Source organism: Micromonospora sp. PRAS1, assembly GCF_059553435.1.
Map to the genome: position 1 here is coordinate 56,251 of NZ_JCANNB010000005.1, position 56,830 is coordinate 113,080.

General features: G+C 72.2%; 50 protein-coding genes and 3 pseudogenes (2 of these 53 running past the window's edge). 26 read left to right on the top strand and 27 right to left on the bottom strand.

Features of this window, described 5'->3' with window-relative positions; genetic code table 11:
- The 4 genes in view from AC507J_RS06865 to AC507J_RS06880 are tightly spaced (at most 22 nt apart) and all read left to right on the top strand, a layout consistent with a single transcriptional unit that may run on beyond the window.
- Nucleotides 1-1,135: the 3' portion of a nitrite/sulfite reductase gene (locus AC507J_RS06865; RefSeq protein WP_496288219.1), read on the top strand. Its footprint begins 587 nt before the window's first position; 1,135 of the gene's 1,722 nt are visible here — the last part of the coding sequence; its start codon lies beyond the left edge, outside the window; its stop codon occupies nt 1,133-1,135.
- Between the two features lie 22 nt (nt 1,136-1,157).
- Complete coding sequence (locus tag AC507J_RS06870) at nt 1,158-1,319, top strand: hypothetical protein (protein ID WP_496288220.1); 162 nt, start codon at nt 1,158-1,160, stop codon at nt 1,317-1,319.
- The gene (locus AC507J_RS06875; RefSeq protein ID WP_496288221.1) at nt 1,316-2,074 is read left to right on the top strand and encodes a phosphoadenylyl-sulfate reductase; all 759 of its coding nucleotides are present in this window, start codon (nt 1,316-1,318) and stop codon (nt 2,072-2,074) included. Before AC507J_RS06870 ends, AC507J_RS06875 begins: the two co-directional genes overlap by 4 nt.
- Nucleotides 2,056-2,856: a sirohydrochlorin chelatase gene (locus tag AC507J_RS06880; RefSeq protein WP_496288222.1), complete on the top strand. Its 801-nt coding sequence runs from the start codon at nt 2,056-2,058 to the stop codon at nt 2,854-2,856. Before AC507J_RS06875 ends, AC507J_RS06880 begins: the two co-directional genes overlap by 19 nt.
- A gap of 145 nt (nt 2,857-3,001) precedes the next feature.
- On the opposite strand, the gene AC507J_RS06885 is transcribed toward AC507J_RS06880, so the two are convergent.
- Both AC507J_RS06885 and AC507J_RS06890 read right to left on the bottom strand, forming a co-directional pair.
- A complete protein-coding gene (locus AC507J_RS06885) occupies nt 3,002-3,259 on the bottom strand; it encodes a WhiB family transcriptional regulator (RefSeq protein WP_007072794.1) in 258 nt (85 codons plus the stop codon).
- A 444-nt stretch (nt 3,260-3,703) separates the two neighbouring features.
- Complete coding sequence (locus AC507J_RS06890; RefSeq protein ID WP_496288223.1) at nt 3,704-4,648, bottom strand: diacylglycerol/lipid kinase family protein; 945 nt, start codon at nt 4,646-4,648, stop codon at nt 3,704-3,706.
- Between the two features lie 42 nt (nt 4,649-4,690).
- Between AC507J_RS06890 and AC507J_RS06895 the strand changes: the two genes are divergently transcribed.
- Nucleotides 4,691-5,080 carry a hypothetical protein gene (locus AC507J_RS06895; RefSeq protein ID WP_496288224.1) on the top strand — a complete coding sequence of 130 codons (390 nt, stop codon included), beginning with the start codon at nt 4,691-4,693 and terminating at the stop codon, nt 5,078-5,080.
- Nucleotides 5,081-5,087: 7 nt separating this feature from the next.
- Here AC507J_RS06895 and AC507J_RS06900 read toward each other — a convergent pair whose 3' ends face one another.
- Nucleotides 5,088-5,495 carry an ATP-binding protein gene (locus AC507J_RS06900; protein ID WP_496288225.1) on the bottom strand — a complete coding sequence of 136 codons (408 nt, stop codon included), beginning with the start codon at nt 5,493-5,495 and terminating at the stop codon, nt 5,088-5,090.
- Between the two features lie 102 nt (nt 5,496-5,597).
- A complete protein-coding gene (sodN, locus tag AC507J_RS06905) occupies nt 5,598-6,002 on the bottom strand; it encodes a superoxide dismutase, Ni (RefSeq protein ID WP_111245248.1) in 405 nt (134 codons plus the stop codon).
- A gap of 143 nt (nt 6,003-6,145) precedes the next feature.
- Between sodN and AC507J_RS06910 the strand changes: the two genes are divergently transcribed.
- The 3 genes from AC507J_RS06910 (at nt 6,146) to AC507J_RS06920 (ending at nt 8,778) form a co-directional block, all read left to right on the top strand.
- On the top strand, nt 6,146-6,421 hold the full coding sequence (locus AC507J_RS06910; protein ID WP_496288366.1) for a S24 family peptidase: 276 nt from the start codon (nt 6,146-6,148) through the stop codon (nt 6,419-6,421).
- A 139-nt stretch (nt 6,422-6,560) separates the two neighbouring features.
- Nucleotides 6,561-7,739, top strand: a complete 1,179-nt coding sequence (locus tag AC507J_RS06915; RefSeq protein ID WP_496288226.1) for an NAD(P)-dependent malic enzyme — start codon at nt 6,561-6,563, stop codon at nt 7,737-7,739.
- A 76-nt stretch (nt 7,740-7,815) separates the two neighbouring features.
- Nucleotides 7,816-8,778 carry a zinc-binding dehydrogenase gene (locus tag AC507J_RS06920; RefSeq protein WP_496288227.1) on the top strand — a complete coding sequence of 321 codons (963 nt, stop codon included), beginning with the start codon at nt 7,816-7,818 and terminating at the stop codon, nt 8,776-8,778.
- A 320-nt stretch (nt 8,779-9,098) separates the two neighbouring features.
- Here the strand turns inward: AC507J_RS06920 and AC507J_RS06925 are convergent, their stop codons facing one another.
- Nucleotides 9,099-10,082 (bottom strand): alpha/beta hydrolase family protein, encoded by a 984-nt coding sequence (locus AC507J_RS06925; protein WP_496288228.1) that lies wholly within the window; start codon nt 10,080-10,082, stop codon nt 9,099-9,101.
- Nucleotides 10,083-10,241: 159 nt separating this feature from the next.
- Complete coding sequence (locus AC507J_RS06930; RefSeq protein ID WP_496288367.1) at nt 10,242-11,096, bottom strand: alpha/beta hydrolase family protein; 855 nt, start codon at nt 11,094-11,096, stop codon at nt 10,242-10,244.
- 164 nt (nt 11,097-11,260) lie between these two features.
- Here AC507J_RS06930 and AC507J_RS06935 point away from each other — a divergent pair, with 164 nt between their 5' ends.
- A complete protein-coding gene (locus AC507J_RS06935; RefSeq protein ID WP_496288229.1) occupies nt 11,261-11,428 on the top strand; it encodes a hypothetical protein in 168 nt (55 codons plus the stop codon).
- 111 nt (nt 11,429-11,539) lie between these two features.
- On the opposite strand, the gene AC507J_RS06940 is transcribed toward AC507J_RS06935, so the two are convergent.
- From AC507J_RS06940 to AC507J_RS06950, 3 genes are all read right to left on the bottom strand, one after another.
- Nucleotides 11,540-12,658, bottom strand: coding sequence for an acetate/propionate family kinase (locus tag AC507J_RS06940; RefSeq protein WP_496288230.1), 1,119 nt, complete (start codon nt 12,656-12,658; stop codon nt 11,540-11,542).
- On the bottom strand, nt 12,655-14,751 hold the full coding sequence (pta, locus tag AC507J_RS06945) for a phosphate acetyltransferase (protein ID WP_496288231.1): 2,097 nt from the start codon (nt 14,749-14,751) through the stop codon (nt 12,655-12,657). The genes AC507J_RS06940 and pta overlap by 4 nt, the downstream gene beginning before the upstream one ends.
- 227 nt (nt 14,752-14,978) lie before the next feature.
- Complete coding sequence (locus AC507J_RS06950; RefSeq protein WP_496288232.1) at nt 14,979-15,455, bottom strand: hypothetical protein; 477 nt, start codon at nt 15,453-15,455, stop codon at nt 14,979-14,981.
- Nucleotides 15,456-15,560: 105 nt separating this feature from the next.
- On the opposite strand from AC507J_RS06950, the pseudogene AC507J_RS06955 reads away from it, so the two are divergent.
- Nucleotides 15,561-17,633, top strand: a pseudogene (locus AC507J_RS06955) (bifunctional polysaccharide deacetylase/glycosyltransferase family 2 protein); the annotation flags it as partial.
- Nucleotides 17,634-17,668: 35 nt separating this feature from the next.
- Here the strand turns inward: AC507J_RS06955 and AC507J_RS06960 are convergent.
- From AC507J_RS06960 to AC507J_RS06985, 6 genes are all read right to left on the bottom strand, one after another.
- A complete protein-coding gene (locus tag AC507J_RS06960) occupies nt 17,669-18,694 on the bottom strand; it encodes a glycoside hydrolase family 6 protein (protein ID WP_496288233.1) in 1,026 nt (341 codons plus the stop codon).
- A gap of 212 nt (nt 18,695-18,906) precedes the next feature.
- Nucleotides 18,907-19,086, bottom strand: a complete 180-nt coding sequence (locus AC507J_RS06965; RefSeq protein ID WP_496288234.1) for a DUF6104 family protein — start codon at nt 19,084-19,086, stop codon at nt 18,907-18,909.
- A gap of 79 nt (nt 19,087-19,165) precedes the next feature.
- Nucleotides 19,166-22,954, bottom strand: a complete 3,789-nt coding sequence (locus tag AC507J_RS06970; protein ID WP_496288235.1) for a multifunctional oxoglutarate decarboxylase/oxoglutarate dehydrogenase thiamine pyrophosphate-binding subunit/dihydrolipoyllysine-residue succinyltransferase subunit — start codon at nt 22,952-22,954, stop codon at nt 19,166-19,168.
- 301 nt (nt 22,955-23,255) lie between these two features.
- On the bottom strand, nt 23,256-24,071 hold the full coding sequence (locus AC507J_RS06975; RefSeq protein WP_496288236.1) for an ABC transporter permease: 816 nt from the start codon (nt 24,069-24,071) through the stop codon (nt 23,256-23,258).
- Nucleotides 24,068-25,003 (bottom strand): ABC transporter ATP-binding protein, encoded by a 936-nt coding sequence (locus tag AC507J_RS06980; RefSeq protein ID WP_496288237.1) that lies wholly within the window; start codon nt 25,001-25,003, stop codon nt 24,068-24,070. The genes AC507J_RS06975 and AC507J_RS06980 overlap by 4 nt, the downstream gene beginning before the upstream one ends.
- Before the next feature lie 146 nt (nt 25,004-25,149).
- Nucleotides 25,150-25,797, bottom strand: coding sequence for a hypothetical protein (locus AC507J_RS06985; protein WP_496288238.1), 648 nt, complete (start codon nt 25,795-25,797; stop codon nt 25,150-25,152).
- Nucleotides 25,798-25,889: 92 nt separating this feature from the next.
- Between AC507J_RS06985 and AC507J_RS06990 the strand changes: the two genes are divergently transcribed.
- The 5 genes from AC507J_RS06990 (at nt 25,890) to AC507J_RS07010 (ending at nt 31,907) form a co-directional block, all read left to right on the top strand.
- Entirely contained in the window at nt 25,890-26,591 is a 702-nt protein-coding gene (locus AC507J_RS06990) for a response regulator transcription factor (RefSeq protein ID WP_496288239.1), read from the top strand.
- Entirely contained in the window at nt 26,588-28,162 is a 1,575-nt protein-coding gene (locus AC507J_RS06995; protein WP_496288240.1) for a HAMP domain-containing sensor histidine kinase, read from the top strand. The genes AC507J_RS06990 and AC507J_RS06995 overlap by 4 nt, the downstream gene beginning before the upstream one ends.
- A 62-nt stretch (nt 28,163-28,224) precedes the next feature.
- Nucleotides 28,225-29,910: a S1C family serine protease gene (locus tag AC507J_RS07000; RefSeq protein ID WP_496288241.1), complete on the top strand. Its 1,686-nt coding sequence runs from the start codon at nt 28,225-28,227 to the stop codon at nt 29,908-29,910.
- 117 nt (nt 29,911-30,027) lie between these two features.
- Nucleotides 30,028-30,699 (top strand): BON domain-containing protein, encoded by a 672-nt coding sequence (locus AC507J_RS07005; RefSeq protein WP_496288242.1) that lies wholly within the window; start codon nt 30,028-30,030, stop codon nt 30,697-30,699.
- 149 nt (nt 30,700-30,848) lie between these two features.
- The gene (locus tag AC507J_RS07010) at nt 30,849-31,907 is read left to right on the top strand and encodes a glycosyltransferase family 4 protein (RefSeq protein ID WP_496288368.1); all 1,059 of its coding nucleotides are present in this window, start codon (nt 30,849-30,851) and stop codon (nt 31,905-31,907) included.
- Between the two features lie 11 nt (nt 31,908-31,918).
- Here the strand turns inward: AC507J_RS07010 and AC507J_RS07015 are convergent, their stop codons facing one another.
- Complete coding sequence (locus AC507J_RS07015) at nt 31,919-33,505, bottom strand: serine/threonine-protein kinase (RefSeq protein ID WP_496288243.1); 1,587 nt, start codon at nt 33,503-33,505, stop codon at nt 31,919-31,921.
- A 203-nt stretch (nt 33,506-33,708) separates the two neighbouring features.
- On the opposite strand from AC507J_RS07015, the gene AC507J_RS07020 reads away from it, so the two are divergent.
- From AC507J_RS07020 to AC507J_RS07040, 5 genes are all read left to right on the top strand, one after another.
- Entirely contained in the window at nt 33,709-34,539 is an 831-nt protein-coding gene (locus AC507J_RS07020; protein ID WP_496288244.1) for a patatin-like phospholipase family protein, read from the top strand.
- Nucleotides 34,539-35,555, top strand: coding sequence for a 1-acyl-sn-glycerol-3-phosphate acyltransferase (locus AC507J_RS07025; protein WP_496288245.1), 1,017 nt, complete (start codon nt 34,539-34,541; stop codon nt 35,553-35,555). Before AC507J_RS07020 ends, AC507J_RS07025 begins: the two co-directional genes overlap by 1 nt.
- Nucleotides 35,556-35,629: 74 nt before the next feature.
- Nucleotides 35,630-39,382, top strand: a complete 3,753-nt coding sequence (locus AC507J_RS07030) for an SCO7613 C-terminal domain-containing membrane protein (protein WP_496288246.1) — start codon at nt 35,630-35,632, stop codon at nt 39,380-39,382.
- Nucleotides 39,383-39,626: 244 nt separating this feature from the next.
- Nucleotides 39,627-39,920, top strand: a complete 294-nt coding sequence (locus tag AC507J_RS07035) for a 4a-hydroxytetrahydrobiopterin dehydratase (protein WP_496288247.1) — start codon at nt 39,627-39,629, stop codon at nt 39,918-39,920.
- Nucleotides 39,917-41,065 (top strand): FHA domain-containing protein, encoded by a 1,149-nt coding sequence (locus AC507J_RS07040; protein WP_496288248.1) that lies wholly within the window; start codon nt 39,917-39,919, stop codon nt 41,063-41,065. Before AC507J_RS07035 ends, AC507J_RS07040 begins: the two co-directional genes overlap by 4 nt.
- 74 nt (nt 41,066-41,139) lie before the next feature.
- Here AC507J_RS07040 and rocD read toward each other — a convergent pair whose 3' ends face one another.
- The 8 genes and pseudogenes from rocD to AC507J_RS07080 form a co-directional block, all read right to left on the bottom strand.
- On the bottom strand, nt 41,140-42,354 hold the full coding sequence (gene rocD, locus AC507J_RS07045) for an ornithine--oxo-acid transaminase (protein ID WP_496288249.1): 1,215 nt from the start codon (nt 42,352-42,354) through the stop codon (nt 41,140-41,142).
- Nucleotides 42,351-43,166 carry a dimethylargininase gene (gene ddaH / locus AC507J_RS07050; RefSeq protein WP_496288369.1) on the bottom strand — a complete coding sequence of 272 codons (816 nt, stop codon included), beginning with the start codon at nt 43,164-43,166 and terminating at the stop codon, nt 42,351-42,353. Before ddaH ends, rocD begins: the two co-directional genes overlap by 4 nt.
- Nucleotides 43,167-43,534: 368 nt before the next feature.
- Entirely contained in the window at nt 43,535-44,440 is a 906-nt protein-coding gene (locus AC507J_RS07055) for a thrombospondin (protein ID WP_496288250.1), read from the bottom strand.
- 152 nt (nt 44,441-44,592) lie between these two features.
- Nucleotides 44,593-45,282, bottom strand: coding sequence for an SDR family NAD(P)-dependent oxidoreductase (locus tag AC507J_RS07060; protein ID WP_496288251.1), 690 nt, complete (start codon nt 45,280-45,282; stop codon nt 44,593-44,595).
- 374 nt (nt 45,283-45,656) lie between these two features.
- Entirely contained in the window at nt 45,657-47,036 is a 1,380-nt protein-coding gene (gene tnpB, locus AC507J_RS07065) for an IS607 family element RNA-guided endonuclease TnpB (protein WP_496288252.1), read from the bottom strand.
- Nucleotides 47,033-47,506: pseudogene (locus AC507J_RS07070) on the bottom strand (IS607 family transposase); the annotation flags it as partial. The gene tnpB and the pseudogene AC507J_RS07070, both read right to left, overlap by 4 nt.
- Before the next feature lie 55 nt (nt 47,507-47,561).
- Nucleotides 47,562-47,684, bottom strand: a pseudogene (locus tag AC507J_RS07075) (Panacea domain-containing protein); the annotation flags it as partial.
- A 160-nt stretch (nt 47,685-47,844) separates the two neighbouring features.
- Complete coding sequence (locus tag AC507J_RS07080) at nt 47,845-48,093, bottom strand: hypothetical protein (protein ID WP_496288370.1); 249 nt, start codon at nt 48,091-48,093, stop codon at nt 47,845-47,847.
- Between the two features lie 255 nt (nt 48,094-48,348).
- Here AC507J_RS07080 and AC507J_RS07085 point away from each other — a divergent pair, with 255 nt between their 5' ends.
- Genes AC507J_RS07085 through AC507J_RS07095 form a run of 3 tightly spaced genes read left to right on the top strand, consistent with a single transcriptional unit; the run spans nt 48,349 to nt 50,183 of the window.
- A complete protein-coding gene (locus tag AC507J_RS07085) occupies nt 48,349-49,158 on the top strand; it encodes a helix-turn-helix domain-containing protein (protein WP_496288253.1) in 810 nt (269 codons plus the stop codon).
- On the top strand, nt 49,146-49,340 hold the full coding sequence (locus AC507J_RS07090) for a DUF397 domain-containing protein (protein ID WP_496288254.1): 195 nt from the start codon (nt 49,146-49,148) through the stop codon (nt 49,338-49,340). Before AC507J_RS07085 ends, AC507J_RS07090 begins: the two co-directional genes overlap by 13 nt.
- 36 nt (nt 49,341-49,376) lie before the next feature.
- Nucleotides 49,377-50,183: an Fpg/Nei family DNA glycosylase gene (locus AC507J_RS07095; RefSeq protein WP_496288255.1), complete on the top strand. Its 807-nt coding sequence runs from the start codon at nt 49,377-49,379 to the stop codon at nt 50,181-50,183.
- A 9-nt stretch (nt 50,184-50,192) separates the two neighbouring features.
- Here the strand turns inward: AC507J_RS07095 and AC507J_RS07100 are convergent, their stop codons facing one another.
- The 3 genes from AC507J_RS07100 to AC507J_RS07110 all read right to left on the bottom strand — a co-directional run bounded on the left by AC507J_RS07100 (nt 50,193) and on the right by AC507J_RS07110 (nt 53,881).
- Nucleotides 50,193-51,071, bottom strand: coding sequence for an aminoglycoside phosphotransferase family protein (locus AC507J_RS07100; protein ID WP_496288256.1), 879 nt, complete (start codon nt 51,069-51,071; stop codon nt 50,193-50,195).
- Nucleotides 51,072-51,139: 68 nt separating this feature from the next.
- Nucleotides 51,140-52,561 (bottom strand): WGR domain-containing protein, encoded by a 1,422-nt coding sequence (locus AC507J_RS07105; protein ID WP_496288257.1) that lies wholly within the window; start codon nt 52,559-52,561, stop codon nt 51,140-51,142.
- 54 nt (nt 52,562-52,615) lie between these two features.
- Nucleotides 52,616-53,881 (bottom strand): ROK family protein, encoded by a 1,266-nt coding sequence (locus tag AC507J_RS07110; RefSeq protein WP_496288258.1) that lies wholly within the window; start codon nt 53,879-53,881, stop codon nt 52,616-52,618.
- 137 nt (nt 53,882-54,018) lie between these two features.
- Here AC507J_RS07110 and AC507J_RS07115 point away from each other — a divergent pair, with 137 nt between their 5' ends.
- The 3 genes in view from AC507J_RS07115 to AC507J_RS07125 are tightly spaced (each overlapping or abutting the next) and all read left to right on the top strand, a layout consistent with a single transcriptional unit that may run on beyond the window.
- Nucleotides 54,019-55,140, top strand: coding sequence for a Gfo/Idh/MocA family protein (locus AC507J_RS07115; RefSeq protein ID WP_496288259.1), 1,122 nt, complete (start codon nt 54,019-54,021; stop codon nt 55,138-55,140).
- Nucleotides 55,137-56,642, top strand: coding sequence for a sugar ABC transporter ATP-binding protein (locus AC507J_RS07120; RefSeq protein WP_496288260.1), 1,506 nt, complete (start codon nt 55,137-55,139; stop codon nt 56,640-56,642). The genes AC507J_RS07115 and AC507J_RS07120 overlap by 4 nt, the downstream gene beginning before the upstream one ends.
- Nucleotides 56,639-56,830 carry the start of an ABC transporter permease gene (locus AC507J_RS07125; RefSeq protein ID WP_496288261.1) on the top strand. Its footprint extends 834 nt past the window's final position, so 192 of the gene's 1,026 nt are visible here — the first part of the coding sequence; its start codon is at nt 56,639-56,641; its stop codon lies beyond the right edge, outside the window. Before AC507J_RS07120 ends, AC507J_RS07125 begins: the two co-directional genes overlap by 4 nt.

The window sequence follows — 56,830 nt, forward strand, 5'->3', positions numbered from 1 at the left end:
GATCGACCCGACCCCGGCGATCGACGAGATCGTCCGGCGGTACGTCGGCGACAAGCAGTACTCCAACCTGCCCCGCAAGTTCAAGTCGTCGATCTCCTGGCTGGTGGACACCCCGTACGAGGCGAACGACATCGCCTTCCTCGGCGTCGACCACCCCGAGCACGGCCCCGGATTCGACCTCTGGGTCGGCGGCGGCCTCTCCACCAACCCGATGCTGGCCCAGCGCCTCGGCGTCTGGGTGCCGCTGGCCGAGGTGCCGGACGTCTGGGCCGGCGTGGTCGGCATCTTCCGGGACTACGGCTACCGCCGGCTGCGCAACCGGGCGCGGCTGAAGTTCCTCGTCGCCGACTGGGGCGTGGTGAAGTTCCGTGAGGTGCTGGAGAAGGAGTACCTCGGCCGGACCCTGCTCGACGGGCCCGCCCCCGAGCTGCCGGAGAAGCCGGTCGACCACATCGGGGTGCACGCCCAGCGGGACGGTCGCCACTACGTCGGTGCCGCCCCGGTGGTCGGCCGGGTCTCCGGCAGCCAGCTTGCCCAGCTCGCGGACGTGGTCGAGGCGCACGGCAGCGGTCGGGTACGGCTCACCCCGTACCAGAAGCTGCTGGTGCTCGACGTGCCAGCGGAGCGGACGGAGTCACTGGTCACGGCGCTGCGGGGGATCGGCCTGGAGGCCCGCCCGTCGGTCTGGCGGCGCGGCACCATGGCCTGCACCGGCATCGAGTACTGCAAGCTCGCCATCGTCGAGACCAAGGCGCGCGGCGAGGAGCTGGTGGCCAGGCTCGAGGAACGGCTCGCCGGTGCGGATCTCAAGGACGCCGACATCTCCATCCACCTCAACGGCTGCCCGAACGCCTGCGCCCGCACGCAGGTGGCCGACATCGGCCTCAAGGGCCAGCTGGTGACCGGTCCGGACGGCCGCCAGGTGGAGGGCTTCCAGGTGCACCTCGGTGGCGGGCTCGGCATGGCCGCGGGCCAGACCGCCGGCTTCGGGCGCAAGCTGCGTGGCCTGAAGACGACCGCCGAGGAGCTTCCCGAGTACGTCGAGCGGCTGGTCCGGCGTTACCTGGCCGGCCGCACCGCGGAGGAGACGTTCGCCAACTGGGTGATCCGTGCCGACGAGGAGGAACTGCGATGAGCGACCTTAACGAGGTGGCGCGATGAGCAGCGAGACCCGAGCCGCACCGCTGTACTGCCCGTACTGCGGCGAGGAGGACCTACGACCGAGCGAGGCCGGGCCTGGCGCGTGGGAGTGCCACGCCTGCGCCCGGGTGTTCACCGTCCGGTTCACCGGCCTGCTCTCCCGGGCGGTGGAGCGATGAGCGGCCTGGTTTCCGCCGCCGGCCTCGGGCTGGTCGACACCACCGCACCCGCGCAGGCTGGCCGGCGTAGCCCGGACGAACTGCGGGAGCTGGCCGAGCGCGCCGGCCGCGAGTTGGAGGGCGCGCCGGCGTCGGAGATCGCCCGGTGGGCCGCGGAAACCTTCGGCGACCGGTTCTGTGTGACAAGTTCGATGGCCGACGCGGTCCTCGCGCACCTGGTCTCCCGGGTGGCACCCGGGGTGGACGTGGTCTTCCTCGACACCGGCCTGCACTTCCCGGAGACGCTCGCGGTCCGCGACGAGGTGGCCCGGACGCTGCCGGTGAACGTCCGGTCGATCCGGCCCCGACTCACCGTGGGCCAGCAGGACGGCGAGTACGGGCCACGACTGTTCAACAGGTCGCCGGACGAGTGCTGCCGGCTGCGCAAGGTGGAGCCGCTGGAGCGGGCGCTCGCCGGTTATGACGCGTGGGCGGCCGGGCTGCGCCGCGACGAGTCGCCGAGCCGGGCCAACACGCCTGTGGTGGCGTTCGATCCACGACGCGGCAAGGTGAAGGTCAACCCGATCGCGGCCTGGAGCCAGGCGGACGTCGACGCGTACATCGCCCGGTGGAACGTGCCGGTCAACGAGCTGTTCCGGCGGGGCTACGGCTCGATCGGCTGCTGGCCGTGCACCCGACGGACCAAGGCGGGTGAGGACCCGCGCGCCGGCCGCTGGGCCATGTTCGAGAAGACCGAGTGCGGGCTGCATCTCTGAGCGGACCGATCGAGGACGGTAGCCGGCCCGGTGCGTCCGGGCCGGTCACCGACCCCGTGCTCCTGGCCGCCCACGGGAGCCGCGATCCGCGGGCGGCCGACGCGACCCGGGCGCTGGCCCGCGCGGTGGCGGCGGCCCGGCCCGGCACCCCGGTGCTGGCGAGCTGGCTCGATCACACCCGGCCCGATCCGGCGCAGGCGTTGCGTGAACTGGCCGCCGCCGGGCATCGCCGGGCGGTCCTGGTGCCGCTGCTGCTCACCGCCGCGTACCACCGGCGGGTGGACATCCCGGCGGCGGTGGCTGCGGCCAACCGCTCCGGAGCATCGATCCGGGTGCGGGTGACCGACGTGCTCGGCCCGGTCGCCGCCGAGGTGGACCCGGCGCTGCTGGCCGGCCTGCGGCGCCGGCTGACCGAGGCGGATCCGGGCCGGTGGGACGCGCTGGTGCTGGCCGCGGCGGGGACCCGGGACGCCGGGGCGCGAGGGTCCGTGGGGCGGGTGGCCGCCGCGCTGGGCGAGGCACTGGACACCCCGACCCGGGTCTCGTACGCCTCGGCGGCCCCTCCGGACGCCGGGACGGCGGTGGCCCGGCTGCGGGCGGCCGGTGCGCGGCGGGTGGCCGTGGCCGCCTACTTCCTGGCTCCCGGGCTGTTCCATGACGCGGTGACGACGACGGCGCGGGCCGCCGGTGCGGTGGCGGTGGCCGCTCCGCTTACCGATGCCCCGGAACTGGTTGACCTGGTGCTGCGCCGGGTGGACGGTGCCGGGAAGCGGGACGGCTGACGGGCTTGCCGGCCGCGACAGTTGGCGGGCCGGCGCGTCGTCGGCGTGGCGAATGGGCGCCGCTACGGTGCGTCGTCGGATCGGGACAGCAAAACGCCCCGGCGGGCGGTGCCAGCCGGGGCGTGTCGCTTCGGTGCGGTTGTGGTCAGGCGGAGTGAGCGCGCAGCACCCGGAGGCCACCGCGACGCTTGACAGCGCGCCGCTCCTCCTCGCTCATCCCGCCCCAGACGCCAGCGTCCTGACCGGACTCCAGCGCCCACTGCAGGCACTGGTCGGTCACGGAGCAGCGCCGGCAGACGGCCTTGGCCTGCTCGACCTGAAGGAGAGCCGGACCGGACGTCCCAATCGGGAAGAACAGCTCCGGGTCCTCGTCGCGGCAGACAGCATGGTGGCGCCAGTCCATGGCGGCAACACTCCTCATTCTGGATGGGTGGCAGATGTTGCTGTTAGTGCTTTTCCTATATGCATCCGCAATGCCGATGGTGACGGTTTGCATCCGTCAATTCGGCACTGCGTGAGCAGGCTGGTTGCTCCCGGGACCTGCTGGAACAGCTCAGCTTGCTGAGCGCGCCAGGCAATGTCCCGGTAACTCAAGTTCGCTTGTGAATACTTTCACGAACTCACGCAATGTCAAGGGTGGCGCTCGGAAAAACTGCGGGCGGTGAGCAAGCCCACAACCCATTTGTCCGGGTTCCGGATCGCTCCGGCTACCCGCCGTATCACAGCCAATGATCAATATAGTACAGTCCGCCGGACAACGCTGACATTTCCGACACGACTCCCGGGTGTCGCGAAGGCGGGTGTCGGGGGCCACACCGCTTCATCTCTACCCGGCGATGCCGGAGGCCTAACAGATTACTCTGAGTGCGGCCGGAACGGAGGTGAATCTGACTTTTTCCCGCTCGCCAAGATAGTCGCCGTCGAGCTGGAATGCCTGCGGACGGCCCGCTACCAGCGTGAACTCGGCCACGTCGTGCAGTCGCAGCACGTGACGACCTCGCGGGTCGGGCGTGTTGGAGAGCAATTGCGTCACCGTACGTGTCGTACTGGCGACGCCTAGCTGGCGGAGGGCCAGCACATCCAGCCCCAGATCGAACGACGCCTCCGGGTTCGGGTTGGCTTCCCGGTCCCCGACATAGGTCCACGGGGCGGTGTTCTGGACGATGACGGTGGAGAGGTCGACCTCCGCCTCCTCGCCCGGTTGTTCGAGCCCGATCGCCGGGTGTCGCCGTTCGGAGCCGAACAGGAACTGTGCGGTGAAGGCGCGGAAGTAGAGCCCCGGCGAGGAAACCCGACCCTTGCGACGGGCCTCCTCGACCCGGTGGATCACCGCCGCGTCGAGCCCGAAGCCGGCGCAGAACGTGAAGTAGCGGTCGTCCGCCCGGCCGAGGCCGATCGTCCGGTGCCGGCCCAGCCGCAGCCCCTCCAGGATCATGCTGGCGGCCTCCGCCCACTCCCTGGGTAGGCCCAACGCCCGCGCGAAGACGTTTGTCGAGCCGCCCGGCACGGTGGCCAGGGCCGGCAGCCGCTCCGCCGACGGCGGGTGACCACCGGCCGTGGTCGCGGTCATCAACCCGTTGACCACCTCGTTGACCGTGCCGTCGCCGCCGAGGGTCACCACGGCGTCGACCCCCTCGACGGCGGCCTCCCGAGCCAGGGCGGTGGCATGACCGCGCCGGCGGGTGTAGCGCACGGAGAGGTCCACCTCGCTGCGTAGCGCGCGGACCAGCACGTCCCGTGCGCGTTCACTGGTGGTGGTGGCCTTCGGATTGACCAGCAGGACAGCCCGCATGGGCGGCACTGTACTCCGGACCGTCACCGGTATCGTGTCCGCGTGGCCATCGACTCAGTCCCGACCCCCGTCACGCTCCGTTGGGCGGTCCGGCTGTTGCGGGGAGAATCGGTCGCCGTCGCTCTGGTCGCTGCCTGGCTGGTCGTCGCCGACTTCACCGCCACCAGCACCGATCTGACCTCGGCGCTGCTGATCACGGCCTTCGCCATCGGTGCCGCCGCCGCGCTCTGGGCGCTGGGCGGGGCGTTGCTGCGTCGCCGGGCGGGAGCCCGCGCTCCGGCCATCGTGCTCCAGCTCATGCTGCTGCCGATCGGTTGGTTCATGATCCAGGGTGGCCTGGGCTGGCTCGGCGTACCGTTGATCGCGCTCGGGGTCGGCGTCACCTGGCTGCTGGTGAGCCCGCCCACCACGCGCGCCCTGGGCTTCGAGTGAGCTGACGTCACCAACCCGGCGCGCGCCGGGTCAGCAGGGCGATTGTGGCCCGGCCGTCGGCCGCGCTCGCCGAGGCCGACGTGGTCAGCGCGGTGAGCACCTTCCACGCGAACGACGACTCGGCGGGCAGCTTGGCACCCGGCACGGTCGGCACGGTGACCTCGACGGTGAGGGCGTCCTCGGTCACCGCGAACCGGCAGTCGAGATCGGCCCCTCGGGCGGCGATGGCGAGCAGCATGGCGCACGCCTCGTCGACGGCGATTCGCAGGTCCTCGATCTCGTCGAGGGCGAACTGCAGCCGGGCCGCGAGGCCCGCGGTGGCGGTGCGGAGCACGCCGAGATAGCCGCCGTCGGCGGGCACGGTGAGGTGTACGACGTCGTCATCGGTCGCTGGCTGGCCGGTCAGTTGAGTCACCACTCATCCCCCCGGTCGGGGACTCTACCCGCTCAGGCGGTCAAACATGCCGGCGGCCGGCGCGCCCGGTTCCGGACGCGTCGGCCGCCGTGGCCGGCGATGTCACGCCTGCTTGGTCTCCCAGAAGATCTTCGAGATCTCGTCGATCTTCTGGAGCAGCTCGTCGGCCTTGCTCGGGTCGGTGGCGCCCTTGGCACCCGCGGCACCGGCCAGCTTGGTGGCCTCGTTGAAGAGCTGGTGCAGGTGCGGGTACTTCTCGAAGTGCGGCGGCTTGAAGTAGTCGGTCCACAGCACCCAGAGGTGGTGCTTGACCAGGTCGGCCCGCTGCTCCTTGATCAGGATGGCCCGGGTGCGGAACTCGGGGTCGGTGTTGGCCTGGTACTTCTCACAGATCATTTTCACCGACTCGGCCTCGATCCGAGCCTGGGCGGGGTCGTAGACACCGCAGGGCAGGTCACAGTGCGCGCTGGCGGTCACCCGGGGCGCGAGGATGCGTGGAAGTCGCATCGGGATCCTCCATGGGAAGTTTGCGATGATCCAAGACGACATTACTCCTGGAGGTTGGTCCCCGAGGCCGCTGGAGGTGAAACCCGGTGTCCGCGCCCCGGCTGCGGTGGCCACTGTCGGCCGTACTGGTGACCGGTCCGTCCATGTCGCCCACGCTGCGGCACGGCGACGCGGTGCTGGTCCGCAGCGGTGGTCGGGCCGTCCGTGCCGGCGACGTGGTGGTGGCGGTCTTTCGCAGCCGTCCCGACCTGCTGGTGGTCAAGCGCGCGGTCCGTCCCGTCGACGGCGGCTGGTGGCTGTACGGGGACAACGACCTGGTCACCGACGACTCCCGGGCGTACGGGGTGGCCGACGTGGTCGGCCGGGTGGTGGCCCGGTACTGGCCACGGCCCGGTCGGGTGCCGTCCCGCCCGTTATGACCCTGCTCACATGGTGGCCCCGCCCATCCCACTATGCTCGGAGACGCCCGGGTGACCCCCCGCACCGCGTGCCGCCGCTCGCCGCCTCACCGTGCGCCCGACCGGCCGGTCCAGCTGCTCGACAGATCCTGGAGTCACCATGCCTACGTCCACCGTGGACCCTGCTGATCCCGTCTTCTCACTGCACCGGGGCGGCAAGATGGCCGTCGTCTCGACGGTGCCGCTGACCAGCCGGGACGACCTCTCCCTCGCGTACACCCCGGGCGTGGCCCGGGTCTGCGAGGCCATCGCCGCCGACCCGGCGCTCGCCTACGACTACACCTGGGCGTCGAACACCGTCGCGGTCGTCACCGACGGCTCGGCCGTACTCGGCCTCGGCAACATCGGCCCGCGCGCCGCGCTGCCGGTGATGGAGGGCAAGGCCGTGCTGTTCAAGCAGTTCGGCGGGGTCGACGCGGTACCGGTCTGCCTGGACACCCAGGACGTGGACGAGATCGTGGCCACGGTCACCGCGCTCGCTCCCTCGTTCGGCGGGATCAACCTGGAGGACATCAGCGCCCCACGCTGCTTCGAGGTGGAGCGCCGGCTCGACGAGGCGCTGGACATCCCGGTGTTCCACGACGACCAGCACGGCACCGCGATCGTCGTGCTGGCCGCGCTGCGCAACGCCGCCACCCTCCTCAACCGCAAACTCGGCGAGTTGCGGGTGGCGGTCAGTGGCGCGGGCGCCGCCGGGGTGGCGGTGACCAGGATGCTGGTGGCCGGGGGAGTGGATCCGGACCAGGTGGTGGTCTGCGACTCCCAGGGCATCATCTCCGCCCACCGGCCCAGCCTGACCGGCACAAAGGCGGAGCTGGCCGAACTCACAAACGCCGACGGTCGCCGGGGCGACATCACCGAGGCGCTCCGCGACGCCGACGTCCTGGTCGGGGTCTCCGGCGGGCAGATCCCCGAGTCGGCGGTGGCGGGGATGGCCCCCGGTGGAATCGTCTTCGCGCTGGCCAACCCCACCCCCGAGGTGCACCCGGAGGTGGCCGGGCGGCACGTCGCGGTGGTCGCCACCGGCCGCAGCGACTTCCCGAACCAGATCAACAACGTGCTGGCCTTCCCCGGCGTGTTCCGGGGCGCGCTGGCGGCCCGCGCCACCCGGGTCACCGACGCCATGAAGGTCGCGGCGGCCGACGCCATCGCCGCCGTGGTGGCCGAGTCGCTGACCCCGGAGGCGATCGTGCCCTCCCCACTCGACCCACGGGTCGCCCCGGCTGTCGCCGAAGCGGTCGCCGAGGCCGCCCGCCGCGACGGCGTCGCCCGCGCCTGAGGTGTAAGGAGGGGCCCCCTATTAACGCCTCGTGTATAGGAAGGGCCCCTTCTTAACGCCCGCTCAGCTTGTTACCGTGCGGATCATGCGTGCCGCCTTTGCCTCCCGCCTGGACGACGCCGATCCGCTCGCCGCGCTCACCGTCGGTGAGCAACCCGAGCCGAGTCTGCCCGACGACGACTGGGTGATCCTGCGCATCACGGCCAGCTCGCTCAACCATCACGATCTCTGGTCGCTGCGCGGCGTGGGGCTCCGCACCGAACAGCTGCCGATGATCCTCGGCTGCGACGCGACCGGGGTGGACCCCGACGGCAACGAGGTGGTCGTCTACCCGGTGGTGGCCACCCCGGGCGACCCGCGCGGCGTCTCGATCCTCTCCGAGCACTTTCCGGGCACCCTGGCCGAGCGGGTGGCCGTACCCCGATCGAATCTGCTGCCGCTGCCGGCGGGCCTGGCGGCGACCGACGCGGCGTGCCTGCCGACCGCCTGGCTGACCGCGTGGCGCATGCTCACCACCAAGGGCCGCGTCGACAGCGCCGACGCCGTGCTGGTCCAGGGCGCCGGCGGCGGCGTGGCCACCGCGGCGGTGGCGCTGGCCGTGGCGATGGGCAAGCGGGTGTACGCGACCAGCCGGGACGCGGTCAAACGGGAACGGATCGCCGAGCTGGGTGCGACCGCGGTCGAGCCCGGCGCGCGGCTACCCGAGCGGGTCGACGTGGTGGTCGAGACCGTCGGCGCGGCCACCTTCGACCACTCGCTGAAGTCCGCCGCGCCCGGGGCCCGGATCGTGGTCTCCGGGGCGACGGCCGGGCACGAGCCCAAGGTGAACCTGCGCCGGGTCTTCGCGATGCAGCTGGAGATCCTGGGCACCTCGATGGGTACGCCGGGGGAGCTGACCGACCTGCTGACGTTCTGCGCCGAGCGGGGCGTGCGGCCGGTGGTGGACAGCGTGGTGCCGTTCAGCCGGGTGGCGGACGCCTTCGCCCGCCTGCACTCCGGCGAGGTCTTCGGCAAGGTCGTGATCGACCACACGCGGTAAGCCGGAGCATTGCCGGCTGTGTCGGAGCCAGCCGGCCGATCGGGGCGTGCCGGCCGATCGGAGCGTGCCGGCGCTGCCGGCCGCGTGCGCTGCGTGCCGGCTGTGTTCGGGGTGTGCCGGCCTGCCCGCAGCGTGCGCTGCGTGCCGGCTGATCGGGGTGTGCCGGCCTGCCCGCAGCGTGCCGGCAGCGTGCGCTGCGTGCCGGCTGTGTTCGGGGTGTGCCGGCCTGCCCGCAGCGTGCGCTGCGTGCCGGCTGATCGGAGTGTTAAGAAGGGGCCCTTGCTATACACGAGGCGTTAAAAGAGGGCCCTTCCTTACACCTACAAGTGGTTGTCGAGGGTGGCGATGTCGCCGCGGGTGCCGGCGGCGGGGATGCGGTCCCGGGCTTCGGCGTCGCCGTAGAGGGTCCAGCGGAGGAACTCGATTGTGGTGTCGGCCACCACCCGCAGGGCGGGGCCATCGCTGAGCAGCGCGCGGCCGTGGTCGCCCTTGGGCAGGCTCAGCATCGCCTTCGGCCAGGGCACCTTGTCGTAGACGGCCTTGCCGGAGGCGTACTGCACCACCTCGTCGGCCTCGCCGTGCACGAAGAGTTGCGGTGCCGCGGCGCCGGCGAACGCGGTGCCCACCCCGAGGGCGGTGCCGGCGAAGACGATCCCGGCGGCCAGTCGCTCGTCGCGGCCGGTGGTGAACAGCCCGATGGTGGTCACCCCGCCGGCCGAGTGCCCGGCGGCGGCCACCCGGTCGGCGGCGAGCCGCCCGCGCAGCGGGTCGCCGTCGCGGGTGTCGAGGGCGAGCAGCTGGGTCAACGCGTACGACACGTCGGCGGGCTGGTTGAGCACGTCGAGCACGTTCTGGTCGCTGGACCGGGAGGTGTGCGGGAAGGTCGGCGCGGCCACCACGAAACCCGCCGCCGCCCAGCGGGTCAGCAGCTCCGCGTAGTCGGCGGGCCGGCCACCCAGACCATGGCTGAACATGACCACCGGAAACCTGCCGGTCGCGGCGTCGGCCGAGGCCGTCGGCTCTGCACCGGCCCGGCCGGCCGCCGGGTACCAGACCGTCACCGGTAGCGCCCGGTCGCCGTCGCGGTTCAGCTTCAGCTGCCGTACGCCGACCGCGAACTGGCGTTCCGGCGCGCTACCGGCTGGTATCGCCGGTGCCGATCCGCTCGCCTGCGGCGCGGCTGAGGTCGGCGCCGGTGTGGCGGGGGTCGCCTGCGGGGCGGGTCCGGAGTCGGTGGAGCAGCCGACCAGTGCGCTGGCGAACAGCGTGCTGGCGAGCAGGGCGGAGGTGGCACGGCGCGACATGATTCCGATTGTGCCCTGCCCCGCCGCCGCCATCCGCATCCCCTACCGCGTTGATCTTGCACTTTCGGTCGACGAAAAGTCCCTTTTGGTAAGGATTGTCGAGGCGGAAAGTGCAAGATCGCGTAAGTGGGGTGGGGGTGGGGGTGGGGTGGGGTGGGGTTAGCGGGCGGGGCGGGTTTCGAAGGTGGTTACGTTGGGGAGCAGGGCGCGGATGGGGAGGCGGCGGCCGGCCTCGGGATCGCCGTAGAGGGTCCAGCGGAGGAAGTCGGTGGTGGCGCCGAGCACCTGGGCGAACCCGGGGCGGCCCGGGACCAGGTACTCGCCGTGCCCCTGACCCAGCAGGCTGAGAAAGCAGGCCGGTCCGGGCGTACGGCGGTAGGCGGCCCGGCCGACGCTCAGTGGTACCACCGAGTCGGCGGTGCCGTGCACGAAGAGTATGGGTGCGGTCGGCCCCGCGAAGCTGCCCGCCATCCCGCCGCCGGCGATCACGATGCCGGCGCGCAGCCGGGCCGGGTGCCCGCTGGTGAACATTCCGGCCGTGGTGAAACCGCCCGCCGAGTGGCCGGCGGCGGCCATGTGCCGCACGTCGAGATGGCCGGCGAGGGGGTCACCGGCCCGGCGGTCGAGCCGGACCAGGTGCCGGATCACCCGCCATCCGTCGGCCGGCTGGTGACGTACGTCGGCGCGGGAGAAGCGGGCCGCGCCGCGTCTGGTGTGCGGATATTCGGGAGCGGCCACCACGAAACCGGCGGCGGCCCACCGGGCGGTCAGCCCGGAGTGCAGCTCGGGCAGGCTGGCCAGGCCGTGGCTGTAGAGCACCACCGGGAACCGCCCGTCGGCCACCCGGCTGCCCTGCGCCGGGTACCAGAGGGTCACCGGCAGGGGGCGCGCCGAGCCGGGATCGACCACGAATGTCCGGACACCCACCGTGTACTGGAGTCGGGGTGCAGCCCCGGTCGGCGCCAACTGGCCAGCCAGGTCGCCGGTCGCCGCGCAGCCGGCCAGCCAGGCCATCAGAAGGGCGATCGTCGCCGCGACGCACCGCCGTGGAATTCCCACGGACTCACGGTAAGGCCCCGAGTCACCCGTCCGGGTGCCGTTACCCGGTGTCCTGCGACACCCGGCGCGGCGTAGCGGCGGGGCAAGCTGGCTGGACCGGCTTCGCTAGGGTCACGCGCATGGCTGAGAACTACACCGACCCGAGCGGCAACACCGAGGCGTTCCGCGCCTTCGCCAACACCGGGGACGCCCCGGCCCAGCCCGCCTCGCGGACTCCCTTGATCGTCGGGGCGGCCGTGGTCGCGGTGCTGCTGGTCGCGCTCGCCGGCTGGCTCGCCCTCGGCTGATCAACCGGCTCGCTTGCCCGGCGCGTGCCGTGGTCGCTGATCAACCGGCTCGGCCGCCCGGGCGCATGACCTGGCCCGCTGCTCAGCCGGCGGTGTCACCTGGCTCGCTGCTCAGCCGGCCGCGTCGACCACCGCTCTGGCCGCGCGGGCGATCTCCCGCTCCTCGTCGGTGCCGATGACGCAGACCGCCACCTCGGCGCCGTCCGGCGAGATGAACCGGTCGCCGCTGCCCGCGTTGCGTCCCGGGTCGACGGCGATGCCCAGCCGGTCGAGCCCGGCCAGCGCGGCCTCCCGCACCGGTGCCGCGTGCTCGCCGACGCCGGCGGTGAAGGCGATCGCGTCCACCCGGCCGAGCAGGGCGTAGTACGCGCCCACGTAACCGGTGATCCGTCGGCAGTACACGTCGAAGGCGAGTGCCGCCGCCGGATCTCCGGCCGCCCGCCGGGCCAGCACCTCGCGCATGTCGTTGACGCCGGTCAGTCCGAGCAGGCCGCTGCGATGGTTGAGCAGGTCGTCGATCTCGTCCACGCCCAGTCCGCCCTCGCGGCGCAGGTGGAACACGATTGTCGGGTCCAGGTCGCCGCTGCGGGTGCCCATCACCAACCCCTCCAGCGGGGACATCCCCATCGAGGTGGCGATGCTGCGCCCACCGGCGACCGCGCAGGCGCTGGCACCGTTGCCCAGGTGCAGGCTGATCGTGTTGACCTCGGCGTACGGGCGCTCCAGCAGTTCCGCCGCGCGGCGGGAGACGTACCCGTGCGAGGTGCCGTGGAAGCCGTACCGCCGGATGCCGTAGCGCTCCGCGACCTCCCGGTCGATCGCGTACGTGGCGATGGATTCGGGCAGCGTGTGGTGGAACGCCGTGTCGAAGACGGCGACCTGTGCCACGTCCGGCAGCGCCTCCCGGGCCACCGCGATGCCGGCGAGATTGGCCGGATTGTGCAGCGGGGCGAGCGGCACCAGGTCGGCGATGGCGGCCAGTACCGCGTCGTCCACAAGCGTCGGCGCGGTGAACCGCCGGCCGCCGTGCACCACCCGGTGCCCCACCGCGGTCAGCCCGGTCAGGTCCAGACCGGCCAGGATCTGGCGTACCGCGCCGGCGTGGTCGGGCGGCCCGCCGTCCGGTTCGCCGATCCGCTCGACGGTGCCCCGGTCCAGTACCCGTTCACCGTCGTAGAGCCGGTACTTCACCGACGACGAACCGCAGTTGAGCACGAGCACCTTGCTCACCGCGCCACCCCGTCCCCGGGAACCGACGCGGTGGCACCCGCGGCGGCCTGGATGGCGGTGATCGCCACGGTGTTCACGATGTCCGGCACGGTCGCTCCTCGGGAAAGATCGTTTACCGGCCGGCGCAGGCCCTGCATCACCGGCCCGACGGCCACCGCCCCGGCCGAGCGCTGCACCGCCTTGTACGTGTTGTTGCCCGTGTTCAGGTCCGGAAAGATGAAGACCGTGGCCCGGCCGGCGACCGCGCTGCCGGGCAGCTTCGTCGCCGCCACGGCCGGGTCGATGGCCGCGTCGTACTGGATCGGCCCCTCCACGGCCAGTTCGGGCCGGCGCTGGCGGACCAGCGCGGTGGCCGCCGCGACCTTCTCCACGTCGGCACCCGCGCCCGAACTGCCGGTCGAGTAGGAGAGCATGGCCACCCGGGGTTCGATGCCGAACCGGGCCGCGGTGTCGGCCGAGGAGATCGCGATGTCGGCGAGCTGGGCGGCGTCCGGGTCGCGGTTGACCGCGCAGTCGCCGTACACCAGCACCCGGTCGGCGAGCAGCATGAAGAAGACGCTGGAGGCGACCGAGACCTCCGGCACGGTCTTCACGATCTCGAAGGCGGGGCGGATGGTCGCCGCGGTGGTGTGGGTGGCGCCGGAGACCATGCCGTCGGCGTGGCCGGCCGACACCATCATCGTGCCGAAGTAGTTCGGTTGCGCGACGATGTCGTACGCCAGCTCGGCGGTGACGCCCCGGTGGGCGCGGAGCTTCGCGTACGTCTCGGCGAACTCCGACCGCCACGGGCTGGTCGCCGGATCGACAACTGTCGCACCGGTGATGTCGACGCCGAGTTCCCGGGTCCGCCGCGCCACGCTGTCCGGGTCGCCGAGCAGGGTGAGGTCGGCCACGCCTCGACGGAGCAGGATCTCCGTGGCGCGCAGGATCCGCTCCTCGGTGCCCTCCGGGAGGACCAGGTGGCGGCGCTGGGCGCGGGCACGGTCGATCAGGTCGTACTCGAACATCATCGGGGTTACCCGCGGTGAGCGGCTGACCGCGAGCCGGCGGGCCAGATCATCGGTGTCCACATTGGCCTCGAACGCGCCGAGCGCGGCCTCCACCTTGCGGGCGTTGGCCGCGCTGGGCCGCCCCTCGATACGGCTGGACGCGGCCACCGTGTCGTAGCTGTCGCTGGCCACGCTGAGCACCGCGAGCCCGGTGTTCAGCCCCTCGAAGAGCCGCAGTGCCCGAGGATCCGGCTGCTCACCGAGAGTTAGGACCAGTCCGGCCACCGAGACCTGTCCGGCGACGTGTGCGGCGCTCGCCGCCACCAGCAGGTCGTCCCGGTCGCCGGGGGTGATCACCAGGCAGCCGTCGGTCAGGTGTTCCAGCAGGGTCGGCACGTGCGCCGCGCCGACCACGTAGTCGAGCACGTCGCGGCCGAGTGCCGCCTCGTCGCCGGCGAGCAGCGTCGCGCCGAGCGCGGCGGCCACCTCGGCCACCGTCGGCGCCGACACGGTCGGCACCTCCGGGATCGCGTACGCGGGCACCGGCAGGTCGGGCAGGGTCATCGGTTCGGGCACCCGGTTGGCGATCACCGCCAGCACCGTCGCACCGAGGTCCACGAGATCGTGGTACGCGCCACGGGCCGCCGCCGCGATCGCCTCCGGTGACTGGCCCTGCCCGTCCACGACCGGCACCACCACGCTGCCGAACTCGTTCGCGAGCCGGGCGTTGAAGGCCAGCTCACGTGGGGCCGCGCCGTCGCCGGCATCGGCGAAGTCGCTACCCACCACCACGACGGCCGGGCACTGCCGCTCGACCCTTCGGTAGCGCTGGACCACCCGGGAGATCAATTCTTCCCGCCGTCCGTCGGAGACCAGGGCCGTGGCCTCGGCATATGTGGCTCCGGCCAGGTCAGAGGCTGTAACGTCCACGCGGTACCGGTCGCTGAGCAGGGCAAGGATGTGATCTGGGCCGGTGGACGGGACCAGGGGTCGGAACACGCCGATCCGCTCGACCTGTCGGGAGAGCAACTCGGCGAGGCCGAGTGCGATCGTCGACTTTCCGCCGCCGGATCCCACGCTGGTGAGGTAGACGCTGCGGGCCATGCGGCCAACCTACTCGGTCCGGTTGGTTGTGGCTCGACAACCAACTCGGGGTGAGAAGCCCCGTTTCCGCATGTCAGATGGGACACGTGAGCGAGAAGGTGAAGACCATTCACGTTTAGAATCACGTGGGTGGAGGGACCAACACAGATCATTCCTGTCGCGCCGGAACCACCCCCCGTCTTCGTCGATCCGACTGGCCGCCGACGGCGGTGGCTGCGCCGGGCCGCCTACTTCCTCGGAGCGGCGGGAGTGGCATACACGGCGATGGTCGGCGTCAGCTTCGCCGGCGGTCCGGTCCGCCCGGAGACGATCATCCCCTTCGTCGAGCCCACCGAGACCTGGGAGCCGCCGCCCGCCTCCACCGCGGCCACACCCTCACCGTCGGTTACGGCCACCCCGTCGCCCACCTCGGTCACCCCGCAGCGCCCCGCGCCTACTTCCTCCACCACACCCACCACCCGTGCGACCTCCACCAGCCCTTCCCCGAGCCCCTCACCGACGGCGGTGCCGACGAGCAGCGCCGTACCCAGCGCCACGCCGTCGCGCAGTCCCTCCCGCTCGCCTTCCCGCAGTGCCCCGCCGGCCAGCGAGCCGCCCTCGAACAGCCCGCCGCCCTCCGCGTCGCCGTCATCGCCACCGGATCCACCGAGTGAGGCAACCGCCCCCTGATGAGCCACCCGCACCAGCCCGGCCGACCGGGACACCAGGCCCCCTCCCGTACCCCCGACCGGCCGCGGCAGCGGACCCGACCCGGCCCGGCGGCGCGGGCCCGGCGACTCGTACCCCGTCCAAGCTGGACGATCTACGCGATGATCTTCGTTCTGCTCGGTGGCATCCTCTTCGTCCAGGCGTACGCCAACGGCTCGTTCATCCCCGACTACCGGGCGGAGAACACCATCGGCAGCGGCCAGTACGAGGTCCCCGACGAGATCCTCGAAGGCGGCCCGATCATCAACACCACCGCCGAGCGCCCGCAGTCGTACCGGCTGCCGGCGCGGACCGTCGTGCTCACCTTCGACGACGGCCCGGACCCGCAGTGGACCCCGGCCGTGCTGGCGGTGCTGGAGAAGCACCAGGTGCCGGGCACCTTCTTCGTCCTCGGCAACCAGGTGGTGCGCAGCCCCGACCTGGTCCGCGAGCTGGCCGCCAAGGGACACGAACTCGGCGTGCACACCTTCACCCACCCGCACCTCACCGAGATCCCCGGTTGGCAGCGGCGGATGGAGTACACCCAGACCCAGCTCGCCATCGCCGGGGCCACCGGCATCCGGACCAACCTGCTGCGCTTCCCGTACTCGTCGCGGTCGGACGCCTTCGTCGACCAGGACTGGCCACTGCTGCAACAGGCCGGTGAGCTCGGCTACCTCAGCGTGGTCAACGACCTGGACAGCCGGGACTGGGAACGGCAGGGGCCGGACGGGATGATCGAGCGGACCATCCCACCGGGCTACTCCGGCGCGATCACGCTCTGGCACGACTCCGGCGGCGACCGCTCGCAGACCGTCGAGGCGTTGGACCGGTACATCCCGCTGATGAAGGAGCGGGGGTACACCTTCACCACGGTCAGCGGTGGGCTGAACCAGGCGCTTGCCGAGGCCGGTGTCACCGGCACCACGGCCGGTCCGGTCGAGGCGACGCCCGGCGAGCGCTGGCGCGGCCAGATGCTGATCATGGCGGTCCGCGCCGCCGACGGCACCTTCGTCCTCTTCGGTGTGCTCTTCGTCCTCGTCGGGGTGCTCACCATCGGGCGTACCCTGCTGCTGTTCGTGCTGGCGCTCCGGCACGCCCGCAAGCGACGCCGCCGGGACTTCGCCTGGGGGCCGCCGGTCACCGAGCCGGTCTCGGTGATCGTGCCCGCGTACAACGAGAAGGAGGGGATCGCCGCCGCGGTCCGCTCGCTCGCCACCGGCGACCACCCGGGCGGGATCGAGGTGGTGGTGGTCGACGACGGTTCGACCGACGGCACCGCCGACATCGTCGCCGGACTCAACCTGCCGAACGTACGCGTGGTCCGCAAACCCAACGGCGGCAAGCCGAGCGCGCTGAACACCGGTATCGCCCTGGCCCGGCACGACCTGATCGTGATGGTCGACGGGGACACCGTCTTCGAACCCGACTCGGTCCGTCGCCTGGTCCAGCCCTTCGGCGATCCGCAGGTGGGCGCGGTCGCCGGCAACGTCAAGGTGGGCAACCGGCGCAGCATGATCGCCAAGTGGCAGCACATCGAGTACGTGATCGGCTTCAACCTCGACCGCCGGCTCTACGAGACGCTGCGCTGCATGCCCACCATCCCCGGCGCGATCGGCGCGTTCCGCCGCGAGGCGCTGGCGTATGCCGGCGGGATGACCGACGACACCCTGGCCGAGGACACGGACGTCACAATGGCGCTGGGCCGGGCCGGCTGGAAGGTGGTGTACGAGGAGGGCGCCCGCGCCTGGACCGAGGCGCCGACCAGCATCGGGCAGCTGTGGAAGCAGCGGTACCGGTGGAGCTACGGCACCATGCAGGCGATGTGGAAGCACCGTCGCTCGGTGCTCGACAAGGGTGCCTCCGGCCGGTTCAGCCGGCGCTGCCTGGCGTTCCTGACCCTGTTCGGGGTGCTGCTGCCGATCACCGCGCCGGTCATCGACCTGCTCGCCATCTACGGCCTGATCTTCCTGGACCGGACCGAGACGGCGTTGGCCTGGCTGGCCATGCTGGGGTTGCAGTTCCTCACCGCGATCGTGGCGTTCCGCCTCGACAGGGAGAAGCTCGGCGTCCTCTGGGTGCTGCCGTTGCAGCAGTTCGTCTACCGCCAACTGATGTACCTGGTGCTGCTCCAGTCGGTGGTCACCGCGCTGACCGGCGGCCGGCTGGGCTGGCAGAAGCTGAAACGTACCGGGCTGGAGCCGGGCGGTCCGGCTGAGGGCCAGCCCTCTCAGCCGGCGCGCTCGGCGAGCCCGAGGGCGTACCCGGGCCACCAGACACCGCTCTCCGGCTCGCCCGGGCGGCAGGCGCCGTCGGACTCGCCCGGGTACTTGACCCAGAGCAGGGCGTCGACCCGGTCCAGGCCGGTGTCGGTGGTGGGGTCCGCGCCGAGCGCCCGGCCCGGTGGGTTGCACCAGCTCGGCGCGGAGCGCACCGTCTCGCGCGGGTACGGGCCCCTGCCGTTGCGGCTCGTGTCGATGACGAACGTGGCCGTACCGCCGAGGGCGTCGGAGATCCGGTGGCCGTAGGTCACGTTCTGCGGCGTACCGATGAAGTTCGCGACGTTGAGCGCGAAGCCGTCGGCGTCGGCGATGCCAGCCTGGCGCAGGGCCGCCGCCAACCGGCCGGTGTCCTTGATCCAGGCCGGGTGGCCGGCGTCCAGGTAGACCTGGGCGCTGCCGGTGCTGCGCAGCACCGCCACCGCGTCCCGCAGCAGGCCGAGTCGCTCGTCAACGTCGTCGACGCACCGGTCCACCGCGTCCGGCACCGCGCCCGGCTCCACGATGATCGTGATCGGGCGCCCCTTCACCCCGCTGGCCACCCGCCGGATCCAGTCCTGGTACGCCGCGGCCGACTCGGCGCCGCCCGCGCCCTGTCGCCCGCAGTCGCGCTCCGGCAGGTTGTGGGTGACGAGCACCGGGGTCTGGCCGGAGCGGCTCGCCCCGGCCAGGAAGTCCGACACCTCTTCGGTGACCGTCTCGGAGTCACCGACCAGCCAGCGGGCGGTCGGGCGGGTGCTGATCCGGCGTAGCGTGGCCGCCTCCTCGACCCGGCCCTCCTGCTCCCACTCGGTGACCTGCCAGGCGGCGGCACCACGCGGGTCGACGTAGAAGACGGGCGGCAGCGGCACCGACGAGCGGCCGGCGCTGGAGGCCCCGGACGGCAACTGCCCGGCTGCCTCGGCGCCACATCCGGAAAGTAGGACGGTGAGTGCGAGCCCCACCGCCAAGGTGGAGCTGCGGGAACTGCGCGGCATGGCGGCCACCGTACCTGCCGTCCCGGCCCCGGTGGGCGCGGCCTACCAGGCCGTACGACCCCAGACCGCTCCGGGTTGGCATCCGTCGCACGCCGGACTGCCCAGCCGGAAGCACTTCCTGCACAGCGTGATTTCAGAGTGAAATTTTGATTTCTCTATGAAATCAGCGTCCTGAGGAACATCACCCCCGGCAGGCCAGCCGAGTGCGAGGTCTAGTCGTCGTCCTCGTCGTCGAGGCGGGCCAGCCAGGTGGCGAACCGCTCGATCGGGGTCTCGAACTCGGGGTTCAGGTCGACGAAGTCGCGCAGCCGTTCGCCGAGCCACTCCATGCTCACCTGCTCGTCGCCGCGCCGCTGGACCAGTTCCTCGATCCCGCGATCGGTGAAATACACGGTACGTCCTCTCGCTCTGCATGAGCCCGCCCGCCTGCTCACCGGGATCGGCGCGCAGGCGGGCGGGGCGGGTTACGGGTTACGGGCGGGGCAGCGCGGCCTCGATGAGGGCGGTCTGCTCGACCTCGTGCATCTTCGCCGAGCCGACGGCCGGTGCGGCGGCGGCGGGGCGGGAGATGCGGCGCAGCCGGACCCCGTCAAGGTGCTCCAGCAGGTTGAGCGCCACGAACGACCAGGAGCCCTGGTTGGCCGGCTCCTCCTGGACCCAGGCGAAGTCCTCGGCGTTCGGGTACTGGGCGAGCGCGGCCCGGATCTCCTCCACCGGCATCGGGTACAGCTGCTCCAGCCGGACGATCGCGGTGTCCGTGATGCCGCGCTCCTGCCGGGCCTGGAACAGGTCGTAGTAGACCTTGCCCGAGCAGAGCAGCACCCGCTTGACCTGCTCCGGCGCCGGAGCGGCCCCGTCGGCGAGCACGGGCGCGAAGGTGCCGGTGGTGAAGTCCTCCACCGACGAGACGCAGAGCTTGTGCCGCAGCAGGGACTTCGGCGTGAAGACCACAAGCGGCTTGCGCTTCGGCGAGAGGGCCTGGCGGCGCAGCAGGTGGAAGTAGTTCGCCGGGGTGGTCGGGATGGCCACCCGCATGTTGTCCTCGGCGCAGAGCTGGAGGAACCGCTCCGGGCGGCCGGAGGTGTGGTCCGGGCCCTGCCCCTCGTGGCCGTGCGGCAGCAGCAGGGTGACCGCCGAGCGCTGACCCCACTTCACCTCGCCGGAGGAGATGAACTCGTCGATCACCGACTGGGCGCCGTTGACGAAGTCGCCGAACTGCGCCTCCCAGCAGACCAGCGCGTCGAGGTTCTCCACCGAGTAGCCGTACTCGAAGCCCATCGCGGCGTACTCGGAGAGCAGCGAGTCGTGCACGAAGAAGCGGGACCGCTCGCCGTCGCCGGTAAGCGACTGCAACGGCAGGTAGTCCTCGCCGGTCTCCGCGTCGACCACCGAGGCGTGCCGCTGCACGAAGGTGCCGCGCCGCGAGTCCTGGCCGGCGAGCCGGACGGTGACCCCGTCGTGCAGCAGCGCCCCGAAGGCGATGATCTCGCCGAAGCCCCAGTCGATGTTGCCCTCGACGGACATCCGGGCCCGCCGGTCGAGCAGCTGCTGGATCCGCTTGTGCGGGGTGAAGCCCTCGGGCAGGTTGACGTGCGCCTCGCCGACGGCCTTCACCACCGACGCGTCGGTGGCTGTCTCCACCTGCGGCTCGGGCTCGTCCTGCCGGGGCGGCCGGCTCAGCTGGCGCGGCGTGCTGGCCGCGTCCCGGGTGGCCTTGAACACCCGCTCCAGCTGGGCCTGGTAGTCGCGCAGCAGCTCCTCGGCGTCCTCGACGGTGATGTCGCCCCGCCCGATCAGCTCCTCGGTGTAGAGCTTGCGGACCGACCGCTTCGAGTCAATGATCTTGTACATCTGGGGGTTGGACATCGACGGGTCGTCGCCCTCGTTGTGGCCGCGCCGCCGGTAGCAGACCAGGTCGATCACGACGTCCTTGTTGAACGCCTGCCGGTACTCGAAGGCAAGCCGGGCGACCCGGACCACGGCCTCGGGGTCGTCGCCGTTGACGTGGAAGATCGGTGCCTGGATCATCCGGGCCACGTCGGTGCTGTAGAGGCTGGACCGGGAGTACTCCGGGGCGGTGGTGAAGCCGACCTGGTTGTTCACCACCACGTGCACGGTCCCGCCGGTGCGGTAGCCGCGCAGCTGAGACAGGTTGAGAGTCTCGGCCACCACGCCCTGGCCGGCGAAGGCGGCGTCGCCGTGCACCGACAGCGGCAGCACGGTGTAGCCCTCCAGCTTGAGGTCGATGCGGTCCTGCTTGGCCCGCACGATCCCCTCCAGCACCGGGTCGACGGCCTCCAGGTGGGACGGGTTCGCCACCACCGAGACCTTCACCGAGTGGTCGCCGTCGGGCGTGGTGAACTTGCCGTTCTGGCCGAGGTGGTACTTCACGTCACCCGAGCCCTGGGTCGAGCGCGGGTCGAGGTGCCCCTCGAACTCCGAGAAGATCTTCTCGTACGGCTTGCCGACGATGTTGGCCAGCACGTTGAGCCGACCCCGGTGCGCCATGCCGATGACGACCTCGTCCAGCCCGCCCTCGGCGGCGGACTCCAGGATCTCACCGAGCAGCGGGATCAGCGACTCGCCACCCTCCAGCGAGAAGCGCTTCTGACCGACGTACTTGGTCTGGAGGAAGGTCTCGAAGGCCTCGGCCGCGTTGAGCCGGTTGAGCACGTGCTTCTGCTCGTCGGCCGGCGGCTTCTCGTACTTGCGCTCGACCCGCTCCTGGATCCAGCGGCGTTCGGCCGGGTCCTGGATGTGCATGTACTCGATGCCGACCCGACGGCAGTACGAGTCGCGCAGCACGCCCAGGATCGAGCGGAGCTTCATCCGCTGCTTGCCGGCGAAGCCGTTCACCGGGAAGGTCCGGTCCAGGTCCCACAGGGTCAGCCCGTGCTGGAGCACGTCCAGGTCCGGGTGCTTGCGGATCTTGAACTCCAGCGGGTCGGTGTCGGCCATCAGGTGGCCACGGACCCGGTACGAGTGGATCAGCTCGTGTACCCGCGCGGTCTTGTTGATCTGACCCTCGCTGTCGACAGCGACGTCGCGCATCCAGCGCACCGGCTCGTACGGGATGCGCAGCGAGGTGAAGATCTGGTCGTAGAAGCCGTGCTCACCCAGGAGCAGCTCGTGCATGGCCTTGAGGAACTCGCCGGACTGCGCGCCCTGGATGATCCGGTGGTCGTACGTGCTGGTCAGCGTGATGACCTTGCTGACCGCCAGCTCGGCCAGGGTGGCCTCGCTCATGCCCTGGTACGGCGCCGGGTACTCCATCGCGCCGACGCCGATGATCGCGCTCTGGCCCTGCATCAGCCGGGGCATGGAGTGCACGGTGCCGATGCCGCCCGGGTTGGTCAGCGAGATCGTGGTGCCGGAGTAGTCCTCCATGGTCAGCTCGTTGCGGCGGGCGCGCCGGACGACGTCCTCGTACGCCTGCCAGAACTGCCGGAAGTCCATCTGCTCGCAGCTCTTGATGGAGGGGACCACCAGGTTGCGGCTGCCGTCGGGCTTGGTCAGGTCGATGGCGATGCCCAGGTTGACGTGTTCCGGGCGGACCATCGCCGGCTTGCCGTCGGCCTGGGCGAAGGAGTTGTTCATCTCCGGGTGCGCGGCGAGCGCCCGGACCAGCGCGTAGCCGATCAGGTGGGTGAAGCTGACCTTGCCGCCGCGTCCCCGGGCCAGGTGATTGTTGATCACGATCCGGTTGTCGACCAGGAGCTTGGCCGGCACGGCGCGCACGCTGGTGGCGGTCGGTACGGCCAGCGAGGCGTCCATGTTCTGGACGATCTTGGCGGCCACCCCGCGCAGCGGCGTGGTCTGCGCCCCGGTGGCGGTCGGCGCGCTCTTCGCCGCCTCGGCCTTGGCCGGCCGGGCCTTGGCCGAGTCGCCACCCTTGGCCGGCTGCGCCTTCGCCGGGGCCGGCGCGGTACGCGGCTCGGCCTTGGCGGGGGCTGCGGTCTTCGCCGCCGGCTCGGACTTGGCCGCCGGCTCGGGCGTGCTGGTCGGTGCGTTCTTGCTGGCCGGTGCGTTCTTGGCCGGGGCGGGCTGCGTGCGGGTGGCCTCGGCCGCCTTGCCGGCGCCGGCACCCTCGGTCGCCCGGGCCGCGCCCGGGCCGGGCCGGTAGTCGGCGAAGAAGTCGTGCCAGGCCGGGTCGACGCTGCCGGGGTCGGCGAGGTAGCGCTGGTACATCTCCTCGACGACCCACTCGTTCGGGCCGAAACCCGCCAGTGGGTTCTCCTGCGAAGTCTGCTGGGTCGACACGGCCGGTAATCGCCTCTTTCACGCGGGTTTGTGTGTCACGCGGTGTCCGGTGGCGCCGGAACGGGCGCACACAGGACGGATCCAAGGCTACGCCGTAGCGATCCCTGCGGCATTTCCGCCTCCATCGCGTGGTCCGATTCACAGAAGATGCCAGAAGTTCGGTAAGCGCTGCGTGTTCCGTTGCTTGCTGCTAAGAGAGACCGGCAGTGGGACTGACACGGGCGGCGGGCCCGGTCCGCCGGTTGTCACCGGTGAACCGGACCCGCCGGTCGCCATCACGGCCGCATCGGGCCGTCCGGGCTCAGGAAATGTCGCGGCGCCGGGTGATCAGCACCCCGACGATGCCGCTCACCAGGGCGTACCCGATCAGGACGAGGGCACCGACCCACCAGGCCGGCAGCATCTCGTTCTCGCCCGGCGTGATCATGATCTGGGACGCGGCCGCCGGCCAGATCACCTGCCACTTGAGCACGGCCATGCTGTCCAGCCAGTTCGACAGCAGCAGGAAGAGCAGGCCCACCACCTGCGTGCCGATCAGGTAGAGCACGGAGGCGGTGATCACCGCACCCAGCTGGTTGGTGATCAGGGTGCCGATGCCGACGCCGAGCACGGTCCAGATGGCGTACGCCATCAGGTTGAGCAGCAGCGCCCGCTGGACCTCCCACTCACCGAGCAGGGTGCCGTAGTCGTTCAGCGCCAGGAAGGCGGCGCCGCCGACGAGGTCGATCACCGTGGTGGCCAGCCAGAACGCGAAGCCCAGCAGGCTGGCCGCGATGAGCTTGCTGGTGATCACCGCGGTGCGCCGCGGGGTGGCCAGGAAGGTCGTGGTGGCGGTCTGGTGGAAGAACTCGTTGGTGACCATCAGGATGCCGATCAGCATCACGAACAGCAGCCCGAGGTACTGCCCCGAGGTGTAGAGGTTCGCCGCCTGGGCCGGAGCGGACGCCGCGTCGCCGGTGACGCCGAACTCCTCGCCGCCACCGCTCACCGTCTCGTTGAACAGCCAGGCGTTGAACGGAAACGCCAGGGCGATCGACAGGAACGCCCCGATTGCCAGCCACCACCAGGTGCTGGTCGTACGGATCTTGAGCAGTTCGGAGCGGACCAGGTTGCTCATCGAATGCCCGCCTTTCCGGCCGTCAGTTCCAGGAACACGCGTTCCAGGTCGGGTCGTTCGGTGGTTAGCTCGTGCAGCTCCACCCCGGCCGCCAGCGCGGCCCGGCCCACCACCGGCGCGTCCACTCCGGCGATCAGCAGGTTGCCCTGCCCGTCGCTCTCCACCGTGGCGGAGTCACCCGCCAGCGCGGCGGTCAGCGCCTCCGCCTGCGGGGTGCGGACCCGGACCCGGACGCCCTGCGCCATCGACCCGATCACCTGGTCGACCGGTCCCTGCCGGACCAGCTGCCCGGCGGCGATGATCACCACGTCGTCGGCGAGCAGCTGCATCTCCGACAGCAGGTGGCTGGAGACGAGCACGGTGCGGCCCTCGGCGGCGAGACCCTTGAGGAACCCACGCATCCACCGGATGCCCTCGGGGTCGAGCCCGTTGGCCGGCTCGTCGAGGATGAGCACCTGCGGATTGCCGAGCATCGCGGCGGCGATACCGAGCCGCTGCTTCATGCCCAGCGAGTACCCCTTGAACTTGCGCTTCGCCGCCGGGGACAACCCGACCAGGGCCAGTGCCTCGTCGGCGCGCTGCCGGGGAAGTCCGGCCGCCGCGCAGATCACCCGCAGGTGGTTGATCCCGGTACGACCCTTGTGTGCGCTGGACGCCTCCAGCACCGCGCCGACGTGGCGCAGCGGATCGGCCAGATCCGGGTACCGGCGACCACCGATGGTGGCCGTTCCGGCGGTCGGGGTGACCAGGTTCAGCAGCATGCGTAGCGTGGTGGTCTTGCCCGCACCGTTCGGACCGAGGAAGCCGGTGACCCGGCCCGGTTCGACCGTGAACGACAAGTTGTTGACCGCGAGCACGTTGCGGTACTGCTTGGTCAGGCCGGATACCACGATCTGCGCGTCATTGTTGGGGCGTGGCTGCCCGTCGGACATCATTCTCCTCCCGTGGCGCCGGGAGGCGCCGTTGCACAGCGTGACGGTAGCGGTCAACCAAATCAATCGGGCGCGCTCCGGAGATCCCTCTCCGTCGCAGGCAGGAGTCGTCTCCTCCCCAGGTACGACCCGATCGACGAATCGCTCTACCGGGCGATCCAGATGGCATGGGCGCGGCCGAGCAGACTGCCGTCCGGCGCGTACAGGCTAGTGCGCACCGACGCCTTGCGTCCCTCGATGCCGACTGCCAGGCCGGTCACCACGCACTCGTCGCCGGGGCGGGGGAGCGCCTCGACCGCAGCGGTGATCCGGCCGAGCAGGTACGGCCGGCCCGCCGCGAGCACCGCCCAGCCGCCGGGGCAGTCCAGCGCGGCCCAGACGGTGGCGGCGGTCACCCGCTCCGGTACCTGGAACGGCGCTGCCGTCCGACCGTCCGGCAGCGGCCCGGGAAAGATCCGCAGGCCGTCGGTGCGCTGCGGCCCGCAGACGTAGCAGTCGGGAAAGGGGTGCTCCACCAGCCCGGGGTACGCCGCCGAGGCGGCCCGTGCGCTCGCCAGGTCGACCGGCGGCACCACCTCGTCGAACCGCTCGACCGGCCGCAGTTGTGCGATCACCGCACCGGCCGGGTCGTGCACCTGGCCATCGGCGAGCGCCAACGGGGTGTCCAGCGGCGGCGGCCGGCGCAGGGTCACCTCGACCGGACCGGGTACGCCGTACGCCTCAGCGAAGACCCCGGCGCTCCAGCCGCCGTTACCCGAGCCGGGTGGGCCGTTGAACCGTGCCTCGATGATCATCGGACTCCTCCCGCGGCGTCGGCCGCTTGCTCACAGGCTTTTTTCAGGGTCTGCCCAGCAGTAGCGCAGCGATTGCACGGATGATGGGCGGCATGGCGGCTACCCAGACCGAGGCGCGACTGCTCGTCGTCGAGGATGATCCCAACATCCTCGAACTGCTCTCCGCGAGCCTGCGTTTCGCGGGCTTCGACGTGGCCACCGCCACCAGCGGCTCGGCCGCGCTCAGCGCCGCCCGGGACCATCGGCCCGACCTGGTGGTGCTCGACGTGATGCTGCCGGACCTCGACGGCTTCGAGGTGATCCGGATGATGCGGGAGGGCGGCACGCGTACCCCGGTGGTCTTCCTGACCGCCCGGGACGCCACCGACGACAAGATCCGCGGCCTGACCCTGGGCGGCGACGACTACGTCACCAAGCCGTTCAGCCTGGAGGAGCTGACCGCCCGGATCCGGGCGGTGCTGCGTCGCACCAGCACCGGCGAGCAGGCCCCCGCCCGGCTCACCTTCGCCGACCTGGAGCTGGACGAGGAGACCCACGAGGTGTACCGGGCCGGTCAGCGGGTCCAGCTCTCGCCGACCGAGTTCAAGCTGCTGCGCTACCTGATGCTCAACGCCAACCGGGTGCTGTCGAAGGCGCAGATCCTCGACCACGTGTGGAACTACGACTTCCGGGGCGACGACAACATCGTCGAGTCGTACATCTCGTACCTGCGACGCAAGGTCGACAACACCGAGCCCCGGTTGATCCACACCCTCCGTGGCGTCGGTTACGTGCTGCGCAAGCCGGCGGCGTGAACGCCCTACAGCAGGGCAAGACCCGGCTGCGCGCGGTGCCGTTGCGCGTCAAGCTGGTCGCGGCCGTCCTCGCCCTGGTCGCCGCCGCGCTGCTGGTGATCAGCTCGCTGACCACGTTCTTCCTGCGTAGCTACCTGGTCGACCAGGTGGACGCGGAGTTGATCAACGTGGTCAACCAGCTGGAGAACGAGCTGAACAGCCGGCCCGGGGCCACGCTCGTGCTGCGCAGCGACAGCGTCGTGCCCACCGACTACGTGGTGGTGATCACCAACCGGGACTCCGGCGCGGTCGAGGACTTCGGGTTCGACAGCCGCCGGTTTAGCGACGCCGACCTCCCGCCCTGGCCGAGGAACGCGGCCGGGTTCGCCAACCTCGCCGGTGAACCGTTCCCCACCAAGTCCCGGGGCAGCGAGGTGCGCTGGCAGATGCTCTACACCGAACTGCCCAACGGGCAGTGGGTGGCGATCGGCCAGCACCTGACCGACGTCGACCGGGCGGTCACCCGGCTGGTCTGGATAGACGTGCTGGTGGGCGGGGCGGTGCTGATCCTGCTCGCCTCGCTCGGCGCGGCGATCGTCCGGACCAGCCTCAAGCCGCTTGTCGAGATCGAACGTACCGCCGCCGCCATCGCCGGCGGTGACCTGAGCCGGCGGGTGCCCGACCCGGAGGACGGCGAGCCCTGCCCGACCTCCGAGCTGGGGCGGCTCTCCCGGGCCCTGAACGCGATGCTCAGTCAGATCGAGATGGCCTTCACCGCCCGCGCGGCCTCGGAGTCCGCGGCCCGCTCCGCCGAGGCCGCCGCCCGCGAGGCCGCCGGGGCGGCCCGCGCCTCCGAGGCCCGGGCCCGCCGCTCCGAGGAGCGGATGCGGCAGTTCGTGGCGGACGCCTCGCACGAGTTGCGTACGCCGCTGACCACCATCCGTGGCTTCGCCGAGCTGTACCGGCAGGGCGCCGCCCGGGAGCCCGAGCAGACCGCCGACCTGCTGCGCCGGATCGAGGACGAGGCCGCCCGGATGGGGCTGCTGGTGGAGGACCTGCTGCTGCTGGCCCGGCTGGACCGTGAGCGGCCGCTCTCGCTCGCCCCGGTGGAGTTGCCGGTGCTGGCCGCCGACGCGATCGAGGCGTCCCGGGTGATGGCGCCGGACCGGCGGATCGAGTTGGAGATCGCGCCCGGTTCCGGCCCGCTTGTGGTACGCGGCGACGACGCGCGGTTGCGGCAGGTGATCGGCAACCTGATGACCAATGCGCTGCGGCACACCCCGCCGGAGGCGGCCGTCACGCTGCGGCTGCGTACCGAACCGGAGAACCTGGCGGTGATCGAGGTGGCCGACACCGGTCCCGGGCTCACCGGGGAGCAGGCGGAACGGGTCTTCGAGCGGTTCTACCGGGCGGACGCCTCGCGTACCCGCCGGTTGGGCGGCAACACCGGCACCGGCCTCGGCCTGGCCATCGTCGCGGCGCTGGTGACGGTGCACCAGGGCAGCGTGGAGGTGAGCGAGACACCGGGCGGGGGTGCCACCTTCCGGGTCCGGCTGCCGCTCGCCCCGGACGTGGACGCCGAACTGCCGTGACTTTCAGCGAATCCTCAGGCCAGCCCAAGGCGGATCGCAGAGCGATGGGGGAGGGTGGGGACATGACCGAGTACGAGTCCGACCCGCGCCGGCCGGCCCGCACCGACGCCGAGCCGTCGCACTCCGAGCTGCCCCGCGCCGAGCACGCGTGGGCCGACTCCTCATCCGTACCGGCGGACGATCCGACCGCCGAGGCACCGACCGTCCCGGTCCGTGCCGTCGAGACGCCGTCCGGCCCCGCTGGGTCCGACGGCGAGCCGACCCTGCCGGGCGCGCCCACCGCCGGCCCGCCCACATCGACCCCGCCGGTCTCCGGGCAGCCCGCCTGGGCGCCGACGGGCCAGCATCCCCACCAGACCGGCCAGCCCGGTTCCGCCCCGCCCTACCCGGGCACCTCCTGGTACTCCGGCCAGTCGGGCCACTCCGGCTGGGCCGGCGGTGCCCAGTCGGGCGGCGGGCACCCGGGCTATCCGGGGCAGCAGCACGCCTACTCCAGCGGCTCGACCACCGGCTATCCGGGGTCGGCCGGCGGCTACCCGGGCGGCTCGACCGCCGGCTATCCGGGCGGCTCGTCCGCCGGCTATCCGGGCGGCTCGTCCGCCGGCTATCCGGGCGGTACGGCAGTCGGCTATCCGGGCGGTACGGCAAGCGGTTACCCGGGACAGCCGGCACCGTGGTCGCCGACCCCGTCGAGCGGGGTACGGCCGGGCCGGATCGCCAAGTTCGTCGGCGCCGGCGTGGCGGTGTTCGCGCTGATGCTCGGCAGCGGCGTCGCCGGCGGGTCGCTGGCCCTGGCGTTGAACGACGGCGGCGGCATCACCCGCACCTACTCCGCCGCACCCGTCATCGACAGCGCCGACCTGCCCCGCATCGCCGCCTCGGTGCAGGACAGCGTCGTCTCGATCAGCACCGGCAGCGGTGAGGGCTCCGGGGTGGTGCTCACCGCCGACGGCTTCGTGCTGACAAACAACCATGTGATCGCCGGCGCGGACGGCGGCAGCGTCCGGGTGTTCTTCGCCGACGGCACCAACGCCCAGGCGGAGATCCGCGGCACCGACCCGAAGACCGACCTCGCGGTGTTGAAGGCCAGCGGGGTACGCGACCTCCAGCCGGCCACCTTCGGCGACAGCGATGCCATGCAGGTCGGCGACCAGGTGCTCGCGCTGGGCAGCCCGCTCGGGCTACAGGGTTCGGTCACCGCGGGCATCCTCAGCGCCCGGGACCGCACCATCCAGGCCAGCAGCGGGCAGCAGCTGCCCGGTCAGGCGGTCAGCTCGATCTCGGGCCTGCTCCAGACCGACGCGCCGATCAACCCCGGTAACTCGGGCGGCGCGCTTGTCAACACCCGGGGCGAGGTGATCGGCATCAACACCGCGATCGCCACCGCTGGGCAGGGCAACACCGGCAACATCGGAGTGGGCTTCGCCATCCCGAGCAACAAGGCCAAGGACGTCGCGGACAAGCTCCAGCGGGGCGAGAAGGTCAGCCACCCGTCGCTCGGGGTGGGCGTGAACGACGCTCCGGACGGCGGCGCGCGGATCGACAACGTCAGCCCCGGCAGTGCCGCCGAACGGGCCGGGCTGCAACGCGGCGACGTGGTCACCCGATTCGGCGACAAGGTGATCAACGACGCGAACGATCTCGTCGGTGCCGTGCAGGCCGGCAAGGTCGGTGATCAGGTCGAGGTGACGTTCCAGCGAAATGGGTCCGAGTCGAACGCAACCGTGACGCTCGCCGAAGCGTCCTAACCCCAGGAACCTGCCGCCCTCCTCCTGAGCCCGGTTCACCCGCTGCGGGTGAACCGGGCTCACCCGTCCGCCCGGCAGCCTCACCGGTGAAGACCTCGTGCGGCGGATGGGGGTGCCATGACCACCACGGCAGCGGCTCGGACCGATGACCGGATCCAGCGCGACGTGCTCGAGGAACTCGCCTGGGACGCCCAGGTGCGCTCGCTCGACATCGGGGTCACCGTCGGCGGCGGCGTGGTGACCCTGACCGGTCAGGTGGACAGCGCCGCGCGCCGGTGGGCCGCCGTCCGCGTCGCCCAGCGGATCCGTGGCGTGCGGGCGGTCGCCGACGACATCGAGGTACGTCCGGTCGGGCCGGTCGACATCACCGACGACGCGCTGGCCCTCGCGGCCAGCCGGGCGCTGGAGTGGAACAGCTTCGTGCCGGCCGAGCGGCTCGACCTGACCGTCTCGAACGGTTGGCTGATGCTCCGGGGTGAGGTGGAGTTCGGCTGGCAGCGGCGTACGGCCGAGCGGGAGCTGCGCCGGTTGCGCGGCGTACGCGGCGTGACCAACCTGGTCGAGGTGACGCCCGCCGCTCCGCCGGACGCCGACCGGATCCGGCGCGATGTGCAGCGCGCCCTGCTCCGCGGGATCGGCACCGAACGGGTCACGGTCGAGGTGCACGGCGACACGGTGGCCCTGAGCGGGGTGGTGCGGTCCTGGTGGGAACGCGACCAGGCGGAACGGGTCGCCTGGTCGGCCGAGGGAGTGTGCGGGGTACGGGTCGACCTGTTGGTGGGCGGCTGAAGGGCGCACGCGATGTCCGGTTTGCCGGTGCTGGCACCGGGAAACCGCTCCGGTCCGGCGTTGCCCGCCGGGCCGGACGCCACCGACCGACGGGGGGAGGACCCGTGCCCGACAACCACGCCGAGGGTAAGCACCGGTTGCGGATCGCGATGGTGGTGCCGCCCTGGCTGTCGGTGCCGCCACCCGGCTACGGCGGGCTGGAGCAGGTGGTGGCCGGCCTGGTGGATGCCCTGATCGACCGGGGCCACGCGGTGACGCTGATGGGTGCCGGCGAGGCGCACGGCACCGCCGCCGACTACCTCGCCATGCTTGACGACCTCCAGTACGACCGGTTGGGCGAGTCGCTGCCGGAACTGGCCCACCTGGCCCGGGTGAACCAACTGCTCAGCGCGGCCGATTTCGACCTGGTGCACGACCACACCACGGTCGGCCCGCTGGTGGCCGGGCGGCGGGAGGTGCCGACGGTGGCGACCGTGCACGGCAACCCGGTGGGCGAGTACGGCACCGTGCTCGGTGACACCGACCGGGGCGTGGGCCTGGTCGCCATCTCGCACGCCCAGCGCCGCCTGAACCCCCGGCTGCCGTGGGTCGGCACCGTGCACAACGCGATGGAGACCGACGCCTTCCCGCGCAAGAGCGAAGCCAGCCACGGCCCGGTGCTGTGGCTGGCCCGGTTCAGCCCGGACAAGGGACCGGAGTTGGCCATCCGGGCCTGCCGCGCCGCCGGCCTGCCCCTGGTGCTGGCCGGTAAGTGCAACGAACCTGCCGAGCGGCGCTACTACGACGAGGTGGTGCGACCGCTGCTCGGTCCGGATGTCACGGTGGTGCTCGACGCCGACCGGGAGGCGGTGCTCCGGCTGCTGATCGAGGCGCGCTGCCTGGTGATGCCGATCCAGTGGGAGGAGCCGTTCGGGATCGTGATGCTGGAGGCGATGGCCACCGGTACGCCGGTGGTGGCGCTGGACCGGGGGGCGGTACCGGAACTGGTCCGGCCGGGCGTGACCGGGATCGTCTGTGCCTCGGCCGAGGAGTTGCCGACGGCGCTGCGCGCGGCACCCGACCTCGACCCGGCGGAGTGCGTGGCGCACGTCGCGCGGACCTTCTCCACCGAGCGGATGGCGGCCGGTTACGAGGCGGTGTACCGGGGGTTCCTCGCCGCCGGGCCGCCGGACGGCGTGCGGGAACCCGTTCGCAGCAGGCCGGGCTGACCCCATCCGGGTCAGGTCTGCGCGGCCCCCAGCGCGGCGATGGCCGCGTCCAGCTCCTGGGCGTACGCCGGGCTCAGCGCCTGCTCGCCGAGCCGGGTGGAGACCTTCTCGCGCAGCCGGGCGACTCCCGGCCCCAGCTCGCCCTCTCCGCCGGCCACCGCCCGGGTCAGGTTGCGTAGCTCGTTTTGCAGGTCGAGGCCGACGTCCTCGCGGATGCCGCCGTCGGCGAGGCCGGCGCTGATCACCGCTTCCAGCCGGTTCGCGGCCTCGACCAGGGTGTCCGTTCCGGCCGGCGGCTCCGATGGCCGGACGGACGGGCTCGGCTGCGGTGCCGGCCTGGTCGACGGCGCGACCGAGGGCTGGGCGCTCGGGGCGTCGTCCGATGGCGTCGGCTCGAGCTGCGCGGTCGGCGCCTCGCTTGGCAGCGCGACGGGAGGTTCGTGGTCGTCCGGCAGCAGCGCCGCAATGGCCAGCGCCGCGGCGACCAGTGCCGCAGCCACCGGCACCAGCAGCGCGGGACGCAACAACCGCCGGGACGGTACGCCGGGGCGCTCCTCAGCGGCGGGGTCGCCTGCGGGCTGCTCGGGCGCGCCCGGTGACCCCGGGGCGGCGGGCGGGTCGGCCGCGACACCGAGGAGGCCCGGTGCCGCGACGCCGGCAACTGCCGGTGACGCCCCGGTCGGGGCGGTACGCGGCGGTTCGAGCGCGGGGAGGGTCACGGTGGGGGCGAGCATCGTGCTGGCCTGCGGATCGGCGGGCAGCAGCTGGTCGCGGAGCACGGTGGCCACCTGGCGGGCGGTGGGCCGGTCGGCCGGCTCGCGGGACAGGCAGCGCAGGCAGATCTCGGCCACCGCCTGCGGTAGGCCCGGCACTCCGGTGAGCGTGGGTGGTGCGCCCTCCGCCAGCGCGACGCTGAGTTCCTCCCAGGTGTCCGCCGGGTACGGCACCCGGCCGGTCAGCGTCTCGTGCAGCAGCACACCGAGCGAGTAGATGTCGGTCGCCGGCTGGGCCGGCGAGCCGTCGAGCCGCTCCGGAGCCACGTACGCGGGGGTGCCGAAGGTGGCGCCGTCCTCGTCGTCGTCCGGCGTGCCGATCCGGGCGGCGATGCCGAAGTCGAGCACCTTGGCGCCGACCTGGGTCATCATCACGTTGGCCGTGGTGATGTCCCGGTGCACGATGCCGAGCCGGTGTGCGCTGGCGAGCGCGTCGGCGACCTGGGCGCCGATCTCCACCGCCTCGGGCCAGGGCAGCGGCCCTTCGGTGAGCCGGAACTCCAGTTCCTCACCGGAGAGCAGTTCCATCACCACGAACGAGGTGATGGAGCCGTCCGGTGAGACGGTCTCGCCGTAGTCGTGGACCGACGTCACGTGCGGGTGGACGAGCTGGGCGGCGGCCCGGGCCTCCTCGCGGACCATGTCCCGGAACCGGGCGTCGGCGGCCAGCGACGGGGCGAGCACCTTCAGCGCGACCACCCGGTCGAGCACCTCGTCGTGGGCCCGCCAGATCACCGACATGCCACCGGCACCGATCTGGTTGATCAGCCGGTATCTGGTGGCCAGCAACCGGCCGGGCTGCAGTGCTGGCTTCAAGGATCGCACCTGCCTCATAGGTGGTAGCGGTATCAGGTTGCGCGAATGTTGCTCCGCTGTCAACGCACTGCGAGCCATCGGTGCCGGTCACCACAAGCCGGGTACGGAGCGTGTTCGGCGGGGTGGCCCGGCGCCTGTCGCCAGCCCGGTGCAGCGGACCGCGGGCAGGTCGGGATGACCGCGCGTGGGCGGGGCGTGCCAGGATTGGCGACATGGGGCGGGGACCGGTGGCGTTCGTGCTCGGGGGCGGAGGCGTCCTCGGCGCGGTCGAGGTGGGCATGCTGCGAGCCCTGTTCCGGGCTGGGATCCGGCCGGATCTGGTGCTCGGCACGTCGATCGGCGCGGTCAACGGTGCCCTGGTCGCCGCCGACCCGTGCGAGGCCGTCACCGACCGGCTGGTACGGCTCTGGGCCTCGCCCGAGGCGAGCGAGGTGTACGGCGACTCGGTGGCCCGGCAACTGCGCCGTTTCGCCGCCCGTACCCATCTGCACTCGCCCCGGCCGCTGCGTAAGCTGCTGGAGAGCGAGCTGGGCGCAGAGACGACATTCGCCGACCTGAAGATCCCCTTCCGCTGCTGCGCGGCGAACATCGAACGCGCCGCGGAGCACTGGTTCGTCAGCGGGCCGGTGGTGCCCGCCGTGCTGGCGTCGGCCGCCGTGCCGGGGCTGCTGCCGCCGGCCCGGATCGGTGACCAGCACTACGTCGACGGCGGCATCGTCAACTCCATCCCCATCGGCGAGGCGGTGGCGGCCGGCGCCGGCCAGATCTTCGTACTCCAGGTGGGTCGGATCGAGCGGGCGCTGACGCCGCCGCGCCGGCCCTGGGAGATCGCCCAGGTCGCGTTCGAGATCGCCCGCCGGCACCGGTTCGCCCGCGAGATGGCCGCGCTGCCCGAGGGCGTGGAGGTGCACGTGCTGCCGACCGGCGGGCTGGAACCGCGCGACGACACGCCCTGGGCGTACCGGGACATGGCGGCGGTGGGCCGGCGGATCAGCCGCGCCTACGCGGCCTCCCGGCACTACCTGGCGAACCTGGAACGCTGATGCCGCTGCCGCCCCGCTGGCTCCGTCGCGTGCTGCTGGCCCCCGGCGTGGTGCTGCTGGTGCTCCTGCTGGTGACCACGGTGCCGATCTGGGCGTTGCTGGCGCTGCTGGTGTCCCCGCTCGTCCCGGGGCGGTTGCGGCCCCTGCGGCTGTTGTGGATCGGCCTGTTCTACCTGCTCTGGGACGCGGCGGCGCTGCTCTGCCTGTTCGGGCTCTGGGTCGCCTCCGGGTTCGGCTGGCGGGTCGGTTCGCCCGCCTTCCAGCGCGCCCACTACGTGCTGGCGGGCTGGTTCCTGCGGGTGCTGTTCTGGCAGGCCCGATGGACGCTGCGGCTCAGCATCGAGGTGGTCGGCACCGACCCGGACACCGCCATGCCCGGTCGGCCAGAGCTGGTGCTCTGCCGGCACGCCGGGCCAGGCGACTCGTTCATCCTCATCCACTCCCTGGTGAACTGGTTCCGTCGCGAGCCGCGGATCGTGCTCAAGGACACCCTCCAGTGGGACCCGGCGATCGACGTGCTGCTCAACCGGCTGCCGAGCCGCTTCATCGCGCCGGGTCAGGACGGCCCCGACTCGCTCACCGAGCAGGTCGGGCATCTCGCCACCGGGCTGGACGACGACGACGCCTTCGTGATCTTCCCCGAGGGTGGCAACTTCACCCCCCGGCGGCGGCTGCGCGCCATCGACCGGCTGCGCGACCGGGGGCACGAGCGGATGGCGCTGAAGGCGGAGGCCATGCAGCACGTGCTGGCGCCGCAGCCCGGCGGGGTGCTGGCGGCGTTGGACGCCGCGCCGGACGCCGGCGTGATCTTCGTGGCCCACACCGGCCTGGATCGGATGCTCACCGTCGCGGACGTGTGGCGGGAACTGCCGATGGACAAACGGCTCGTGATGCGGTTCTGGTCGGTGCCGCCGGAGGAGATCCCGGTCGGGCGGCAGGAACGCATCGACTGGCTCTACGAGTGGTGGAGCCGGATCGACCGGTGGATCGAGGACAATCGAGAGAGCCCTGCGTAGGGCTCTGGTCACCCCGCTCGGCCTGAGTATGCGCACTCTGGCGCGCCAGGTACCGCTGCGTCGAGGATGATCGCGTGGACAACGCGTACCCCTGCCCGGCGTGCGGTGCACGAGCGGATCTCGGCTCCGGTTGCCCCGGCTGCGGCCGGGCACCGCACCCCGCCGCCGCCGAGGTGATCCGGCTGGACCGGGAAATCGTCGTACTCGATGGTGAGGTGACCCGGGCCCGCGAGACGTACCAGGGGCTGGCCGGCCGGCTGGCCGCGCTCCGGCGGCGGCGCAACGAGCTGGCCGCGGCGGTGCGGGCCGAGTTCCCGCCCGCGCCCGTCACCGCCCGGCCTCCTGTCACCGCCCAACCTCCTGTCACCGCCCGGCCTCCTGTCACCGCCCGGCCTCCTGTCACCGCCCGGCCCGCGGCACCGACTGCGGGTGTCGCCACGGCATTCGGCCCGCCTGCCGGCGTTCCCGCTGCCGTGATCCCGGTGGCCGCTCCGGCCGGCGCGGTCCCGCCTGCCACCCCGTACGGCGGGTGGCGGCAGGTACCGGCGCTGCCGGCGAGCCGGCCGGGTGGCGCGGAGACCTCTACCCGCGCCGTCCAGTGGCTGCTCTTCGTCCTGGGTGGACTGCTGCTGGGCACGGCGGCGACGGTGTTCACGGCGGTGGCCTGGGCCTCGGTCGGGCTCGTCGGCCGGGCGCTGATCCTGCTGGCGTTCACCGCGCTGCTGCTCGCCGTGCCGCTCGTCGCGCGCTGGCGCGGGCTGCGCGGCACCGCCGAGACGTTCGCCGCCGTCGGGCTGCTGCTGGTGTTGCTCGACGGGTACGCCGTCTGGGCGGTGGACCTGTTCGGCGTGACCGGTTGGCCGGGCAGCCGGTACGCCGCACTGGTCGCGGCGATCAGCGTGGCCGTCGCGGCCGGGTACGCCCGACTCAGCCGGCTGACGGTGCCGTGGTTCGCCGCGTTGATCGGCGGGCAGCCGGTGCTGCCGTTGCTCGCCGCCGAGGTGCGGCCCGAACCGGCCGGCTGGGCCGTGGTCTTCGTCGGGGTGGCGCTGCTCGACCTGGCGGTGCTGGTCGTGCTGCGGCGTCGACGGGAAAGCGTCGCGGGCGAGGGGGCCGCGACGACCCCGGTGCTGCTCGGCGGGCAGGTGGCCGCCGGTCTCGGGTACGCCGGCGCGGTGCTGCTCGCCGGCGGCTGCGCGCTGGTGCCGTTGCTGGCCGGCCGGGCGGGCGGCGTACCGCTGCTGGCCGGTGGGCCGATGCTGCTGGTGGCGGTGACCCTGCTCGCCACGGCGCTGCTGCTGGGCGACGGGACGGCGCGGGCGGTGGCGGCCGGGGCGCTGGTGCCGGTACTGGCCGGGGCACTGCTGCGTCCGGTGGCGGAGCTGCGTTCGTCGGTGCTGCTGGTGGTGGCGGCCCTGGTGGTGGCGGCGCTGGCCGGTGCCGTACGGCTGCTGCCGGTCGGCTGGCGATCAGGCCCCCGGATCGGTGCGCTGCTGGTGGCCGGCGGTACGACGGTGTTGACCACTTCGGTGGCGGCGGTGCTGGCCGGTGCCGCCGTGGGCCGCTCGGTCCCGCCGTGGCGGGGGGCCACGGCGGGACCGGCCTTCGCCTGGGGCTGGCAGTTGCCGGTGGCGGTGGCGGTGACCTCGCTCACGGTGGGCTGGTTGCTGCCCCGGGTCGTCCGGCCGGCGATCGTGGCGGCCGGCCTCGCCGTGACCGCGCTGGCCGCGCCGGTGATCTGGGCCGCGCCCTGGCCGGCCGTGGTCGCCATCGACCTGGCGGTCGGTGCGGCGCTGCTGGCCGCGGCGGTGGCCCGCTCGGTGACCCGGGGGGCGACCGCCGCGACGTCGGCGCTGGCCGGTGCCGTGCTGCTCGGACACGGGCTGCTGGTCGGCCTGGCCGGTCCGGTCGGGGCGGGCACGGCCTGCGCGGTGATCCTGGCCGCCGGTCTCGGGGCGGCCACCGTCGGCCGGCACGGCGCAGCGGTGCAGCGGAGGGTGGCCGGGTTCGGGCTGCTCGCGGCGGTGCTCGTGGTGCCGGCCGGTGCGGCGGTCGCGCTGATCGGCGCCGGGGCACCGCCGTGGTGGCAGTCGCGCGCCGCGCTGGCCGCCGTCGCGCTGCCGGCGATCGCGCTGCTTACGCTCCGTCGACACTGGCCCGACCTGCGGGCGTACGCCTCGGTGGGTCTCGCCGTGACGGCCGTCCTGACCGGTCTCGGGCCGATCGTCGTACCGGCCGAGGAACCGGTGGTGGTCTACGCGGCGGTGGCGGCCCTGCTGCTCGCCCTGGCCTGGTTCCGGATCCGCGAGGCGGGCGCGTTGCCGGTGGCCGGGCTGGGGCTGGCCGCCGTGGCGGTACTGGTCGCCGTACCGGTGACCGTGCTGGCGTTGGTGGCGCCCTACGGCCCGCCGCCCGCTGTCTGGTCGGGCGTACCGGACGCCGAGCCGCTTTCGCGCGGCTTCCCGGTCGGCCTCGCCCTGGCCATCCTGGCCCTCGCGGCGGCACTCTTCACTGTAAGGAAGGGCCCCCTGTTAACGCCTCCGGTAGAGGAAGGGCCCCCGCTTAACATCGACGGCTGGCGGCTGACGGCGATCGTGCTGCCGTTCGTGGCGGCTGCCGGGCAGGTGCTGCTGGCCGCCGGGGGAGCGCCCTGGCCGGTGGTGCCGGCGACGGCGCTGCTCGGCGGCGTGGCCCTGCTGCTGGCCGCCGCGCTGGCCACCCCGCGCGCACCGTTCCTCGCGTCAGGTGTGCCGGTGGGACTGGTGCTGACCGGGTCCGGGCTGCTCAATCTCCAGGCCACCCGGGCGGGCACCCTCGCCGGGCTGGGTCTGCTGGTGGTGGCCGCCGCCAGCATCGCGGTGGCCGCGCGGCGGCCCGGCGTACGCCTGGTCGGCTGGCTGATCACGATCACCACGGCGACGGCGTTCGCGGTCATCGCACCACTGGCCGGCGGGCAGCCGCTGCGGATGGCCGCGTTCGCGGTGCTCGGTGTGGCGGCCCTCGCCCTCGCGCTCGCCGCCGCGGCACCCGAGCGCTGGCACCGCGCCCCGCAGGTGGCAGGGTCGGCCGGGTCTGCGGGCCCTGCCGGACCCTTCGGACAAGCCGGGCCGGGCGGGCCGCAGGTGGCGGCGCCCGCCGGGGCGGTGCGGAACGTGGCGGCGGCGAGGGTGAGCCGGGTGCTGGATGCCGCCGCGCAGGCGGTGGCGCTGCTCGCGCTGCTGCTCACTCTGGGCTCGGCCCGGCACGCCGCGACGGTCTGCGTGCTCTGGGGCGCGACCGTCGGAGTACGGCTGCTGCGGCGGGGCGAGCCGGCCGGGCGGCGGTGGGTCTTCGCCGGCATATCGGGGGGTAGCGAGCTGCTCGGCAGCTGGCTGCTGTTGCGGGCCGGTGGGGTGACGGCGCTGGAGTCGTACACGGTGCCGTTGGCGGTGCTGGCGTTGGTCGCTGGCGCGCTGGCGCTGCGGACCCGGCCGGGTCTGAACAGCTGGCTGGCGCTCGGGCCCGGCCTGGCCGCCCTGCTGCTGCCCAGCCTGGCCGCCGTGCTGGTCGGTAGCGACCCCCAGCCGTGGCGGCGGCTGCTGCTCGGTGTCGTCGCCCTCACCGCGACCCTGCTCGGCGCGGTCCGTCGCTGGCAGGCACCGGTGGTGCTGGGCGGCGGAACGCTGGCCCTGCTCGCCCTGCACGAGCTGGTGCGCAGCTGGGACCTGCTGCCCCGGTGGATCTACCTCGGCGCTGCCGGGTTGGCGCTGATCGGCCTGGCGGCCACCTACGAGCGGCGTCGCCGCGACCTGCTCCGGCTGCGCAACGCGGTGACCCGGATGAGCTGACCCGGCGTGCCGGGCCGATCCGCCCGGCGCATCGGCCCGGCGGCCCGGTTCGGCCTGCCGCCTGATCTGGGGGCCGGCGGCCAGGTTTGGCATGCGCTGCCCGATCTGCGGGCCGGCGGGCCGGTTTGGCCTGTGCCGCCCGATCTGCTGGCCGGCGGCCCGGTTCGGCCTGTGCCGCCCGATCTGCTGGCCGGCGGCTCTGCCGGGAGCGGTGGCCTGCGGCGCTCACCGGTAGGGTCTGGCCATGGCAGAGGTGCTCACCGCCGAGGCGGTGCGAGACGAGCTGGGTGGGCTGGCGGGTTGGTCGGGAGACCCCGCGGCGATCACCCGCACGGTGGAGCTGGCCAGTTTTCCGGACGCCATCGAGGTGGTCGACCGGGTCGCCGCGACGGCCGAGGAGCTGGATCACCACCCCGACATCGACATCCGGTGGCGCACGGTGACCTTCCGCTGCGTGACCCACTCCGCTGGCGGGGTGACCCGGCGGGACCTCGAACTGGCCCGGCGGATCGACGAGATCGTGGGGGGCGCCCGATGAGGTTCGAGATCAGCAAGGTGCTGGATGCCATCGAGGGGCGGGTCTGCACCGACCCGCAGTTGGTCCGGGCGGTGATCGACCTGGCGGAGATCATCCGATACCAGGACCTCGACAATGGCCGACCGGCAAGCACGCTGCGCCTCGGCATGGTCATCGACGCGTTGGCGCGCAGCCTGGAGGAGGACAGCGTTCCGGTCTACGCGGTGGTGCACCGGGGCGTGCTCTCCGACGCCGACCTGACCTCCAACGAGCGCATGGTGGTTCGTCGCTGGGCCGACGACGGTCTGGTCGAGGTGCTGGACAACCCGGGCGACCGGATGCTGGAGGTCGCCGACCTGCTCGGCCTGCCGGTGCTCAGCCGGGTCCGCTTCGACGGTCTGCGCGGGCGGTTCCCCTGGCTGGCCGAGCAGCCCGGCCGGGTGGTCGCGCCGGTGCCAGGTGCGGGCGGGCCGGTCTTCATCGCCCACGTCGGTGGTGGTCACACGCCGGTGTCCGGGCCACCGTCGCCGGCCGCGGCGAAACTGCTCGCCCGGGAATGGCGTTGCCCGGAATCGGGCTGCAACCTGTTCGGCGGGAGTGGCGGTGGTGGTGCCTTCGCCGACCTCGCCGCGGTGGGCCGTAAGCCGACCGGCCAGGCGCCACCGTCACTGCGCAACGGCGTACCGACCTGCCCTCGACATGGCACCCGACTGCGCGACGCCGGGCCCCGCCCGCGCAGCGAGGTCCTCGCGGTACGCGTCGGCGGCCTGATCCGGCGCCGTTTCGTGCTCACCGAGGAGCAGCCGATCACGGTCGGCCGGGCGCCGGACGGCTCCGGCGGGATCACGCTCGGCCAGTGGCTCAACGACGAGGCCCGCCGGTGGATCAGCCGCAGCCACCTCAGGTTCGAGCTGCGCGGCGGCGACGTCGTCGCCATCGACGTGAGCACAAACGGCTCCGGCATCCGGCCGGCCGGCTCGATGGCGGAGGCGGACCGGATTCCCCTGGCGCCGCAGCAGTCGCGGGTCCTCGGCGCCGGTGACATGGTGGAGCTCTACCCCGGCGTCCAGATCGGTCGCCCGGCCGACCTGCCGGCCGGTGCGCCGTACAACCCCGACTCGGTGATGTCCGAGGCGCCCACCATGGCGATGCGCCTGCCGCGCTGAGCTGCGCCGGCAACGACAACGGCGGGCGCCGGGGCTCTGGTTCCCCCGGCACCCGCCGCCGTCGTTTCGGCAGGTCAGCTGGCGATTACGGCGGCCAGCTGGGCGACCGCGTGGTCGATCTCCTCTGCGGTGATCACCAGCGGCGGGGCGAGCCGGATGGTCGAGCCGTGGGTGTCCTTGGCCAGCACCCCGCGCTCCATCAGCCGTTCGCAGGCCTCCCGGCCGCTCATCAACGCGGGGTCGATGTCCAGACCGGCCCAGAGGCCCCGGCCGCGTACCGCGACCAGACCCTTGCCGATCAGGGATCGCAGGCCGGCGTGCAGCCGCTCGCCCAGCTCGGCCGAGCGGCGCTGGAACTCGCCGGTGGCCAGCAACCGGACCACCTCGGTGGCCACCGCGCAGGCGAGCGGGTTGCCGCCGAAGGTGGAGCCGTGCTGGCCGGGCTTGAGCACGCCGAGCACATCGGCGTCGGCCGCCACCGCGGAGACCGGCACGATGCCGCCGCCGAGCGCCTTGCCCAGCAGGTACATGTCCGGCACCACGCCGGCCTGGTCGCAGGCGAAGGTGGTGCCGGTGCGGCCCAGGCCGGACTGGATCTCGTCGGCGATGAAGAGCACGTTCCGCTCGGTGCAGAGCTGGCGGACCCCCGGCAGGTAGTCCTCCGGCGGCACCACCACACCCTGCTCGCCCTGGATCGGCTCCAGCAGCACCGCGACGGTGTGCTCGTCGACCGCCTCGGCCAGCGCCGACAGGTCGCCGTAGGGGACGATCCGGAAGCCCGGGGTGTACGGCCCGAAGTCGGCCCGCGCGTCGGCGTCGGTCGAGAAGCTGACGATTGTGGTCGTACGCCCGTGGAAGTTGCCCTCCGCGACCACGATGTTGGCCTGACCGGCCGGCACGCCCTTGACCTGGTAGCCCCACTTGCGGGCCACCTTGATGCCGGTCTCCACCGCCTCGGCGCCGGTGTTCATCGGCAGCACCAGTTCCTTGCCGCAGAGCGCCGCCAGTTCCCGGCAGAAGTCGGCGAACTGGTCGTGGATGAACGCCCGGCTGGTAAGCGTCAGCTTGTCCAGCTGGGCGTGCGCGGCGGCGATCAGCGCCGGGTGCCGGTGGCCGAAGTTCAGCGCCGAGTAGCCGGCCAGGCAGTCCAGGTAGCGCCGACCGTCGACGTCGGTCAGCCAGGCGCCCTCGGCAGAGGAGATCACCACCGGCAGCGGGTGGTAGTTGTGCGCGGTGTGGCGCTCGGCGTCCTGCACCGCGGCCGGAGTCCGCAGCATGTCCTCGATCACTTGCTCGCCTTTCCCTGACGGAGTCGCAACGTGCAGCACTTCGGGCCACCGCCGGCCTTGCGCAGCTCGGACAGGTCGACGCCGATGGTCTCGTAGCCCCGGTCGCGCAGCTGGGCGGCGAGGCCGGTGGCCTGGGCGGGCAGCACCACGTGCCGGCCGTCGCTCACCGCGTTGAGGCCGAGCACCTCGGCGTCGGCCATGGTGGCGTGCACCGCGTCCGGGAAGAGCCGGCGCAGCACGGCCTGGCTACCGGGGGTGAACGCCTCCGGCAGGTACGCCACGGTCCGCTCGTCGAGCACCGTCAGCGCGGTGTCCAGGTGGTAGAAGCGCGGGTCGACCAGCTGCATCGTGATCACCGGGTAGCCGAAGACCTCCTGCAACTGGGCGTGCGAGGCGTGTGCGGTCCGGAAGCCGGTGCCGGCGAGCAGGTGGTCGCCGGCCAGCAGGATGTCGCCCTCACCCTCGTTTACCTGCTTCGGGTCGTACAGCTCGAAGCCGGCGGCCTCGAACCAGGCGCGGTACGCGGGCGCCTCGTCGGCGCGCTGCGGGTCGCGGAACTGCACGGCCATCGCCTTACCGTCGATCACGGTGCCGCCGTTGGCGGCGAAGACCATGTCGGGCAGGCCCGGCAGCGGGGTGATCTCCTCGACGGTGTGGCCCAGGTCGCGGTACACCTGGCGCAGTCGCTCCCACTGGCGGACGGCGAGGTCGGTGTCGACCGGGGCGGTCGGGTCCATCCACGGGTTGATCGCATAGTCGACGGCGAAGTACGTCGGCCGGCACATCAGGAAGCGCTGGCGGGTGGCGTCCATCGTCATTGTCCTGCTCCCAGGGTCGGGCGCGCCCGGCCACCGTCGGCCCACGGGCTGGCGCCGTGGCTCAACGTTATGCGGCGTCGACCCACAGGATCCACCGTCGAGTGTTGCGACGGGCAGCTGATCGTTGCGTCTGCGCGGCATTTGTCGGCTGTTCGTTGCGGCGACCGCCTGATCAACTCCGCGCGGAAGCGCCAGAGCGTCGGAACGGTGGAGGAAACGCCGAGAACGACGTCAGGGGCGGCTGATCGCCGCCCCTGACGAGCAGGTGCGCCCGGCTGGTGAACCACCAGAACTGGTCGGGCATCGGCCGGTAACTCGCCGGCCGGGCGCCGGTGAACCACCGGCGGGCCGAAATGTGCCCACTAGAAACGATCGACAAACTGTGAGTCAAGCCACTCGCGGAAGCGGGCCACGGTGTCGCCGTCGGTGGTCGGCCAGTCGTACTGTCCGGTCATTGCGAGCACACCGACGACCACCGCCCCGAGGCCGAGGACGATCCCGAGCAGCGCGTCGGACTTGCCGGCGACGTGCCGCCGCCGGGTGGCGATCAGGCCGAGTACGGCGAGCACCGCACCGATCGCGCCCAGGGCGATGCCGTAGCCCGCGAGGGTCCCGGTGAGCACGAAGCCGAATCCGGCCACGCCACCGATCAGACCGAGGGTGGCCAGCAAACTGGCCCGGGGGCGCGGTCCAACCGGGGCCGGCGGGGCGTCCGGTGCGGGTACCCGCTCCCGGTCGATCGTCCGCTCTCCGTCGACGGTGCGTCGCTGCTCGACGGTGTCGTCCCGGTCGACGCTGCGGGCGGGCGCGACGGTGGCATCCCGGTCGGCGGTGCGGGCCCGGTCCGCGGAGCGGTCGAGATCGAGGGTCCGGTCCAGTTCCGAAGTGCCGGCGGGGGCGGCGGCGCGGGCGCGCCGGGAGCCATCGACACTGGACCGGGCGGTGGCGGCCCGAGCGGCGGCGGCCTGCTCGCCGGTGGGCTGCTCGACCGTCTGGTCGGTGGCGGCGCGGTCCCGGCCGTCGACGCGACCACTGCGCTCGCGGCCGTCGACCCGACCGCTGCGGTCCCGGTTGTCGGGGCGGTCGGTGGCCGTGGCGGGGGTCGCCGCCGCCCCGCTGCGGTAGGTGGTGCGACTGTCGTCGCGCTCCTCGACGGTGGGCCGGGTGGTGGTGCGGGTGTCGGTGGCTACCGCACCGCCGCGGTCGGTGTCGTCGCCGGACATCGGGGCCGCCGGCTCTTCACGGCGCGAGAGAGAAGGAAATCTCATGGCTTGACCTCCTGGTAGTGCGTGGGAGCGCCGCAAGCCCCGTGAACCGCCACCACCCACGCGCGTCGATGACCCCGCAGATACCCACCCGCAGGTCTCCCGACACCCGGGCCAGCCCGAGGCGGGGGGCGGCCACCGAGAGTCCGTGCTGATCAGCGCGGCCGGGTGAAGGGAGCCAGCGCCGAGGTGAGGAGGGCCATCCGGCGAGGCCGGGAGATCAGGACCGGACGATTGCGTACGCATCGCGCCAGGATCTCCACCGCCCGGTCGACCGGGATCATCAACGGGCGTACGGTGCCCTTGGCCATCTTGGTGTCCACGAAGCCGAACCGGACCGTGGTCACGCTCACCCCCTGCCCACGCAGCGCCGCCGAGAGCCCCATCAGGTACGCCGACAGCCCGGCCTTCGACCCGGCGTAGCCGGGTGCCTCGGGGGAGACCAGCCGGTCGGCGAGGCTGGACAGCCCGATGATGTGCCCCTCACCGGCGGCCACCATGCCCGGCACGACCGTGGCCACCGTGCGGACCGCACCCATCAGGTTCACCTCGAAGGTACGGGCCTGCGCGGCCAGGTCGGCCAGGTCGATCGGCTCACCGATCCCGGCGGCGTACACACAGAGGTCCACCCGCCCCAACTCGTCGATCGCCTTGCCCAGCACCTCGGGGTAGTCCGGCGCGGTCACGTCGATGACGTGGTGCGCGTACGTCGGGACGTTGATCCCGTTGTCCCGCCGGGACAGCCCGGCGACCCGCCACCCGTCGGCGAGCAACCGACGGGTGAACGCCAACCCGATCCCGTCACTGTTGCCGATCACCACCGCGCAACGCACCCGATCCGCCATGACCCACCGTCCTCGTCGCGCTCGACCGCTGCCTTGCCGGCGGCCCGACGCGCAATTGAACCAGACACCGGGCCCGAATCCCTACCACCCAGTAGCCGGACTTCGCCCGCCGAACGCCGTCCGCGCGGTCGGGCCCCCGGCTGGTGCCCGGCCGGCTACCCCACCGGCAACGGTCCACTCGACGCCTCAGGGAAGCCGCCGGACAACCGGGCGTAATGCGGTGATCAGAAGGCTGAGATCGGTAGTGGCGAGGTGCTGTTGGCAGGCGGTGATGTTTGCTTCCGGGTCCAGCTCGGACCAGTCCAGCAGGTAGCCAGCCGCAGCCGCGAGCTGTCGCAGGAATGAGCGGATCGTGCGTCCGTTGCCGTTACCTCTCAGTGCGCTTTAGTGAGCACACGGTTGGTAGTCCCGCCTTGCGGTGGGACGGTCCCGGTCTTGCCGACTGAGGTCGTGCCGGGTTCACGCTTCACGGCCACCTGCCCGCGTACGCGGGTCTTCTGGTCGGCTCCACGTGCTGCCACCGGGCCACTCCCGGCGGTGTCGAACTGGGCCGCGAGGGCGGCGAGGTTGCGTGCGGCGTTGAGGTCCCGGTCCAGAACCAGACCACACGTATCGCACACGTATTCACGCTCGGAGAGGGCGAGTTTGGTTTTCACCGCGCCGCATCCCGAGCAGGTCTTCGAGGACGGATACCAACGGTCGGCCACGAGCAGCCTGCCGCCGTTCCATTCGGTTTTGTAGGCCAACTGCCGGCGGATCTCGCCGAACCCGGCATCGGCGATGTGCCTGGCGAGGCGTCGATTACGCAGCATGCCGATGCTGTTGAGGTCTTCCACGACGATCGTGCCGTGCTCGCGGGTCAGACGGGTGGTGAGTTTGTGCAGGCCGTCGCGGCGCAGGTGAGCGACCCGGGCATGGGCCCGACCTAGCCGCGCGCAGGCGCGTTGCCACCGCTTCGACGGGCGCCGGCCGGTACGTCGGTCCGGGCCGGTCTTGCCAGACACCGCCCGGCCGAGAGCGCGCAGGTGACGTTGGGCGCCGTCGAGGTGGCGCGGGTTCGGCACCAGCTCACCGGTCGACAAGACGGCGAGGTTCTTGATCCCGACGTCCACGCCGACCACGTTGTTCGGTCGGGCTGGGCTGTGTTCGGCTCGTCGCACCTCGACGGTGAACGAGACATGCCAACGTCCACCGTCGCGGCGCACCGTGGCGGACATGATTCGTGCGGTGCCGGCCTCCAGGCGGCGAGCCAGCTTGCGGGCGGACTCGTGCAGCTTCAACCGGCCCAGCCGGGGTAGCACCACATGTGTGCGGTCCGACTCGACGCGGATCGCGCCGGTGGTGAACCGCACCGATGGTGTGGTGCGGTGGCGGGACTTGAAACGGGGGAACCCGATCGGCCTGCCGGCCCGCTTGCCCGTCCGAGAGTCCGACCAGTTCCTGAGCGCGCGGGTGAGGGCGTCCAGGCCGGTGTTGAACGCCTCCTTCGACACCTCGGCCCACCACGGCGCCACCTCGGCCTTCGCCGCGTTCCACTCGCGGCGCAACGCCGGAAGGCTCCATCCGATCGCCGGGGTCAGTCGCTCGTCCGGGATGCCGTAGGTGCGTTCGGCCGCGCGTTGGTCCATCACTGCCTTCACCCGACCGAGTGCCCAGTTGTGTGCCTTCCGGGCGGCCCCGGCGTGCGCGAGTATCGCGCGTTCTTGCGCCGGGGTGAGGTCGAGGGCGAACCGGTACGCCTGGATCGTCTTCACGCCGAACCGTCCGGGCCGGTGACCGCGTCAACAGCGCGACGGGCGCGGTCCGCGGCGGCGTGGCGGCCGTAGAGCCGGGCGCACAGCGACGTCAGAATCTCGGTGACGTCACGCACCAGATCGTCGTCCAGTTCGGCCGGATCCACGACCAGCAGCCTGCGGCCCTGCGCTGCGAGGGCTGCCTCCACGTACTCGGCACCGAACCGGGCGAACCGGTCGCGGTGCTCAACCACGATCGTCGACACGGCCGGGTCGCGCAACAGAGCCAGGAACTTCTTGCGCCGTCCGTTCAGCGCCGAGCCGACCTCGGTCACCACCCGCGACACGGCGAGGTTCTGTTCGGTTGCCCACGCTGCCACCCGGGCGACCTGTCGATCCAGGTCGGCGCGCTGGTCGGCTGATGACACGCGGGCGTAGACGACGGCCGCACAATCCGCAGCGGGCGTGGTCGCGGCCGGGTCGACCAGGATGGAGGAGTGGCACCACTGGACCTTGCCGCCATGCCTCGATCGCCTCATGGAACAGGGGGCGCCCTTCGCGTGCCAGGTGCCAGCCCTGGCAGTAGTAGACGAGCTTCTCCAGCTTCATGGCGGTCATGGAGCCCAGCTCACCCAGCACCGCCGCTGCGACGTCATGCGCGCTGGTCATCGTTGGCACCCCCTTTCAGCTTGTGCGTCGGTCTGTCGGTGAGCGTTGCCCCGGTACTCGGCCAGCAGGCGCAGCTTCGCGGGCGAGCAGGGCCAGGCGATCCCGCACGCCTGGCAGCGCCACGTCGGGCGGGACGCGACGTGATCGCGTAGGTGCGGTTTCATCGGTCGTCCCGCGCCGCGCCACGCCGCCTGCGGGTGCGACGGCTACCCGGTTCGGGTGCGGGGCGCATCCCGGCGGGGCGCACGAACAGCTCGCGGCGGGCGACGGCGTCGCCGTGCGGATCGAGTTCGTAGACCTGGATCCAGGTCCATTCGTGGTAGGTGTGCCGGTCGGTCAGCTCGCGGATAACCCGTACCGTGATCGGTTTGGCGAACTGCGGTGACGCGTCCCGGGTCAACAGGTACACCCCGGGTTCGACCCGGGGCGTCCCGTCCGCCCGCCGCGCAGGGGTCGGGCGGGCTGGACGGCTCGCCCAGCGGGACACCGGGACGGCATTTGCGGGCCTCGGTACGGACACTGGCGGCCTCCTGCGTCGCTGGTCTGGATGTCCTTCCACCCTGGACGCCGGCCCTCTAGCCTCGGAATAGTCATCGCTCGATCGCGGGAAAGTAGCGAACGACTTCGAGCTGGCCTGAAACGAGATGACGCCTGAGGGAAGGGTGTGGAAACCGTGGGAATCTCGCCGTCCGAGTACCTACTTCGTGAACTGCGGCGACGCCGTGGGGCGGCCGGGCTGACCCAGGCCCAGCTCGGCGAGCTGGTCTTCTGCTCGGATTCCCAGGTCAGCGCGATCGAGACCGGCACGAAGCCGCCGAACCTGCCCTATCTCGCCGCCGTCGACAAGGCGCTCGACACCGGCGGCTACTTCGGCACCCTCTGGGAGGAACTGGTCAAAGAAGATGCTTCCCCGGTCTGGCTGCGGGAATTGATACAGATCGAGCGGAAGGCCACGGCGTTCCGTTGGTACGAACACTCGTTCGTGCCCGGCCTTCTCCAGACCGAGGCGTACGCCCGCGCGACGTTCCGGGCGGCGGGCACGCCGATCTCGGAACTGGACCAGCGGGTCGCGGCACGGATAGAACGCCAGGCGGTCCTTGCCCGCGAGCCGAGTCCGCAACTCTTCGTGGTGCTGGACGAGATGGTGCTCCGCCGGCCGTGCGGTGGCCCCGATGTGATGGCCGAGCAGGTCGAACACCTGCTGACCTGTGCCGAGCAGCCGCATATCCGGTTGCAGATCGTGCCGCTCTCCGCTGGCATCTACTCAGGACTGGCCGGGGCGTTCATCCTGGCCGACCTGCCCGACGGCTCACGCGCCGCCTACGTGGACAACCAGGTGGCCGCGCAGATCACGGGGCAGCCCGATGCGGTTGCTAGCCTGGGCTTGGCGTGGGACGCGGTCCGTGGCGAAGCCCTCCCGTTGGGGCAGACCCTCGACGTGCTCAAGGAGGCGGCAAAGACATGGACGATCTGACCGGGGCGCGGTGGCGCAAGTCGTCTCGCTCCTCCACCAACGGCGGTGCCTGCGTGGAGGTCGCCGACAACCTGCCTGGCGTGGTCGGCGTACGGGACTCGAAGGACGAGGCCGGTCCGGCGCTGACTTTTCCCCCGACCGCCTGGCGCGCCTTCGTCACCCACCTCGCCGGCCGGCCCTGAACCGCCGCTGCGGATCGGCCTCTAAGCTTGGCGGTCGTGCCAGAGGGACACACCATCCATCGTCTGGCGGCCCGGCACGCCGAGCTGTTCGCCGGGGACAAGGTGCTCGCCGCCAGCCCACAGGGCCGGTTCGCCGAGGGTGCCGCGCTGCTCTCCGGCACCGTGCTGGAGCACACCGAGGCGTACGGCAAGCATCTGCTGCACCACTACGCCGGTGAGCTGATCCTGCACGTACACCTCGGCCTGTACGGCAAAGTCACCGACGGTGACGGGGTGCCGCCCGAGCCGGTGGGGCAGATCCGGCTGCGGCTGGTCAGCGACCGGCGCTGGCTGGACCTGCGCGGGCCGACCGCCTGTGAACTCTTCACCCCGCCCGAGGCGGCGGCACTGCGTGCCCGGCTCGGGCCCGATCCGCTGCGCCCCGACGCCGACCCGCAGCGGGCGTACGGCCGGATTGTGCGCAGTTCGACGCCGCTTGCGGCGCTGCTGCTGGACCAGTCGGTGGTGGCCGGTACCGGTCTGATCTTCGTGACCGAGGCGCTGTTCCGCGCCGGGGTGCCGCCGACCCTGCCCGGCCGGGACCTCGGCCGCGCAGGCTGGGACGCGCTCTGGGCCGACCTGGTGGAGTTGATGACGCTCGCCGTCGCCACCGGCCGGATCGACACCGTCCGGCCCGCGCATCTGCCCGAGGCGATGGGCCGCCCGGCCCGCGTCGACCGGCACGGGGGAGAGGTGTACGTCTACCGCCGCGCCGGCCAGCCGTGCCACGTCTGCGGCACCCCGGTCAGCCGGGGCACCATCACCGCCCGCAACCTCTACTGGTGCTCCGGCTGCCAGGGGTGACGGGTCGACTCACGGCTCGCCGAGCAGCCAGCGGACCACCTCGATGTGGTCGTGGAAGACCTTGTCACCGGCGATGCTCCAGGCCATCGTCTGGCCGATCGTCCAGTCGCGTACCCGCTCGCGGTCCAGCCCCAGCTCGGCACTGAGCCGGTCGAGTCGACGTCGGACCGCCGCGCCGGAGTGCCCCAGCTCGACGCCGCGCACCATCGGCACCACCGAGAACTCGCGCTCGCCGACCAGCGGCTTCGGATCGATCACCAGCCACGGCTCGCGCTCGGCCCGCAGCACGTTGGCGGCGTGCAGGTCCTGGTTGACCAGCACCTGCTCGCCCTGACTGCCAGCCAGCCCGGTCAGCAGGTCGAGCGCCAGGTCGACAAATCGGCGATCGTACGGCCGGCCGGCCCGCTCCCACGCCGCCGGCAGCCGCACCGTCCAGCCGGCGGCGGCCTCCGCCAACGACATGAACGGGCGACCGGCCGGCACCCAGAGTCGGGGGAGTAGCCCCACCATCACGTCGAGGGCGTCGTCCAGCGGCAGCGTGTGTAGCGGGGTGCCGGGATCGCAGCGTTCCACAAGCAGCGCCCGCAGGTCGGGTTCGTGGGCGAGCAGTCGGATCGCACCCTCGCCCTCCCAGCGGCGCAGCGCGGTTGCCTCGTGCTCGCTCTCCGCGTCGGGGAACTGCAACTTGAGCACCGCGCGGGTGCCGTCCGGCAGGTCGGCCGGTACCACCAGGGAGGTCATCCCGTACCCGAAGGGTGGGCCGACCCGCAGCGACCAGCGGGCGGCGCAGGTGGCCAGGCGGTCCGGCAGCCCGGCCAACCACTCCGGGCCGCCCGTCATGCCGCGCAACCAGGTCAACTCGTCGGGGATCCGCAACGCGCCGGTCACCGGCTCATGGTGGCCGAGTCCGCCCTACCTGACAACCGGGTTCAACGCAGGCCCATCTGACACCGGGTTCAACGCAGGCGGCGGATGTCGCCGTACGCCCGGTAGAAGCCGCCCCGGCCGGACTCCCGGACCTCGGTGACCAGGTAGCGCGCTCCGGGTTCGCGGATGCCCTTGGGGAACTGCACGGACCAGTCCCGGTGGTAGCCGGCGGAGAGCACGTGCACCCGCAGCCGGCCGCCCTGCTCGACGCACTCGACGGTCACCCCGCTGCCGGTGTCGCTTACCACCTCGACCTGGGTGACGGCGGCGGGCTCCGGCAGCCGGGCCGGGGCCTTGACGTCGACCACCTCGGGCAGGCTGCCCGCCTCCGCCGCCCGGATCGCCGGCTGGCTGGCGTCCACGCAGGCCAGGTAGCCGCTTGTGGTGACCAGGTAGAGGCGCTGGTCGTGGTACTGCATGGAGTACGCCGAACCGCAGTCGGTGCCGAGCTTCCAGAGCCGGGTGCCGTCGGCGGCGAAGCAGTAGATCGAGGAATGGCTGTCGCCGGCGAAGACGTAGCGGCCGTCGGCGGTGGTGGCGCAGGAGAAGACGGGAGCGTCGGCGTGATATCTGCGCGCCGTCCGGCCGTCCTTGTCGAGGCGTACCACGTCGCGGGAGGCGGTGCCGGCGAACACCGCGTCGCGCTCCTGCCAGCCGAAGAGCACCGGCCCGGTGCGGGTGTGCCACAGCTCCCGCCCGGTACGCCAGTCGTAGCCGCTCACCCCGGTCGAGTCACCGTGGTAGACGGCGTCGGCGTCGCAGCGCACCATCCAGGCCGACTGGCCACGCCCGGCCCGCCGCCAGAGGAACTCGTCCTCGTGGTCGATCGCGGCGATGCCGCCGTCGGCGTCGGAGACGCCCAGCACGCCGTCGTGGATGTCGAGCCAGTAGATGTCGATGTCGGGCGCGATCGCGTACGCCACCCGGGGAATCTTGCCGGAGAGGTCGTAGACGTTGCCGTCGTCGCAGCCGGCGTAGATCCAGTCGTCGTCGGCCACGATGCACTTGACCCCGTCGGGCAGGCGGACCTGGTCCAGCACCCGCGACTGGTGGTCGAGAGTGGTGATCACCCCTTGCTCGTTGCCCACCATGCAGGTGCGCCCGTCGACGAAGATGCCGAACGCGGGCGCGCCGGAGTGGTAACGCCAGAGCACCGGTGCGGTGCGGGCGGTCGAACGGGTGCTGACGATCTGGCGGCGGGAGACGGACCGCTTCTGACGTACGCCGCGCACCGCCGGGGCGTACCCCTTGCGGACCTTCTCCCCGATCTTCTTCGCCGCGGCGGCCCGCGCCCGGGTGTTGTCGGGGTAGCTGGTGGTCTTCACCTGGCCCTGGTCGCCGATCCGGCCGTAGCGCACGGTCATCCTGGCGTCGTCGACCATCACCTCGTAGAACTTGTGCGCTGCACCGTCCACTTCGGACAGTTCGAGGTAGGTCGTCTCCTGCGGCATGGGGTCCTCCGAGGGGTGTGGCGCCGGGCCCTTGACTACGGTCGCGCGGACACGCTAACCCCCACCACCGACAAAGACCGTGGGCGCGTTCGTCAGCTCGCTGCCCTCGGCGGCAGCACCCAGCCCGGAACCCTGGCCACCTGACGGCTGGGCCATCTGGCGGTCGAGCACGGCGGGGGACAGGACATGCTGGATGACCATTGACGCGGCGCCGACGACGCCAGCGTTCGCGCCGGCCTGGGAGGTGACGATGCGGAGGCGCTCGGTGGCCAGCGGCAGCGAGCGACGGTAGATCGATTCCCGTACGCCCGCCAGCAGCAGCTCGCCGGCCTGCGCGAGCGCTCCACCGACCACGATCAGCGACGGGTTGAACAGGCTGACGCAGGTGGCCAGTACCTCGCCGATGTCCCGGCCGGCCTGCCGCACGGCTTGCCCGGCGATCAGGCTGCCGGCCTGCACCAGGGCCACCACGTCAGCGTTGTCCGTCGCGTCGAGGCCAGCCTCGTGGAGTTTCGCGGCGATGGCGGGGCCGCTGGCGACGGCCTCCAGGCATCCGCTGTTGCCGCAGCGGCAGCGCACGTCGCCCCCGTGCGGGGCCAGGATGTGCCCGAGGTCGCCGGCCGCGCCGACGTCGCCGCGGTGCAACCGACCGTTGCTGATCAGGCCGGAACCGATGCCGGTCGCGACCTTGACGAAGATCATGTGGGCTTCGTCGGAGAAGCAGCGGACGTGTTCCCCGAGCGCCATCAGGTTGACCTCGTTGTCCACGAGCACCGGTACGGCGAAGTCGGCGGCGATCCGCGCGGGCACGTCGTATCCGTTCCAGCCCGGCATTATCGGCGGATGGGTCGGCTTGCCGGTGGAGTGCTCGACCGGGCCGGGCAGCCCGATGCCGACGCCGGCGATGGGGGTAGTGGGAACGTGGCTGGCGCGCATCCGTTGCCAGGCGTCGACGAGCCGGCCGAGCACCGGGTCGGGGCCATCGGCGATATCCAGCGCGAGCCGCTCCACGGTCAGCGGCTCGCCGGTCAGGTCGGCGATCGCCACGGTGGCGTGGGTGGCACCGACGTCGGCCGCCAGCACCACCCGTGCGCGGGCGTTGAACACGAACCTGCTCGCGGGTCGGCCGCCGGTGGCGGCGTCGTTGCCCCCGGCGGTCACCAGGCCGGCGTCCATCAGCGCGTCGAGCCGTTGGCGCACGGTCGACCGGGCCAGGCCGGTCTCGGTGGCCAGTTCGCCACGGGTGCGTGCCTGGCCGTCGCGCAGCAGCTCCAGCAACTCGCCGGCCGATGCCGCAGCGGCGTTTTGTCCATGGTTCATCACTCAATTAAAGCCGATCGCCCTCCTTCCGCTCGCCGGTCGATCCTCTTCAGAGGCCAGTTTGCGCACTATGGACGATCGAGGCTCATCTTTTGTTGACTGCCGCCATAAGTTGACCCTACTGTCGTCGTATGTCTGTGACCGATCTAATACCGGCGTCTCGTGGGCTCGGATCCGAGCAGCAGACGCTGCGGGTGGCGGTTGTCGGCGCGGGGTTCATGGGGCGAGTGCACGCGGAGGCGGCCCGGCGCGCCGGGGCGACCGTCGCGGCTGCGGTGGCGTCGCGTCCGGAGGGGGCCGCCGCCGCGGCTCGGGCGGTCGGTGCGGACGAGGGCTACCCGGACCTGGCGACCCTGCTGGACACCGTCGAGATCGACGTGCTGCACGTGTGCACGCCCAACGCGTCGCACGCCTCCGTCGCCGGCGCCGCTCTCGCCGCCGGCGTGCACGTCATCTGTGAGAAGCCGCTCGCCACCGACAGCGCCGAGGCGCTGGCGCTGGCCGGGGCGACCGGCGACCGAGTGGCCACCGTGCCGTTCGTCTACCGCTTCCACCCGATGGTGCGCGAGTTGCGCGCCCGGCTGGCCGGCGGCGAGGCAGGCGTCGTCGGCAGCGTGACCGGCGGCTATCTCCAGGACTGGCTGTCCCGCCCAGCCGACGACGACTGGCGGGTCGACGCCGCGCTCGGCGGGCCCTCCCGGGCGTTCGCCGACATCGGCTCGCACTGGTGCGACCTGTTCGAGTTCGTCACCGGCGACCGGATCACCAGGCTGTCCGCGCGCACCTCGGTCGTGCACGAGCGCGCGCGCAGCAGCGGCAGGCCCACCGAGGACCTGGCCGCCGTGCACTTCACCACCGCCGCCGGCACGGTCGGCACGCTTGTGGTGTCGCAGGTGGCCGCCGGCCGCAAGAACCGGCTGCACCTGGAGCTCTCCGGCACGGAGGCGAGCTTCGGCTTCGACCAGGAGGACCCGGAGCGGCTCTGGATCGGCCGGCGCGAGGGCGCCCAGACGCTGCTGCGCGACCCCGGTACGTTGCACCCCTCCGCCGCGCGCTACGTCCGGCTGCCCGCCGGGCACGCACAGGGCTACCAGGACTGCTTCGACGCGTTCGTCGCCGACACCTACCGGCTGGTGCGCGGCGAGGACGTCCCGGACGGCCTGCCCACGTTCGCCGACGGCCTGCGCGCCGTCCGGATCACCGAGACGGTGCTGGCCTCGGCGGCTGCGGACGGCGCGTGGCACGAGGTGCCGGCATGACAACCGGCACCACAACGACGAACGTACGGCTGACCGGGATCACCAAGTCCTTCCTCGGCGTGCCGGTGCTGCGCGGGGTGGACCTGGAGCTGCGCGGCGGCGAGGTGCACGCGGTGATGGGCGAGAACGGCGCGGGCAAGTCCACGCTGCTCAAGGTGCTCGCCGGGGTGCACCGGCCGGACGACGGCCGGATCGAGGTCGACGGCGGCGAGGTGTCCTTCGCCGGTCCCAGCGACGCGCAGCGGGCCGGCATCGCGATCATCCACCAGGAGTTCACCCTGCTGCCGCATCGCAGCGTGGCCGAGAACGTCTACCTCGGCCGCGAGCCGGTCCGGCGGATGCAGGTCGACCAGCGGCGCATGGTGGCCGATACCCGCGAACTGCTGGACTGGCTAGGTGAGGACGGGATCGATCCGACCGACCAGGTCTCGTCGCTGTCGGTCGCCCAGCGGCAGGTCGTGGAGATCGTCAAGGCCCTGTCGACCGACGCCCGGGTGCTGGGCATGGACGAGCCCACCGCCGCGCTCGCCGATCACGAGGTCGAACTCCTCTACGACCTGGTGCGCAGGCTGCGCGAGCGGGGTATCGCGATCCTCTACGTGTCACACCGCATGCGTGAGGTGTTCGACCTCTCCGACCGGATCACCGTGCTCAAGGACGGCCAACTCGTCACCTGCGCGCCGACCAGTGAGCTGACCTCGGAGGACCTCGTCCGGCACATGGTGGGCCGCGACCTGGGCGAGTACTACCCGGACCGGGCGCTCCCCGACGATCTCGGGCCGGTCCGCCTCGCGTTGCGCGGTGCCGGCAACGCCCGGGTCCGTGACCTCGATCTTGAGGTACGCGCGGGGGAGATCGTCGGTCTCGCCGGGCTGCAAGGGTCCGGCCGCTCGGCGGTGGCGCGGGCGGTGTTCGGTGTGGAGCCGTTCACCCGGGGCTCGATGGAGGTGGACGGGGCGGTCCGGCGGGTGACCCGACCCCGCACCGCGGTGCGCCTCGGGATCGCCCTGGTCACCGAGGACCGCAAGGGCGACGGGCTGGCACTTCGCCAATCCGTACGCGACAACGCGTTGCTGGTTCGCCGCGCGGCGCTGCGTGGCCCGCGCTCCCGCGCGAAGTCCGACGTCTCGGCGCTGCTCGACAGGGTGGCCGTGGTCGCCCGCGGCGAGCACCAGGAGGTGCGCTTCCTGTCCGGCGGCAACCAGCAGAAGGTCGTACTCGCCAAATGGCTCGCGGTCGAGCCGACGGTGCTGCTCATCGACGAGCCGACGCGCGGCATAGATGTCGGTGCGAAGCGGGCCGTGCACGAGTTGCTGCGCGAACTCGCGAAGCGCGGCGTGGCGGTGCTGATGATCTCTTCAGAGTTGCCCGAACTGATCGGGATGAGCGACCGGATCCTGGTCATGCACGACGGTGCGCTGGCCGGTGAACTACCCCCCGGCGCAAGCGAGGGGGCCGTGATGGCGCTGGCCACCGGACACGGGATCGGTGAGGTGGCGTGAGCGCACTTCAGGAAAACACCGTACCGGCCACCCGGCAGGCCACCCGGCCGGCAGCGCGCTGGCGACTCCACCCGACCGCCATCGTCTATCTCGCGCTCGTCGCACTGCTCGTCGTCGGCAGCGTGCTCGTCGGGCTGCGCGGTGAGGTGCTGCTCGACCAGACCGGCATCCTCAACATCCTCACCCGG

Excerpts from the sequence above, each read along its gene's own strand:
- AC507J_RS06870 (WP_496288220.1), top strand. The coding sequence starts at position 1,158 with ATGAGCAGCGAGACCCGAGCCGCACCGCTGTACTGCCCGTACTGCGGC.
- AC507J_RS06875 (WP_496288221.1), top strand. The coding sequence starts at position 1,316 with ATGAGCGGCCTGGTTTCCGCCGCCGGCCTCGGGCTGGTCGACACCACC.
- AC507J_RS06885 (WP_007072794.1), bottom strand. The coding sequence starts at position 3,259 with ATGGACTGGCGCCACCATGCTGTCTGCCGCGACGAGGACCCGGAGCTG.
- AC507J_RS06890 (WP_496288223.1), bottom strand. The coding sequence starts at position 4,648 with ATGCGGGCTGTCCTGCTGGTCAATCCGAAGGCCACCACCACCAGTGAA.
- sodN (WP_111245248.1), bottom strand. The coding sequence starts at position 6,002 with ATGCGACTTCCACGCATCCTCGCGCCCCGGGTGACCGCCAGCGCGCAC.
- AC507J_RS06910 (WP_496288366.1), top strand. The coding sequence starts at position 6,146 with ATGTCGCCCACGCTGCGGCACGGCGACGCGGTGCTGGTCCGCAGCGGT.
- AC507J_RS06915 (WP_496288226.1), top strand. The coding sequence starts at position 6,561 with ATGCCTACGTCCACCGTGGACCCTGCTGATCCCGTCTTCTCACTGCAC.
- AC507J_RS06925 (WP_496288228.1), bottom strand. The coding sequence starts at position 10,082 with ATGTCGCGCCGTGCCACCTCCGCCCTGCTCGCCAGCACGCTGTTCGCC.
- AC507J_RS06930 (WP_496288367.1), bottom strand. The coding sequence starts at position 11,096 with ATGGCCTGGCTGGCCGGCTGCGCGGCGACCGGCGACCTGGCTGGCCAG.
- AC507J_RS06935 (WP_496288229.1), top strand. The coding sequence starts at position 11,261 with ATGGCTGAGAACTACACCGACCCGAGCGGCAACACCGAGGCGTTCCGC.
- pta (WP_496288231.1), bottom strand. The coding sequence starts at position 14,751 with ATGGCCCGCAGCGTCTACCTCACCAGCGTGGGATCCGGCGGCGGAAAG.
- AC507J_RS06960 (WP_496288233.1), bottom strand. The coding sequence starts at position 18,694 with ATGCCGCGCAGTTCCCGCAGCTCCACCTTGGCGGTGGGGCTCGCACTC.
- AC507J_RS06975 (WP_496288236.1), bottom strand. The coding sequence starts at position 24,071 with ATGAGCAACCTGGTCCGCTCCGAACTGCTCAAGATCCGTACGACCAGC.
- AC507J_RS06980 (WP_496288237.1), bottom strand. The coding sequence starts at position 25,003 with ATGTCCGACGGGCAGCCACGCCCCAACAATGACGCGCAGATCGTGGTA.
- AC507J_RS06985 (WP_496288238.1), bottom strand. The coding sequence starts at position 25,797 with ATGATCATCGAGGCACGGTTCAACGGCCCACCCGGCTCGGGTAACGGC.
- AC507J_RS06990 (WP_496288239.1), top strand. The coding sequence starts at position 25,890 with ATGGCGGCTACCCAGACCGAGGCGCGACTGCTCGTCGTCGAGGATGAT.
- AC507J_RS07000 (WP_496288241.1), top strand. The coding sequence starts at position 28,225 with ATGACCGAGTACGAGTCCGACCCGCGCCGGCCGGCCCGCACCGACGCC.
- AC507J_RS07005 (WP_496288242.1), top strand. The coding sequence starts at position 30,028 with ATGACCACCACGGCAGCGGCTCGGACCGATGACCGGATCCAGCGCGAC.
- AC507J_RS07010 (WP_496288368.1), top strand. The coding sequence starts at position 30,849 with ATGGTGGTGCCGCCCTGGCTGTCGGTGCCGCCACCCGGCTACGGCGGG.
- AC507J_RS07020 (WP_496288244.1), top strand. The coding sequence starts at position 33,709 with ATGGGGCGGGGACCGGTGGCGTTCGTGCTCGGGGGCGGAGGCGTCCTC.
- AC507J_RS07025 (WP_496288245.1), top strand. The coding sequence starts at position 34,539 with ATGCCGCTGCCGCCCCGCTGGCTCCGTCGCGTGCTGCTGGCCCCCGGC.
- AC507J_RS07035 (WP_496288247.1), top strand. The coding sequence starts at position 39,627 with ATGGCAGAGGTGCTCACCGCCGAGGCGGTGCGAGACGAGCTGGGTGGG.
- AC507J_RS07040 (WP_496288248.1), top strand. The coding sequence starts at position 39,917 with ATGAGGTTCGAGATCAGCAAGGTGCTGGATGCCATCGAGGGGCGGGTC.
- ddaH (WP_496288369.1), bottom strand. The coding sequence starts at position 43,166 with ATGGACGCCACCCGCCAGCGCTTCCTGATGTGCCGGCCGACGTACTTC.
- AC507J_RS07055 (WP_496288250.1), bottom strand. The coding sequence starts at position 44,440 with ATGAGATTTCCTTCTCTCTCGCGCCGTGAAGAGCCGGCGGCCCCGATG.
- AC507J_RS07060 (WP_496288251.1), bottom strand. The coding sequence starts at position 45,282 with ATGGCGGATCGGGTGCGTTGCGCGGTGGTGATCGGCAACAGTGACGGG.
- AC507J_RS07090 (WP_496288254.1), top strand. The coding sequence starts at position 49,146 with ATGGACGATCTGACCGGGGCGCGGTGGCGCAAGTCGTCTCGCTCCTCC.
- AC507J_RS07105 (WP_496288257.1), bottom strand. The coding sequence starts at position 52,561 with ATGCCGCAGGAGACGACCTACCTCGAACTGTCCGAAGTGGACGGTGCA.
- AC507J_RS07110 (WP_496288258.1), bottom strand. The coding sequence starts at position 53,881 with ATGAACCATGGACAAAACGCCGCTGCGGCATCGGCCGGCGAGTTGCTG.
- AC507J_RS07120 (WP_496288260.1), top strand. The coding sequence starts at position 55,137 with ATGACAACCGGCACCACAACGACGAACGTACGGCTGACCGGGATCACC.